This is a genomic window from Escherichia sp. WS1265 (genome assembly GCF_046487585.1).
GTDB classification, from domain to species: Bacteria; Pseudomonadota; Gammaproteobacteria; order Enterobacterales; family Enterobacteriaceae; genus Escherichia; species Escherichia coli.
Genome location: NZ_JBJQJE010000006.1, coordinates 114,312 through 171,982 on the forward strand (window position 1 = coordinate 114,312; position 57,671 = coordinate 171,982).

General features: G+C 49.3%; 51 protein-coding genes and 1 pseudogene (2 of these 52 cut by a window edge). 33 read left to right on the forward strand and 19 right to left on the reverse strand.

The genetic code is table 11. From position 1 onward, the window contains the following. Positions 1–120 carry the beginning of an alpha/beta hydrolase gene (locus ACJHX3_RS08250; protein WP_024216688.1) on the reverse strand. 801 nt of this gene lie to the left of the window's left edge, so only the first 120 of its 921 coding nucleotides appear in the window; the start codon lies at positions 118–120; its stop codon lies off the left edge, out of view. A gap of 137 nt (positions 121–257) precedes the next feature. Between ACJHX3_RS08250 and pgrR the strand changes: the two genes are divergently transcribed. Both pgrR and mppA read left to right on the forward strand, forming a co-directional pair. Beyond that, entirely contained in the window at positions 258–1,157 is a 900-nt protein-coding gene (gene pgrR / locus ACJHX3_RS08255; protein WP_094321747.1) for a DNA-binding transcriptional regulator PgrR, read from the forward strand. Positions 1,158–1,493: 336 nt separating this feature from the next. Further along, positions 1,494–3,107, forward strand: coding sequence for a murein tripeptide ABC transporter substrate-binding protein MppA (mppA, locus tag ACJHX3_RS08260; RefSeq protein WP_000683027.1), 1,614 nt, complete (start codon positions 1,494–1,496; stop codon positions 3,105–3,107). A 50-nt stretch (positions 3,108–3,157) separates the two neighbouring features. Here mppA and ynaI read toward each other — a convergent pair whose 3' ends face one another. Then, complete coding sequence (ynaI, locus tag ACJHX3_RS08265; protein ID WP_000559899.1) at positions 3,158–4,189, reverse strand: low conductance mechanosensitive channel YnaI; 1,032 nt, start codon at positions 4,187–4,189, stop codon at positions 3,158–3,160. A 243-nt stretch (positions 4,190–4,432) separates the two neighbouring features. Here ynaI and ACJHX3_RS08270 point away from each other — a divergent pair, with 243 nt between their 5' ends. Then, positions 4,433–4,690, forward strand: a complete 258-nt coding sequence (locus ACJHX3_RS08270; RefSeq protein ID WP_000605090.1) for a DUF2534 family protein — start codon at positions 4,433–4,435, stop codon at positions 4,688–4,690. Positions 4,691–4,739: 49 nt separating this feature from the next. Here the strand turns inward: ACJHX3_RS08270 and uspE are convergent, their stop codons facing one another. The 6 genes from uspE to abgA all read right to left on the reverse strand — a co-directional run bounded on the left by uspE (position 4,740) and on the right by abgA (position 11,633). Continuing rightward, positions 4,740–5,690 (reverse strand): universal stress protein UspE, encoded by a 951-nt coding sequence (uspE, locus tag ACJHX3_RS08275; protein WP_094308115.1) that lies wholly within the window; start codon positions 5,688–5,690, stop codon positions 4,740–4,742. Between the two features lie 151 nt (positions 5,691–5,841). Then, positions 5,842–6,594 carry a fumarate/nitrate reduction transcriptional regulator Fnr gene (gene fnr, locus ACJHX3_RS08280; RefSeq protein WP_000611911.1) on the reverse strand — a complete coding sequence of 251 codons (753 nt, stop codon included), beginning with the start codon at positions 6,592–6,594 and terminating at the stop codon, positions 5,842–5,844. A gap of 194 nt (positions 6,595–6,788) precedes the next feature. Beyond that, positions 6,789–7,304: a methylated-DNA--[protein]-cysteine S-methyltransferase gene (ogt, locus tag ACJHX3_RS08285; RefSeq protein WP_000945046.1), complete on the reverse strand. Its 516-nt coding sequence runs from the start codon at positions 7,302–7,304 to the stop codon at positions 6,789–6,791. 10 nt (positions 7,305–7,314) lie between these two features. After that, the gene (abgT, locus tag ACJHX3_RS08290) at positions 7,315–8,841 is read right to left on the reverse strand and encodes a p-aminobenzoyl-glutamate transporter (RefSeq protein WP_000062958.1); all 1,527 of its coding nucleotides are present in this window, start codon (positions 8,839–8,841) and stop codon (positions 7,315–7,317) included. A 36-nt stretch (positions 8,842–8,877) separates the two neighbouring features. Further along, positions 8,878–10,323 carry a p-aminobenzoyl-glutamate hydrolase subunit AbgB gene (gene abgB, locus ACJHX3_RS08295; protein WP_001156418.1) on the reverse strand — a complete coding sequence of 482 codons (1,446 nt, stop codon included), beginning with the start codon at positions 10,321–10,323 and terminating at the stop codon, positions 8,878–8,880. Beyond that, the gene (gene abgA / locus ACJHX3_RS08300; protein WP_000444940.1) at positions 10,323–11,633 is read right to left on the reverse strand and encodes a p-aminobenzoyl-glutamate hydrolase subunit AbgA; all 1,311 of its coding nucleotides are present in this window, start codon (positions 11,631–11,633) and stop codon (positions 10,323–10,325) included. Before abgA ends, abgB begins: the two co-directional genes overlap by 1 nt. A gap of 175 nt (positions 11,634–11,808) precedes the next feature. Between abgA and ACJHX3_RS08305 the strand changes: the two genes are divergently transcribed. Next, on the forward strand, positions 11,809–12,717 hold the full coding sequence (locus tag ACJHX3_RS08305; RefSeq protein WP_000885457.1) for a LysR family transcriptional regulator: 909 nt from the start codon (positions 11,809–11,811) through the stop codon (positions 12,715–12,717). A 172-nt stretch (positions 12,718–12,889) separates the two neighbouring features. Here ACJHX3_RS08305 and ACJHX3_RS08310 read toward each other — a convergent pair whose 3' ends face one another. Further along, positions 12,890–13,705 (reverse strand): AraC family transcriptional regulator, encoded by an 816-nt coding sequence (locus tag ACJHX3_RS08310; protein WP_000156573.1) that lies wholly within the window; start codon positions 13,703–13,705, stop codon positions 12,890–12,892. A gap of 96 nt (positions 13,706–13,801) precedes the next feature. Here ACJHX3_RS08310 and ACJHX3_RS08315 point away from each other — a divergent pair, with 96 nt between their 5' ends. The 3 genes and pseudogenes from ACJHX3_RS08315 (at position 13,802) to smrA (ending at position 17,099) form a co-directional block, all read left to right on the forward strand. Beyond that, entirely contained in the window at positions 13,802–14,830 is a 1,029-nt protein-coding gene (locus ACJHX3_RS08315) for an HlyD family secretion protein (protein WP_000587190.1), read from the forward strand. After that, positions 14,827–16,282, forward strand: a pseudogene (locus ACJHX3_RS08320) (DHA2 family efflux MFS transporter permease subunit). The gene ACJHX3_RS08315 and the pseudogene ACJHX3_RS08320 overlap by 4 nt, the downstream one beginning before the upstream one ends. Positions 16,283–16,535: 253 nt before the next feature. Then, entirely contained in the window at positions 16,536–17,099 is a 564-nt protein-coding gene (gene smrA / locus ACJHX3_RS08325) for a DNA endonuclease SmrA (protein ID WP_001046832.1), read from the forward strand. A 20-nt stretch (positions 17,100–17,119) separates the two neighbouring features. On the opposite strand, the gene dgcM is transcribed toward smrA, so the two are convergent. After that, positions 17,120–18,352, reverse strand: coding sequence for a diguanylate cyclase DgcM (dgcM, locus tag ACJHX3_RS08330; RefSeq protein ID WP_001469235.1), 1,233 nt, complete (start codon positions 18,350–18,352; stop codon positions 17,120–17,122). A 193-nt stretch (positions 18,353–18,545) separates the two neighbouring features. On the opposite strand from dgcM, the gene ydaN reads away from it, so the two are divergent. From ydaN to dbpA, 4 genes are all read left to right on the forward strand, one after another. After that, positions 18,546–18,593 carry a protein YnaN gene (gene ydaN, locus ACJHX3_RS08335; RefSeq protein ID WP_211180494.1) on the forward strand — a complete coding sequence of 16 codons (48 nt, stop codon included), beginning with the start codon at positions 18,546–18,548 and terminating at the stop codon, positions 18,591–18,593. Positions 18,594–18,606: 13 nt separating this feature from the next. Next, complete coding sequence (gene zntB / locus ACJHX3_RS08340) at positions 18,607–19,590, forward strand: zinc transporter ZntB (RefSeq protein WP_094308117.1); 984 nt, start codon at positions 18,607–18,609, stop codon at positions 19,588–19,590. A 274-nt stretch (positions 19,591–19,864) separates the two neighbouring features. Beyond that, complete coding sequence (ynaL, locus tag ACJHX3_RS08345; RefSeq protein ID WP_001296046.1) at positions 19,865–20,038, forward strand: protein YnaL; 174 nt, start codon at positions 19,865–19,867, stop codon at positions 20,036–20,038. Positions 20,039–20,067: 29 nt separating this feature from the next. Beyond that, on the forward strand, positions 20,068–21,441 hold the full coding sequence (gene dbpA / locus ACJHX3_RS08350) for an ATP-dependent RNA helicase DbpA (protein ID WP_000123707.1): 1,374 nt from the start codon (positions 20,068–20,070) through the stop codon (positions 21,439–21,441). 128 nt (positions 21,442–21,569) lie between these two features. On the opposite strand, the gene ttcA is transcribed toward dbpA, so the two are convergent. The 4 genes from ttcA to nifJ all read right to left on the reverse strand — a co-directional run bounded on the left by ttcA (position 21,570) and on the right by nifJ (position 28,275). Beyond that, entirely contained in the window at positions 21,570–22,505 is a 936-nt protein-coding gene (gene ttcA, locus ACJHX3_RS08355; RefSeq protein ID WP_094308119.1) for a tRNA 2-thiocytidine(32) synthetase TtcA, read from the reverse strand. A 175-nt stretch (positions 22,506–22,680) separates the two neighbouring features. Further along, complete coding sequence (gene uspF / locus ACJHX3_RS08360) at positions 22,681–23,115, reverse strand: universal stress protein UspF (protein ID WP_001295593.1); 435 nt, start codon at positions 23,113–23,115, stop codon at positions 22,681–22,683. Positions 23,116–23,255: 140 nt separating this feature from the next. Continuing rightward, positions 23,256–24,389, reverse strand: a complete 1,134-nt coding sequence (ompN, locus tag ACJHX3_RS08365; RefSeq protein WP_000837902.1) for a porin OmpN — start codon at positions 24,387–24,389, stop codon at positions 23,256–23,258. Positions 24,390–24,750: 361 nt separating this feature from the next. Then, on the reverse strand, positions 24,751–28,275 hold the full coding sequence (gene nifJ, locus ACJHX3_RS08370; protein WP_000628208.1) for a pyruvate:ferredoxin (flavodoxin) oxidoreductase: 3,525 nt from the start codon (positions 28,273–28,275) through the stop codon (positions 24,751–24,753). 273 nt (positions 28,276–28,548) lie between these two features. Between nifJ and ACJHX3_RS08375 the strand changes: the two genes are divergently transcribed. After that, a complete protein-coding gene (locus ACJHX3_RS08375; protein WP_001295715.1) occupies positions 28,549–28,815 on the forward strand; it encodes a DUF333 domain-containing protein in 267 nt (88 codons plus the stop codon). On the opposite strand, the gene hslJ is transcribed toward ACJHX3_RS08375, so the two are convergent. Continuing rightward, the gene (hslJ, locus tag ACJHX3_RS08380; RefSeq protein ID WP_001298828.1) at positions 28,812–29,234 is read right to left on the reverse strand and encodes a heat shock protein HslJ; all 423 of its coding nucleotides are present in this window, start codon (positions 29,232–29,234) and stop codon (positions 28,812–28,814) included. The two genes, ACJHX3_RS08375 and hslJ, sit on opposite strands and share 4 nt — an antisense overlap. 110 nt (positions 29,235–29,344) lie before the next feature. Beyond that, positions 29,345–30,334 (reverse strand): D-lactate dehydrogenase, encoded by a 990-nt coding sequence (gene ldhA, locus ACJHX3_RS08385; RefSeq protein WP_000762229.1) that lies wholly within the window; start codon positions 30,332–30,334, stop codon positions 29,345–29,347. Between the two features lie 207 nt (positions 30,335–30,541). Here ldhA and ACJHX3_RS08390 point away from each other — a divergent pair, with 207 nt between their 5' ends. The 3 genes from ACJHX3_RS08390 to ACJHX3_RS08400 are packed head-to-tail and all read left to right on the forward strand — an operon-like array spanning position 30,542 to position 33,697. Continuing rightward, positions 30,542–33,181: a YdbH family protein gene (locus ACJHX3_RS08390; RefSeq protein WP_000900937.1), complete on the forward strand. Its 2,640-nt coding sequence runs from the start codon at positions 30,542–30,544 to the stop codon at positions 33,179–33,181. Then, the gene (locus ACJHX3_RS08395) at positions 33,178–33,363 is read left to right on the forward strand and encodes a YnbE family lipoprotein (protein ID WP_000698145.1); all 186 of its coding nucleotides are present in this window, start codon (positions 33,178–33,180) and stop codon (positions 33,361–33,363) included. Before ACJHX3_RS08390 ends, ACJHX3_RS08395 begins: the two co-directional genes overlap by 4 nt. A 4-nt stretch (positions 33,364–33,367) precedes the next feature. Beyond that, the gene (locus tag ACJHX3_RS08400) at positions 33,368–33,697 is read left to right on the forward strand and encodes a YdbL family protein (protein ID WP_001325798.1); all 330 of its coding nucleotides are present in this window, start codon (positions 33,368–33,370) and stop codon (positions 33,695–33,697) included. Positions 33,698–33,868: 171 nt separating this feature from the next. On the opposite strand, the gene feaR is transcribed toward ACJHX3_RS08400, so the two are convergent. After that, complete coding sequence (gene feaR / locus ACJHX3_RS08405) at positions 33,869–34,774, reverse strand: transcriptional regulator FeaR (RefSeq protein WP_094321748.1); 906 nt, start codon at positions 34,772–34,774, stop codon at positions 33,869–33,871. 235 nt (positions 34,775–35,009) lie between these two features. Here feaR and feaB point away from each other — a divergent pair, with 235 nt between their 5' ends. Then, on the forward strand, positions 35,010–36,509 hold the full coding sequence (feaB, locus tag ACJHX3_RS08410; RefSeq protein ID WP_000138629.1) for a phenylacetaldehyde dehydrogenase: 1,500 nt from the start codon (positions 35,010–35,012) through the stop codon (positions 36,507–36,509). A gap of 58 nt (positions 36,510–36,567) precedes the next feature. On the opposite strand, the gene tynA is transcribed toward feaB, so the two are convergent. Together tynA and paaZ are read right to left on the reverse strand one after the other, a co-directional pair. Beyond that, a complete protein-coding gene (tynA, locus tag ACJHX3_RS08415) occupies positions 36,568–38,841 on the reverse strand; it encodes a primary-amine oxidase (RefSeq protein WP_000535436.1) in 2,274 nt (757 codons plus the stop codon). A 247-nt stretch (positions 38,842–39,088) separates the two neighbouring features. Continuing rightward, complete coding sequence (gene paaZ / locus ACJHX3_RS08420; protein WP_094308123.1) at positions 39,089–41,134, reverse strand: phenylacetic acid degradation bifunctional protein PaaZ; 2,046 nt, start codon at positions 41,132–41,134, stop codon at positions 39,089–39,091. Positions 41,135–41,418: 284 nt separating this feature from the next. Here paaZ and paaA point away from each other — a divergent pair, with 284 nt between their 5' ends. The 17 genes from paaA to ACJHX3_RS08505 all read left to right on the forward strand — a co-directional run. Beyond that, a complete protein-coding gene (gene paaA, locus ACJHX3_RS08425) occupies positions 41,419–42,348 on the forward strand; it encodes a 1,2-phenylacetyl-CoA epoxidase subunit PaaA (RefSeq protein ID WP_000191071.1) in 930 nt (309 codons plus the stop codon). Between the two features lie 11 nt (positions 42,349–42,359). Continuing rightward, entirely contained in the window at positions 42,360–42,647 is a 288-nt protein-coding gene (gene paaB, locus ACJHX3_RS08430) for a 1,2-phenylacetyl-CoA epoxidase subunit PaaB (RefSeq protein WP_000073393.1), read from the forward strand. Between the two features lie 8 nt (positions 42,648–42,655). Continuing rightward, positions 42,656–43,402 (forward strand): 1,2-phenylacetyl-CoA epoxidase subunit PaaC, encoded by a 747-nt coding sequence (paaC, locus tag ACJHX3_RS08435; RefSeq protein ID WP_094308124.1) that lies wholly within the window; start codon positions 42,656–42,658, stop codon positions 43,400–43,402. 14 nt (positions 43,403–43,416) lie between these two features. Next, a complete protein-coding gene (gene paaD, locus ACJHX3_RS08440) occupies positions 43,417–43,914 on the forward strand; it encodes a 1,2-phenylacetyl-CoA epoxidase subunit PaaD (protein ID WP_001189203.1) in 498 nt (165 codons plus the stop codon). Between the two features lie 7 nt (positions 43,915–43,921). Continuing rightward, positions 43,922–44,992 (forward strand): 1,2-phenylacetyl-CoA epoxidase subunit PaaE, encoded by a 1,071-nt coding sequence (paaE, locus tag ACJHX3_RS08445; RefSeq protein WP_000206379.1) that lies wholly within the window; start codon positions 43,922–43,924, stop codon positions 44,990–44,992. Next, complete coding sequence (gene paaF, locus ACJHX3_RS08450; protein ID WP_001292344.1) at positions 44,989–45,756, forward strand: 2,3-dehydroadipyl-CoA hydratase PaaF; 768 nt, start codon at positions 44,989–44,991, stop codon at positions 45,754–45,756. The genes paaE and paaF overlap by 4 nt, the downstream gene beginning before the upstream one ends. Then, positions 45,756–46,544 carry a 2-(1,2-epoxy-1,2-dihydrophenyl)acetyl-CoA isomerase PaaG gene (gene paaG, locus ACJHX3_RS08455; RefSeq protein WP_000969786.1) on the forward strand — a complete coding sequence of 263 codons (789 nt, stop codon included), beginning with the start codon at positions 45,756–45,758 and terminating at the stop codon, positions 46,542–46,544. The genes paaF and paaG overlap by 1 nt, the downstream gene beginning before the upstream one ends. Before the next feature lies 1 nt (position 46,545). Then, positions 46,546–47,973 (forward strand): 3-hydroxyacyl-CoA dehydrogenase PaaH, encoded by a 1,428-nt coding sequence (gene paaH / locus ACJHX3_RS08460; RefSeq protein WP_042097650.1) that lies wholly within the window; start codon positions 46,546–46,548, stop codon positions 47,971–47,973. Continuing rightward, complete coding sequence (gene paaI, locus ACJHX3_RS08465) at positions 47,963–48,385, forward strand: hydroxyphenylacetyl-CoA thioesterase PaaI (protein ID WP_000018413.1); 423 nt, start codon at positions 47,963–47,965, stop codon at positions 48,383–48,385. Before paaH ends, paaI begins: the two co-directional genes overlap by 11 nt. Then, positions 48,385–49,590 carry a bifunctional 3-oxoadipyl-CoA/3-oxo-5,6-dehydrosuberyl-CoA thiolase gene (gene paaJ / locus ACJHX3_RS08470; protein WP_001206195.1) on the forward strand — a complete coding sequence of 402 codons (1,206 nt, stop codon included), beginning with the start codon at positions 48,385–48,387 and terminating at the stop codon, positions 49,588–49,590. Before paaI ends, paaJ begins: the two co-directional genes overlap by 1 nt. 26 nt (positions 49,591–49,616) lie before the next feature. Beyond that, positions 49,617–50,930 (forward strand): phenylacetate--CoA ligase PaaK, encoded by a 1,314-nt coding sequence (gene paaK / locus ACJHX3_RS08475; protein ID WP_042097653.1) that lies wholly within the window; start codon positions 49,617–49,619, stop codon positions 50,928–50,930. A gap of 100 nt (positions 50,931–51,030) precedes the next feature. Next, positions 51,031–51,981, forward strand: coding sequence for a phenylacetic acid degradation operon negative regulatory protein PaaX (gene paaX / locus ACJHX3_RS08480; RefSeq protein WP_000039887.1), 951 nt, complete (start codon positions 51,031–51,033; stop codon positions 51,979–51,981). Further along, entirely contained in the window at positions 51,963–52,553 is a 591-nt protein-coding gene (gene paaY, locus ACJHX3_RS08485; protein WP_094321749.1) for a phenylacetic acid degradation protein PaaY, read from the forward strand. Before paaX ends, paaY begins: the two co-directional genes overlap by 19 nt. Positions 52,554–52,783: 230 nt before the next feature. Further along, positions 52,784–53,644, forward strand: a complete 861-nt coding sequence (pdxI, locus tag ACJHX3_RS08490; RefSeq protein WP_000097801.1) for a pyridoxine 4-dehydrogenase — start codon at positions 52,784–52,786, stop codon at positions 53,642–53,644. 63 nt (positions 53,645–53,707) lie between these two features. Then, the gene (locus ACJHX3_RS08495) at positions 53,708–56,008 is read left to right on the forward strand and encodes a DUF2773 domain-containing bactofilin (RefSeq protein WP_094308127.1); all 2,301 of its coding nucleotides are present in this window, start codon (positions 53,708–53,710) and stop codon (positions 56,006–56,008) included. A gap of 170 nt (positions 56,009–56,178) precedes the next feature. Next, a complete protein-coding gene (locus tag ACJHX3_RS08500) occupies positions 56,179–56,784 on the forward strand; it encodes a CDP-alcohol phosphatidyltransferase family protein (RefSeq protein WP_000177493.1) in 606 nt (201 codons plus the stop codon). After that, positions 56,784–57,671 carry the 5' portion of a phosphatidate cytidylyltransferase gene (locus ACJHX3_RS08505; RefSeq protein WP_094308128.1) on the forward strand. 9 nt of this gene lie beyond the right edge of the window, so only the first 888 of its 897 coding nucleotides appear in the window; its start codon is at positions 56,784–56,786; its stop codon lies beyond the right edge, outside the window. Before ACJHX3_RS08500 ends, ACJHX3_RS08505 begins: the two co-directional genes overlap by 1 nt.

A 57,671-nucleotide genomic window follows, 5' to 3' on the forward strand; every position in this document is an offset into this window, starting at 1 on the left:
AGATACCACAATTGCCGGATACTGACGGGTTTCATCAAATTTTGGAGGGAAATAGATCACTGCAGACAAAGAGATGGTTGGATTATTGCTGTTAGTGAAGCTGACTTGATTATTCATCATTCCGTTCCTCATGGAGTTGTCGGTTCGTTTTAACGGTTGGTGATATCACTATAGATATTGATCATTAAGTTGATTAGACCCAAAATCATGATTAGACCTATCATTTAAATGATTAATAGATTGTATGGAGATACTGAATGAAGCGTGAAGAAATCGCTGATCTGATGGCGTTTGTCGTCGTTGCAGAGGAGCGTAGCTTCACTCGCGCAGCAGCCCGCCTGAGCATGGCGCAGTCAGCTTTAAGCCAGATAGTGCGCCGTATAGAAGAACGATTGGGATTGCGGCTTCTGACGCGAACCACGCGCAGCGTTGTACCCACTGAAGCGGGCGAGCATCTTTTGTCTGTTCTTGGCCCTATGTTGTATGACATAGATTCTGCCCTGACATCCCTGAGCGATCTGCAGAACCGCCCATCCGGGACAATACGTATTACTACTGTAGAACATGCAGCAAAAACGATATTGTTACCAGCTATGCGCACATTCCTGAAATCGCATCCTGAAATTGATATCCAGCTTACCATTGATTATGGTTTGACCGATGTCGTTTCTGAACGTTTTGATGCAGGCGTCCGTCTGGGTGGAGAGATGGATAAAGATATGATCGCCATTCGAATCGGGCCAGATATACCAATGGCTATTGTTGGCTCACCGGATTATTTTTCTCGTCGAAGTGCTCCAACGTCAGTGTCACAATTAATAGATCATCAGGCAATTAATTTGTATCTTCCCACATCGGGTACAGCAAATCGCTGGAGATTAATACGCGGTGGACGTGAAGTTCGTGTTCGCATGGAAGGTCAGCTTTTACTGAATACGATAGACCTGATCATTGATGCTGCAATTGATGGGCATGGATTGGCGTATCTACCTTATGATCAGGTTGAGCGAGCTATTAAAGAAAAAAAACTGATACGTGTTTTGGATAAATTCACACCAGATTTACCCGGTTATCACCTGTACTATCCACACCGTCGACATGCCGGCTCGGCATTCTCATTATTTATAGATAGGCTGAAGTATAAAGGTGCTGTTTAGCACTACTTGCTGATACATTAATTTAATTCTTCTCTTAACGTATTCTCAGTTCTTTTCAACGTTTTGGTTATTTTTTATTCTTCGTACAATGGCGACAGATGCTGATTATGATACCGAAAACGGGTTTGAACGTGCGAAGCCCGAACGTAGTGTTCGGAGTTCTATGTGCTTTACCGCATTTTGGAGACTATTATTTACACTAAATCTGATTTGATATATTGATACTTAAAACATTTGATGCTTCCTTTGTCACTTTTTTGATGGAAGTTGTTTGCATTTCTTTAAGGCGAAACAAATAATTACGCATCAATTTTAATGTCGGTTAGAGGGAAACTTATGAAGCACTCTGTTTCAGTCACGTGTTGTGCGCTGTTGGTCAGCAGCATTTCTCTTTCGTATGCTGCAGAAGTTCCGAGCGGCACAGTACTGGCAGAGAAGCAGGAGCTGGTGCGCCACATTAAAGATGAGCCTGCGTCGCTGGATCCCGCTAAAGCCGTGGGGCTGCCAGAGATTCAGGTCATTCGCGATCTGTTTGAAGGACTGGTGAATCAGAACGAGAAAGGGGAGATTGTCCCCGGCGTTGCGACTCAGTGGAAAAGTAATGACAACCGTATCTGGACTTTTACCCTACGCGATAACGCAAAATGGGCGGATGGCACACCGGTAACGGCGCAAGATTTTGTCTACAGCTGGCAACGTCTGGTGGACCCAAAAACATTGTCGCCATTTGCATGGTTTGCCGCGCTGGCGGGAATTAACAACGCACAGGCGATTATTGATGGTAAAGCTACGCCTGACCAGCTTGGCGTCACCGCAGTTGATGCCCATACTTTGAAAATCCAGCTTGATAAACCGTTGCCGTGGTTTGTGAATTTAACCGCTAACTTTGCCTTCTTCCCGGTGCAAAAAGCCAACGTAGAAAGCAGTAAAGAGTGGACGAAACCCGGAAAACTGATCGGTAATGGCGCTTATGTTCTTAAAGAGCGCGTAGTCAATGAAAAACTGGTCGTGGTACCGAATACCCATTATTGGGATAACGCCAAAACGGTGCTGCAAAAAGTGACCTTCCTGCCAATTAATCAGGAATCCGCAGCCACTAAGCGTTATCTCGCGGGGGATATTGATATCACCGAATCCTTCCCTAAAAATATGTATCAGAAGCTGTTGAAGGATATTCCGGGGCAGGTTTATACGCCGCCGCAGCTTGGGACCTATTATTATGCGTTTAACACGCAAAAAGGGCCGACGGCAGATCAGCGCGTTCGTCTGGCATTAAGTATGACGATAGATCGCCGCCTGATGACCGAAAAAGTATTAGGGACGGGCGAAAAGCCAGCGTGGCATTTTACACCAGATGTTACTGCAGGATTTACGCCGGAACCTTCGCCGTTTGAACAAATGAGTCAGGAAGAACTGAATGCGCAGGCAAAAACTTTGTTGAGCGCAGCTGGTTATGGTCCGCAAAAACCGCTGAAGCTGACGCTTTTGTATAACACTTCAGAAAACCATCAAAAAATTGCGATTGCTGTAGCATCGATGTGGAAAAAGAACCTTGGCGTAGATGTTAAATTGCAGAATCAGGAATGGAAAACCTATATCGATAGCCGTAACACCGGCAATTTTGATGTTATCCGCGCCTCATGGGTAGGGGATTATAATGAACCCTCCACTTTCCTTACGTTGTTAACGTCAACGCATTCAGGGAATATTTCACGCTTTAACAATCCGGCATACGACAAAGTACTGGCCCAGGCATCAACGGAAAATACCGTTAAAGCGCGTAATGCCGATTACAATGCGGCAGAAAAAATTCTCATGGAGCAAGCACCGATTGCACCAATTTATCAATATACCAATGGACGATTAATCAAGCCGTGGCTGAAAGGTTATCCCATTAATAACCCGGAAGATGTGGCGTACAGTCGGACTATGTATATTGTGAAGCATTGATGTGATGGGAACTGGCGTTACCCTTGTGAATAACGCCAGTGATGTCTGATTTAGCGACCCTGGTCCGGCGGTGTAATGTTATCCATATACAGCGTCTGGCTGGGGAAGGCAAAGTCCGCGCCGTGTGACTGTACAATATCGATAATCTTCAAATAAACGTCTTGCTGTGCAGCAAGCCATTCAGCCCATACCGTGGTTTTGGTAAAGCAATAAACCATAATATTCAATGAAGAGTCAGCAAACTGGTTGAAATAAACCAGTAAGGTTTGTCGCTGGTCGATGGCCGGGTGATTTTTCAGCATCTCACGTACGGCTTCGACAATAACGCCCACTTTTGCCGCATCCTCATAACGTAAACCAATGGTCGTGGTAATGCGCCGGTTGGTCATTCGTCCTGGGTTTTCTACGCTGATTGACGAAAACAGCGAGTTCGGTACGTACAACGGACGATTATCAAAAGTCGTAATCTTGGTAATTCGCCAGCCAATTTCCGCTACTGTACCTTCGATATTTCTGTCCGGTGAACGGATCCAGTCGCCAATACTAAAAGGACGGTCGAAATAGAGCATAATCCCGGAAAAGAAGTTACTCAGAATATCTTTACCGGCCATACCGACAGCCAGACCACCAATACCACCAAAGGTCAACAAGCCAGAAAGGCTCATGCCGAAATGTTCGCCATAAAGCAGAACAAGCACCACAATAATGGTGATTTTGATGATACGCGACATAATCCGCGCACTAGTGATATCGCGACCTTTTTTAATCTGCTGTTTTTCAAACTGATTTATCAGCAGAAATAGTTTAATCGTCAGAATAACCGCAATCAGGGACGTACAGATAAAATCGATAACGCCTGGGGTGATAAATTTGAGTTTATAGTTTTCTATAACATAATTAATGATGCTACCAACAGCACTGATAATTATGGTGTAGATTAAAAATTGCACCGCATGGAATAAAAATCCTTTTCTTTTACGATTTCCGCGGCGAAACCAAAAGCTCATCAGAATCAATGCTGCGCAGCTACCGAAAATAATGACCAGATTAAGCGCATTATTTGTAAACAGTTCAGCGATCATTGTTTTATCAGGCTCCTCCAGATAATTGTCGTCATGCCGGAAACCCCTGGCGGGGCTATTTTACCGCGACAATTCATTCAGATCATCAATAGTCAGGGAAGGAAGTAGCAACATTAGCTAACTAATCAATGCGTTGATTGTAAATCCAGCCAAGAGGTGAGGTTTTCAGAGCAGACAACGGTGAAATGTCATGGTATTGTTACGCTTAGGTAACAAGAAATTTGTCTGCACAAGGATTACATCATGATTATGGCGAAACTGAAGTCAGCGAAAGGGAAGAAATTTCTCTTTGGTTTGTTGGCGGTTTTCATTATTGCGGCGTCGGTAGTGACTCGCGCGACCATCGGCGGCGTGATAGAACAGTACAATATTCCGCTGTCTGAGTGGACGACATCAATGTATGTGATTCAGTCATCGATGATTTTTGTTTATAGCCTGGTCTTTACTGTGTTGCTGGCAATCCCGTTGGGAATTTATTTCCTGGGCGGCGAAGAGCAGTAAGTAAAAAATAGGCCCGATAACTCGGGCCTTGTCAGTTATTGAAGAGTCGTTAATCGTCTTCTTCGTCATCCAGTTCAACGGGTGTCTGATACTGGTCAGGTTTAATGACCAGCAGGTCGCAGCGAAGATGATCAATCACCTGTTCCGCCGTGTTGCCGAGGAATGCTGCTGAAATACCGGTGCGTCCTACCGTGCCCAGAACCACAATCCCCGCCTGTAAGTGCTCCGCCAAATCAGGAATCACCTCTTCTGGTAGACCTTTTTCTACGTGCGTCATGTTTTCATTAATGCCGAATTTCTGCCGCAGAGCTTTCATTGCCAGCAAATGTTGCCCACGAATGGCATCGTTATAAACGCTCGGATCAAATTCCGGCAGTTCAATCGCGATATTAATTGGCGTTACCGGATAAGCGCCAACCAGATGAACTTCGGTATGGTTGACTTGTTCCGCCAGTTCGATCGTCTCTTTGACCAGTTTTTCATTGAGCGCATTATGGTACGGCTCTTCACTGGCGAGATTCACCGCCACCAGCGCCTTACCCCCTTCCGGCCACGGCTGGTCTTTCACCATCCACACCGGGCTTGGGCATTTGCGTAACAGATGCCAGTCCGTTGGCGTAAAAATCACCGCTTCCAGACGGTCATGTTGGTGCGCCATTTTTAGCACCAAATCGTGCCCGCCGCTGATCACTTCCTGAATGATGGCTTCGAAAGGACGGTTATGCCAGACCACTTTAATTTCAATGGGAACGCCAGCATTGAGATAATATTTTGCCTGCTCGTGGATCCAGGCTGTACGCTGGCTGATGACGCCCTGACGCATAGCGGTACGTTCGCCCGGAGAGAGCAGGGTGGTCATTTCGTATGAGAAGTCATAGATCGGCAAAAAGGCTTTAATTTTGCCACCAATCCGTTGATGTAAATAAACAGCTCGCCGCAATGCTGGTTGGTCGTCCTGGTTAGGATCGATAACAACGAGCATGTTCTGATACATAGCCATACAGGGTCTCCTTACAACAACTGTCAACGCAGTTTGTAATTAAAAGATTAACCCATATCTGGTGAATGAAACAGTGATGAACCTTCTGTCAGATCAATAAATCAGAAAAATTTAATGATATGACAGAAGGATAGTGAGTTATGCGGAAAAATCAGGCAACGTTACGCGTATGACCAGCAAGCTGGGCCAGCGCGTCGTTATTTTCGATGGTGATGTATTTACCTTTGACTGCCAGCATACCGCTTTTCTGGAAGCGACCCAGCAGACGGCTGATGGTTTCTACCGTCAGGCCCAGATAGTTACCGATATCGCCACGAGTCATCGTCAGGCGGAATTCACGAGGGGAGAAGCCGCGTTGGGCAAAACGACGGGACAGGTTGTAGATGAATGCAGCCAGACGTTCCTCGGCATTTTTCTTCGACAACAGCAGGATCATGTCCTGATCGCCTTTGATTTCACCGCTCATCAGACGCATCATCTGCTGACGCAGATTCGGCATTTTACCGGACAAATCGTCCAGCGTTTCGAACGGGATTTCACATACCATCGAGGTTTCCAGCGCCTGAGCGAAGCTCGGGTGATGACCGCTGCCGATAGCGTCAAATCCCACCAGGTCGCCTGCTAAATGGAAACCAGTGATTTGCTCGTCGCCTTGCTCAGTGATGGTATAACTTTTAATCGTACCGGAGCGGATGGCATAAAGCGATTTAAGTTCATCACCAGCCTTAAACAGCGTCTGGCCTTTCTGAATAGGCTTCTTCCGCTCAATGATATTATCAAGCTGATCAAGCTCATGTTCGTTGAGTGTGAACGGGATGCAAAGCTGGCTGATGCTGCAATCCTGGCAATGGATAGCACAACCGCCAGACTGAATGCGCCGTATAATTCGCTTTTCCGGGATCATAGGTCTGCTCAAGCCGTAATTGATATTTGTCAATTTTAACATCTTTTTAGGGAGCAAGTAAGTCTAAGCAAACCTTAACAGCAGAGAATTCCGATATTAGATGTAAATATATGTCTATCTATTTGAAAACCCTTAAGTTGTTAAGGGTAACTTTACATAAAAGTGTGAACAAGCTGGCACAAATTGTTTAATGTTTACAGCAAAAGATAACCTTCGTGGCGTAATAACCACTCTTTTCGCTGAACTCCGCCTGCATATCCGGTCATGGTACCGTTTCTGCCAATGACCCGATGACAAGGCACAACAATGCTGATGGGATTCGATCCGTTAGCCGCACCAACGGCACGCGCCGCGCCAGGGCGACCCAATTGTTCGGCCAGTTGACCGTAATGCATTACCTGCCCGCAGGGGATAGTACGTAGTGTTTTCCAGACTTCGCGCTGAAATGGCGTCCCCCCTGTGGCAGTGGGAAGCGTATCAATAATGCTAAGATTACCGGCAAAATATTCACGAAGCTTGTCGCTTAAACCACCTGGGTTGGTGGCAGAAATGCGTTCATAGCCTTCTTTGCGGTAATGGATGTCCAGCAGCTGCACCATGCGTTCGCTGTACTCTTCCCATTCAACCGCCCGCAGGCGAAATTGCTCATCGCAAATCACCCACAGTGGACCCAGTGGCGTGACAATTTTTTCTTCAAGTAATCTCAGCATCCGTTCTCTCTTAAGACAAACGTGGGTAAATCCCCGGACCTATCGGCAGACCGACAAGATACCACGCCAGCAACATCAGCAGCCATACCACCAAAAAGATAAGTGGATAGGGCAAAACTAACGAATAGTAAGTACCCAGTTTCGCGTCTGGTTTGTAGCGTTGCAGGAATCCAAGAAACAGTGGAACAAAAGGAGATACTGGCGCTAAAGGCAATACGGATGAGTCGGCAATACGAAAGAGGATTTGCGCAAATGCCGGGTGAAAGCCAAGTAGCATAAACATTGGTACGAAAATGGGGGCCAGAATCGACCAGATTGCGGAACCGCTGGCGATAAACATGCATAAGAAAGAGGAAAGCAACGCCAGACCGACAAACGCCGGGATGCCGCTAAGCCCTGAACTTTCCAGTATATCGGTCAGCCCCACGGCGATGAATTTCCCCATGTTGCTCCAGTTAAACATGGCGACAAACTGGGCGAGGGGAAAAACCATCACGATAAATCCCGCCATCTCTTTCATCGGTTCAATCATTAAATGGGGTAAATCCGCCTGACGTCGAATTGTGCGGGTAGCGATGCCATAAGCCAGCGAGACCACAAAGAAAAAAAGAATGATCAGTGGCACGATACCTTTAATAAAGGGTGATGGCATCACGGTGTGATTAATCGGATCGCGCAATATCCCGTTTTCCGGGATCACCATCAGCGCAATCGCAGCGATAAAAAGTAGCGATACGACACCTGCTATGCGTAAACCAAAACGCTGACTTTCGGTCAATGTCTGCAGTTTCTCATCGCTGTTTCCCGGCCATTGACCTAACCGTGGCTCGATGATTTTGTCGGTTATCAGGCCGCCAACAATCGTCAGTACGACTACGGAGCTGGCCATAAAATACCAGTTATCAATTACACTGACGTGCATTTGCGGATTGAACGCAGCCGCCGCTTCCGTGCTGATCCCCGACAGCAACACGTCGGTTGTGACAATCAGTAAATTAGCCGTAAAGCCGCAACCTACGCCTGCAATGGCAGCCAGTAAACCTGCAACTGGATGCCTGCCCACCGCCAGAAAAATCAGCGCACCCATCGGTGGCATGATCACTAACGCCGCATCGGAAGAAATGTGGCTGAAAAAAGCAATAAACAGCACCATATAACTGGCGTAGCGGGCATTTACATGCGATGCCATTTTAACCATCAACGCTGGCAGTAAGCCGACGCGCTCCGCCAGACCGGCACCTAAAACCAGCGCCAGGATCGCGCCAAGTGGAGCAAAACCGCTAAAGTTTTTAATAACATTGGGTAAAAACCAGTGTAATCCTTCCACACTGAGCAGGTTTTTCACGACCACCGGCGTACCATCGGTCGGGTTTTTCGCACTGACGCCAAAGGCCGACAAAATTGCCGTCGTCACCATGAGTACGATAATCAAATAGATAAAGAGCAAAAAAGGATGGGGAACCTTGTTACCAATTCTTTCGACCCAGCCATAGAGCTTCCCGGATTGGGAGGACGACGGTATGGATGACATACTCATGGGCATTCCTCGTTTGTTGTGTTTGCGTTGTTGTTGTTATTTTAAAGGTGACGGTGTCACTTTTTTCGGGATAGGGCAGTGATACGGTTGCGTGTCCGTAACTTGCTGATGCTCTTGTTGGCATTCTTGCAATAGCCCTGAATCAATGAAGAGATTAAGTGTGGTTGCTGCCATAGTTTTCGCCGCCAGCAGCATTCCTTTATGAGCAATAGATGTTCGCCCCTGGCTAACCAGTTGCCACGTATGTAGCGGGGTACCGACGGCAAAACAGGGGCTGAAACACTGGGCAACAGGCAGTTTCCAACTGACGTCGCCGACATCAGTTGATGCCGCAAGCACGTTATCGGTGGCGGCATATGGAGCGACTTCATTCGCCAGTACCGTTTCACGATGACGTAGTGCAAAAGCCTTGCCGTTTTCGCCACCGGTTGCAGCGATATTATTCAGACTGTTTTGCCGATCGTTGAGGGTGAGCGTAGCCTGAATTTGTTTCGCAAAAGCCAGTTCTTCGCAGTTCCATTCCGGAGTACCAAAATGGGATAGGGCCTGGTACATGGCATTTTCTAAGGTGCGATTCGGGAGATAACTGGAACAGGCTTTGTCGAAGCGGCATTCAACCGTGGTTTCGGTCATCAATGCCGCACCTTCGGCGATTTTGGCGACCCGATCATAAATATGCTGCACATCGGTCATTTCGGGGGCGCGGATAAGATAAAGCACTTCTGCCTGCGCCTGGACCACGTTGGGCGAGATCCCACCGCTATCTATGATGGCATAGTGTACGCGCGCTTTTTCAATAATATGTTCGTTGAGGAAGTTGGTGCCAGTGGTCATCAACGTTACGGCATCAAGGGCGCTGCGTCCCAAATGTGGGGAGTTCGCGGCATGTGCTGCGATCCCTTTAAAGCGCCATGATGCCTGAATGTTTGCCAGCGTGCGGGTATTGAACATACCGGCAAAGGCTTCCGGGTGCCAGGTGAGTGCCGCATCCACATCATCAAATACCCCCTCGCGGACCATGAACGTTTTACCCGAGCCGCCTTCTTCGCCAGGACAACCATAAAAGCGCACCGTGCCGCCTTGCCCATATTGTTCCAGCCATTTCTTGACGGCTATTGCTGCGGCAAAGGCGGCGGTTCCCAGCAAATTGTGTCCGCAACCGTGACCATTTTCACCGGGCGTCGCGGATGTAGGTTGCGCGCAACCTGCTTGCTGACTTAAACCTGCCAGGGCGTCATATTCCCCCAGCAGGGCGATAACCGGTTTGCCTTGACCAAACGAAGCAATAAAGGCATTTGGGATATTGCCTACGTTGCGGGTAACGGTGAAGCCTGCAGACTCCAGCGCCGAAGCCAGATGCTCCGCTGACCAGAACTCTTCAAAACGTGTTTCTGGATGATCCCAGATTTGATCGGCAATATCGGTATAACGTTGGCGATCGGCTTCAATCGCATCGTCGATAAAACGATAGATTTCCTGCATCAGATACCTCGCGTCCAGGGAAAATTGAGCGCGGTGCGCGCCAGCGTTTCGACGGCAATAGCGAGAACCTGCTCGTCAAAATCGAATTTTTCGTTGTGATGACCTGCCGCCAGCTGTGTGCCAAACACCATATAGGAGGCTTGCCCTTGATGTTGCTGCACGCGGGCCATCATTAATGTGGCATCTTCGGAACCCGCAGGCGCTTCAACACGTTCAATGGCCTTATTGACCCCCGCGACCTGAGCTGCCTGACTTTGCAACCATGCGACCCATTGCGGCGAAGGAGAACTGGCGGTAGCTGCACCCATCAGACGAGTTTCAACGCCGACACCATACATGGTTGCTGCGCCCTGAATCGCTTGTTGTGCACGGTCAAAAACATATTGATTAATGACGTCGCTGGCCCCGCGTGTTTCCACTTTCAGCAACGCTGAGGCGGGAACAACATTACGACCGCTTCCTGCCTGCATAACGCCCACGTTTACTCTGGAAGCGCCTTCGCTGTGCGGGGCGATTGCATGCAGTGCAAGAGTTGCTTGTGCTGCCGCCAACAAGGCATTGTGACCGTCTTCTGGTTTTGCGCCTGCGTGAGCCGCGGTCCCGGTGAAGTGCGCGTCAAATTTGGTGGTTGCCATAAAATTATCACTGCCGCACACCACGGTGCCCGCAGGTACGCCAGTGCCAATGTGCACGGCAGTAAAATAATCAACATCATCTACGACACCTGCATCGACCATCGCCCGCGCGCCACGCGTACCTTCCTCTGCAGGCTGAAAAATCAGTTTGATGACGCCATGTAGTCCGGACTCGAACTGTTTAAGGGTATGCGCCAGCCCAAGCCCAATGGCGGTATGCCCATCATGACCACAGGCATGCATCATTCCGGCGTTACATGACGCAAAACCGTCGCGGTAGGGGCGATGGCTGACATCCTGCTCTTCACTGAGATCCAGCGCGTCCATATCGACACGGAAAGCCATAACCGGACCGGGGCGACCGGTATCCAGGGTGGCGACGATACCCGTGAAACCACCTTCAAAAGCCGCAATCCATTGTGCTAGCGCACCCTGTTGACGAGCGCGCTCGAATTCGCGTTGTAGAGTGAGTTCATCAGGTAGTCCCATCCGGCTACTTTCATTAACTACTTCGCGGCCCAGCGCCAGTGAATAGCCGAGCTGCTGCAATTCTTCCGCAACAAGGGTGGCAGTGCGGAATTCCACCCAGCCAGACTCTGCATAGTGATGAAAATCACGTCGCCAGTGCGATAATTTTGGGGCAAGCGAATTAACAAATTGATTCAAAGACTCCATAACCTTTCCCGTCATCAGTAAAAAGTGTGACCCGGTTCACGTAGCGATAGTTTTTACTTATCACTAACTGATTTTTCACAGTTTTAACCGTTCATAAATTACCCTGACACAATCATCTGCATTAAAGTAGATGCCAGTTTCTTTGGTCTGATAAATAACGGTTATCGGTGGCGTCATGGCTTTTCAGGTAAAAATTCATCAAATTCGGGCTTTTGTTGAAGTGGCTCGTCAGGGCAGCATTCGCGGAGCGAGCCGAATGTTGAATATGTCGCAACCGGCACTGAGTAAATCTATTCAGGAGCTGGAAGAAGGGTTGGCGGCACAACTCTTTTTTCGCCGTAGTAAAGGCGTGACGTTAACTGATGCCGGTGAAAGTTTTTATCAGCACGCCAGTCTTATTCTTGAAGAGCTGCGCGCAGCGCAAGAGGATATTCGCCAACGACAAGGGCAACTGGCAGGGCAAATTAATATCGGCATGGGGGCCAGTATTTCCCGCAGTCTGATGCCAGCTGTCATATCTCGTTTTCATCAGCAGCATCCGCAGGTAAAAGTACGCATTATGGAAGGGCAACTGGTATCGATGATTAATGAATTGCGCCAGGGGGAACTGGATTTCACCATCAATACCTATTATCAGGGACCCTACGACCACGAATTTACTTTTGAGAAATTACTGGAAAAGCAATTCGCGATCTTTTGCCGCCCGGGACACCCCGCCATTGGTGCCCGTTCGATCAAACAGTTACTGGACTACAGCTGGACAATGCCGACGCCACACGGCAGCTACTACAAACAGTTGAGTGAATTGCTTGACGATCAGGCGCAAACGCCACAGGTCGGCGTAGTCTGCGAGACGTTCTCAGCCTGTATCAGTCTGGTGGCAAAAAGCGATTTTCTCAGCATACTACCTGAAGAAATGGGCTGCGATCCCTTGCACGGACAGGGGCTGGTGATGTTGCCGGTTAGCGAAATTTTACCGAAAGCGACCTATTATTTGATTCAGCGGCGTGATAGTCGCCAGACACCACTGACCGCGTCATTAATCACGCAATTTCGGCGAGAATGCGGCTATCTGCAAAGTTAAAACTGCATAAAAAAATAGAGCCTGTCGACATCCGCCAGACTCTACAGTACACACAGCAGTGCATCCTCGTCTTAAATCCGGCCTGGGGTCCTGGTGACCGGTGACAGTGTTATAACGGTTTTACCCATCCGTTGCCAATTTTCTTCAGTGACAGATTTCACGAAAATATAAGTTAAATCATTTGTCTTGTGATTGCATAATCATGCATCGTTAATCGACGAGTAAATTTACCGGGCGAGTAGCCCGTTCGACGCTTAAACATATTGCCGAACGATTCAGCTGAGGCATAGCCCAGACGATGGGCAATTTTGGTCAACGAATATCCATCATCAAGAAGCGTCACTGCAGAAATAACGTGCATTTGCTGAACCCAGTGGCGAAATGTTAATCCCGTCTCTTTAACAAATAAGCGCATGAGTGTACGGCTACTGACGTTAATTTTATCCGCTAGATTATCCAGTGTTGGCAGATACCCTTGGTTGTTTAGCAAATTCTCACAAAGCTGCTGTAGCCGCTCATCATTTGGCCAAGGGAGTTCAAGTGACATTTTCACCCCCATTTTTATTTCCTGAAGTATCAGTGTCTCGAGGGCTGAAAAACGTAACTGTTGTTTATCTGTGGTACTTTGCGACGGTGGAAGTTGGTTAATTGCAATTAGTAATTCTCTTAACAGGGGTGAAATACCCGTCATGAAGCAAACTTTTCCCAGCGTTTCACTTTCCGCTTCTGAAACCAGTACGGTTTTTAAAAGTACGTTGCCTGTCGCAACAAACTTATGCGGCATTTGTGGGGGCAGCCAAAGCGCGCTGCTGGCATGCACTAGCCAGACGCTTTCTCCAGCCCATACACGAACGACTCCTTCAGCCGGGTAAAGCAACTGGGCATAGAGATGTTTATGCCAGGGAACTGTGCCTCCATTCAGATGTTCCGAATCCAGTCCGATAATGTGATGCCCTGGTGATGCTTTGGGTTGCAGTGTGATTGTCATTTACAGTAGGTATTTTGTCAGAAATCATCAAATAAGCCATGTTAAATTTTAAATATGACGAATGCAAGTTTCCGGATATATACGGTGTAAAGAGTGATGATAATTTCTAAAAAACAGCTTATTGGGGTGGTAGCGATCGGTATTATTTTGGCTGGCGTTGTCTTTTTTATCTGGTGGGTAAGCAAAGGAAGATTTATACAGACGACGGATGATGCTTACATTGGTGGTAATATCACCACGGTGGCAAGTAAAGTTTCTGGTTATATTTCTGCTATAGAGGTGCGCGATAATCAGAGCGTAAAAAAAGGCGATATTATCCTGCGTCTCGATGATCGGGATTATCGTGCAAATGTCGCCAGGCTTGAGGCAAAAATAAAAAGTAGCAAAGCCAATCTCGAAAGCATTCAAGCCACTATTGCGATGCAGCAGTCGATAATTCAAAGTGCCAGTGAAACATGGCAGGCAGTAAAACATGAGGAGCAAAAGCGCCTGCGAGATACTGAACGTTATGAAAAACTCGCACAATCAGCGGCAATATCGCAACAAATTATTGATAACGCCAGGTTTGACTACCAGCAGGTCGCAGCAAAGGAGCGCAAAGCCGCGAACGATTTCATGGTGGAGAAGCAACGGCTGGCAGTTTTATCTGCTCAGGAAGAAAACGTACGTGCAAGTATCGAAGAAGTTCAGGCCGCTTTGACTCAGGCACTACTGGATCTGGAATATACCCTTGTTCGTGCGCCGATTGATGGCATTGTCGCAAACCGCAGCGCCCATACAGGCAGTTGGGTGGAAGGCGGCACATCGTTAGTTTCACTAGTACCAGTCAGTGAGTTGTGGGTTGATGCAAATTATAAAGAAAACCAAATAGCGGGAATGAAGCCAGGAATGAAGGCTGAGATCCGTGCTGATATTCTCAAAGGGGAAGTGTTTCACGGTCACATTGAAAGCCTTTCCCCAGCGACAGGAGCCAGTTTCAGCTTGATTCCGATAGAAAATGCCACTGGCAATTTCACCAAAATTGTTCAGCGTGTCCCGGTACGGATTGCATTTGACGACGCAAAGGAATTAAAGCAACTTCTTCGCCCGGGACTGTCCGTCACCGTCAGTGTTGATGAGAGATGATGTCTATGCGTAAACATATTGCTTTCGCCAGTATGTGTATGGGATTATTTATTGCTCAGCTTGATATTCAAATTGTATCGTCATCCCTAAATGAAATAGGTGGTGGTCTGTCCGCAGGTAAAGACGAAATGGCCTGGCTTCAGACCAGCTATTTAATTGCTGAGATTATTGTTATTCCGCTCTCTGGGTGGCTGTCACGGGTATTTTCCACTCGTTGGCTTTTTACTCTATCCGCGGGAATATTTACTTTAATGAGTATCGCGTGTGGACTTGCATGGAATATTCAGATCATGATTTTGTTTCGTGCTTTACAGGGAGCGGCTGGCGCATCCATGATCCCTTTAGTTTTCACGACGGCGTTTATTTATTACCAGGGTAAAGAGTTGGGGTTGGCTGCTGCGGTAGTCAGTGCGCTGGCCTCACTGTCACCGACGCTAGGGCCAACTCTGGGGGGCTGGATCACTGATAACCTCGACTGGCGATGGCTATTTTATATCAATATATTACCTGGCATATATTTAGTTTTGAGTATTCCTTTTCTGGTTAATTTTGATAAACCTGATCTCTCTTTACTGAAAGTTGCTGATTATCCGAGTATTATCCTGTTGGCCATGACACTGGGATGTCTGGAATATACCCTTGAAGAAGGAGCGCGCTGGGGATGGCTGGATGATAATACTATTTTGCTGACATCAGTTCTGGCATTGGTGAGTTTTATTTTATTTGCTGCGCGTACACTTACAATATCCAATCCGATAATGGATCTTCATGCTTTTAAGGATAAAAATTTCACGCTGGGATGTTTTTTTTCTTTTTCTGGAGGGGTTGGGATATTCTCTACTGTATATTTAATACCTGTGTTTTTGGGGCAGGTTCGCGGATTAAATGCCGAAGAGATAGGTTTTGCCGTTTGCACAACAGGTATTTTCCAGTTATTTTCTGTTCCCTTTTACTTCTGGTTAAGTAAAAAAATAAATCTGCGATGGCTGTTGATGGCGGGGCTGGGTGGATTTGTGTTTTCAATGTATCTTTTTACCCCTATAACCCACGAATGGGGATGGCAGGAGTTACTGTTTCCACAGGCAATTAGAGGGATTTCGCAGCAGTTTGCGATGGCCCCCATCGTAACATTAACGCTGGGGGGAATTCCAAAAGAACGGCTGAAGTTAGCCTCTGGTGTATTTAATTTAACACGTAATCTTGGGGGCGCGATTGGTATTGCCCTGTGTGGCTCTATTCTCAATAATCGAACTAATTTTCATTTTTCGAGAATGGGTGAAAAAATGGTTTCTGTTCCCCATACGGTGAATGACTTCATTTCCAGAAGTGCTTTGTTTTTTAATCGCAGTGGAAGTGACCAGACATCGGAAATACTGGCTTCAACCAAATTATTGAGTCAATTGATGCTGAGGGAGGCGCAAACTATGGCATTTTCGGATACCTTTCTGCTAATCAGTGGTCTGTTATTTATCGCATTTTTGTTGGTTCCTGCTATGAATAAATCATCCTGATCGGAGCCTGTGCTGAATTAAACTCGGGCTAAACTGTTCGATACTGCTAACAGGCTAGTATAAAATGCCCCGCCTGCGCAGATACTCACAGGTATGAAGTAGAGTATTGTTTCAATCTGTGAAGGGAACGATGCAGTAAGTATGAACAATTAACCCGTCTGAATCACGACGTGTGAAGGTGCATAGGAGGTTACATGAACCTTGACGACAAATCGCTGTTTCTTGACGCCATGGAAGATGTCCAGCCGCTGAAACGTGCTACAGATGTCCACTGGCATCCAACGCGTAACCAACGTGCGCCGCAGCGTATCGACACGCTGCAACTTGATAATTTCCTCACCACCGGATTTCTCGACATCATCCCGCTAAGTCAGCCGCTGGAGTTTCGGCGGGAAGGGTTGCAACATGGGGTGCTGGATAAGCTGCGCAGTGGTAAATATCCGCAACAGGCGAGCCTGAATCTTTTGCGCCAGCCGGTGGAAGAGTGCCGCAAAATGGTGTTCAGTTTCATTCAACAAGCCCTGGCGGATGGTTTGCGTAATGTGCTGATTATTCATGGTAAAGGGCGGGAAGATAAATCGCATGCCAATATTGTCCGCAGCTATGTGGCGCGCTGGTTGACCGAATTTGATGATGTCCAGGCATATTGTACCGCGCTACCGCATCATGGCGGCAGCGGGGCGTGTTACGTCGCACTACGTAAAACGGCACAGGCAAAGCAAGAAAACTGGGAGCGCCACGCTAAGCGCAGTCGTTGATCTCGAGACGCATCCGCGGCTTATGCCGCCAGCACGCGGTTGCGTCCATCATTTTTCGCCCGATACAAAGCATCATCAACGCGTTTAAACAGTTCATCGATGCTTTCATTTCCTTCGTGATGCGCCACACCAATGCTGACGGTAAAGCGTGGTAAGCCCGAAATACTCACTTTTGCCACGCTTACGCGGATAGTTTCAGCCAGCGAAAGCGCGGTATCCAGTGGGGTTCTTGGTAGCAATAAGACAAACTCTTCGCCTCCCCAACGAAACACCAAATCGCCTTTGCGAGCGCAACTTTCGAGGGTGCGGGCGAGGGCGCATAACACCTCATCACCTTTAGAATGCCCATAGAGATCGTTAATGTGTTTAAAACGATCGGTGTCGATGAGCAACAAGCTGTAATCCTGAGCGATGGCGAGATGCTGCATTTGGCCTGGTTCCGTAATGTGATAAAACTGTCGCCGATTCAGTAATCCGGTCATCGCGTCATGGTGGGCAGCATGTTCCAGCTGCTCCTCCAGCCGTTTTTGCTCAGTAATATCATGCACAATACATAACATGAGCTTGTCGCCATAAATTTCAATCGGCCCAGCATAGGTCTGCACATGACGAGTCGAACCATCCGCCAGTTTATGAACAAAATTCAAAGGCTTATGGCCACCGGGTAAATGCGAAATTTCATGCATGATAGGCATGACGCGACGCCCGAGCATATTAATTTCCCAGGTATGTTTCTGGCACATCGTTTCATGGTTATAGCCATAGAAATTGAGCGCGGCGAGGTTAGCATCGACGATTTGGCCATCTCGTGAGGGGTCAATCAACAACATTGGTGCAGAGTTAGTCAGAAAAAAGCGCGCATAAAAACCTTGTTTTTTGCGCTGATAATTTGCCGAGCGACTGGCTTTTAAACCCAGCGTTGCCGGTGCTTCGATACCTTCGAAAATAATCACCGGTTCTGCTTCTGTCAGCTTTCGCAAAACAAGCCGACAGCTCAATGCTGTTTCCTCTTCATTGCGCTGAACGGTGAGGATTTCGATAATATCGTGTTGGTCTTGCAGATCGGAGAGGTATTTCGGCAGTTCTTTTTGTGAGGAGACGGAATAGGGACCGGTTCGTAGCTGACTAAACGTGAGGTCTTGCATCAACAGTCGCGCCGCGCTGTTGGCATAAATTAACTGTTCCTCAAAGGGCGAAACGATCCAGACAGGACTGGTGAGTAAGTCCAGGGTATTGAAGTTGTGCGTAATCATTGAGATCCCGTTATTTTTATCAATTTTTGTTGCTATCCGATCGCAAAAAAGCCACGTCATATGATCAGATAATTCTGATAATGATAGACGCTATTTAACACTTCACACGGTTTGTATACGGAAAAGCATTTTGCTTTTTGTATTCAATTTAGACAGAATTTTATTAATCATTTCAGGGTAATGGGGTGATGAGATGTTGCGTAACAGGGCCAGAAGGCTAGACTACAAAATAATGCGTTGATGATGGAGGCACTGTGGAAGCGATTAAGGGATCGGACGTTAATGTCCCGGATGCAGTATTTGCCTGGATGCTGGATGGTAGAGGCGGCGTTAAACCGCTGGAAAATACAGATGTGATTGATGAAGCGCATCCCTGCTGGCTCCACCTTAATTATGTACACCATGATAGCGCCCAATGGCTGGCGACAACACCGCTGCTTCCCAATAACGTACGTGATGCGCTGGCGGGCGAGAGCACACGGCCCCGAGTCAGCCGTCTCGGTGAAGGTACGCTGATTACATTGCGCTGTATAAACGGCAGCACCGATGAACGCCCCGATCAACTGGTCGCCATGCGTGTATATATGGACGGGCGGTTAATTGTTTCGACCCGACAACGCAAAGTGCTGGCGCTGGACGATGTGGTAAGCGATCTGGAAGAGGGCACGGGTCCGACCGATTGCGGGGGATGGCTGGTGGATGTATGTGATGCGTTGACCGATCATTCCAGCGAATTTATCGAGCAGCTGCACGATAAAATTATCGACCTTGAAGATAATCTCCTTGATCAGCAAATTCCACCGCGTGGATTCCTGGCTCTGCTGCGCAAACAATTAATTGTGATGCGTCGCTATATGGCACCGCAACGTGATGTTTATGCTCGTCTTGCCAGTGAACGTTTGCCGTGGATGAGCGATGACCAACGCCGTCGTATGCAGGATATTGCCGATCGCCTTGGGCGCGGGCTTGACGAAATCGACGCCTGTATAGCACGGACTGGCGTGATGGCGGATGAAATCGCTCAGGTGATGCAGGAAAATTTAGCGCGTCGTACCTATACAATGTCGTTGATGGCAATGATCTTTTTACCCAGTACCTTTCTGACCGGGTTATTTGGCGTCAACCTTGGTGGGATCCCTGGCGGCGGGTGGCAATTCGGATTTTCAATTTTTTGTATTCTGTTAGTTGTTCTTATTGGTGGTGTTGCTTTATGGTTGCATCGTAGTAAATGGTTGTAACAAAAGAAATTTTCCCAGCTGTCTGTATACAAAAACGCCGCAAAGTTTGAGCGAAGTCAATAAACTCTCTACCCATTCAGGGCAATATCTCTCTTGCAGGTGAATGCAACGTCAAGCGATGGGCGTTGCGCTCCATATTGTCTTACTTCCTTTTTTGAATTACTGCATAGCACAATTGATTCGTACGACGCCGACTTTGATGAGTCGGCTTTTTTTTGCCTGTTATTTATCAGCGTCTACCCTTTAAGAGTCCACCCAATGACCGGAGGGAAATATGACGACACTTATTTATTTGCAAATTCCTGTCCCTGAACCGATTCCTGGCGATCCTGTTCCAGTGCCCGATCCGATCCCTCGCCCGCAACCCATGCCTGACCCACCACCCGATGAAGAACCGATTAAATTGTCGCATCGTGAGCGTAGATCTGCGAGGATACGCGCCTGCTGACTTTGCGTCGATGACCACGAGAATAGATTGTGACCGCTTTTTCTACCCTGAATGTTTTGCCTCCCGCCCAACTCACGAACCTTGATGAGTTGGGTTATTTAACCATGACGCCGGTGCAGGCCGCCGCGCTTCCGGCGATCCTTGCCGGAAAAGATGTTCGCGTGCAGGCGAAAACCGGCAGCGGCAAAACGGCGGCTTTTGGCCTCGGCTTGTTACAGCAAATTGATGCGTCGCTATTTCAAACCCAGGCTTTAGTGCTGTGTCCTACGCGTGAACTGGCGGATCAGGTGGCAGGTGAATTGCGTCGGCTGGCGCGTTTTCTACCAAATACTAAAATTTTGACGTTGTGCGGTGGTCAACCGTTCGGTTTGCAGCGTGATTCGTTGCAACATGCGCCGCATATTATCGTGGCAACGCCGGGTCGTTTGCTGGATCACTTGCAAAAAGGCACGGTATCACTGGATGCGCTGAATACTTTGGTGATGGATGAGGCCGACCGCATGCTGGATATGGGATTTAGCGATGCCATTGATGATGTCATCCGTTTTGCGCCTGCATCTCGACAGACGCTTCTGTTTTCGGCAACCTGGCCGGAAGCCATCGCCGCAATCAGCGGACGAGTGCAACGCGATCCTTTAGCGATTGAAATTGACTCAACAGATGCTTTGCCACCCATTGAACAACAATTTTATGAGACATCCAGTAAAGGCAAAATTCCTCTGTTGCAACGGTTATTAAGCTTGCATCAGCCATCCTCTTGTGTGGTGTTTTGCAATACCAAAAAAGATTGCCAGGCTGTCTGCGACGCGCTGAATGAAGTAGGGCAAAGTGCATTGTCGTTACACGGCGATCTGGAGCAACGCGATCGCGATCAGACCCTGGTACGTTTTGCTAACGGTAGCGCCCGTGTACTGGTTGCGACTGATGTTGCTGCGCGAGGTCTGGATATTAAATCGCTTGAGCTGGTGGTGAACTTTGAGCTGGCGTGGGATCCTGAAGTTCATGTACATCGCATCGGTCGTACAGCGCGTGCAGGAAATAGCGGTCTGGCGATCAGTTTCTGTGCCCCGGAAGAAGCACAGCGGGCCAATATCATTTCTGACATGTTGCAGATAAAACTTAACTGGCAAACGCCACCAGTTAATAGTTCCATTGTGCCGCTGGAAGCCGAAATGGCAACGTTATGTATCGATGGCGGGAAAAAAGCCAAAATGCGCCCGGGTGATGTATTAGGTGCGCTGACAGGAGATATCGGGCTTGATGGCGCAGATATTGGCAAAATCGCCGTGCATCCGGCGCATGTCTATGTCGCGGTGCGTCAGGCTGTTGCTCATAAAGCATGGAAACAGTTACAGGGCGGGAAGATTAAAGGAAAAACGTGCCGGGTGCGGTTATTAAAATAATGAAATGTTGAATTGCAGGGTGCAAGAGTAAACATCTTCTTCGGGATTGCCGGATGCGACGCTGGCCGCGTCTTATCCGACCTCCATAAGAGTAGCCCGATAAGCTTGCGCATCGGGCGCTATCCTGGTTATTTCACTTCAACCACATTCAGTCGTAACTCATCCAACTGATTTTCATCTTCTTCAGGCTGCCAACCCGCCGGTTGTAGAGGGAGCTCTTCGCGATCAAACGCCAGATCACCCCCGTTAACCACTTCAGAACCGTGGGTAATGCCTTTGAAATCGAACAGGTTGGTATCGCACAGATGCGACGGCACCACATTCTGCATCGCGCTGAACATCGTCTCGATACGCCCCGGATAACGTTTATCCCAGTCACGCAACATGTCAGCAATCACCTGACGTTGCAGGTTAGGCTGTGAACCGCACAGGTTGCACGGAATAATCGGGAACGCTTTTGCATCGGCAAAACGCTGAATATCTTTCTCGCGGCAGTAGGCCAGCGGACGAATCACGATATGTTTGCCATCATCGCTCATCAGTTTCGGAGGCATACCTTTCATCTTGCCGCCGTAGAACATATTTAAGAACAACGTTTGCAGGGTATCGTCACGATGGTGACCCAGCGCGATCTTCGTCGCTCCCAGTTCCGTTGCGGTACGATAAAGGATACCGCGACGAAGACGAGAACACAGTGAGCAAGTGGTTTTGCCCTCCGGAATCTTCTCTTTCACGATACCGTAAGTGTTCTCTTCCACAATCTTGTACTCAACGCCCAGCTTTTCAAGATACTCGGGCAGAACGTGTTCCGGGAAGCCCGGTTGTTTTTGATCGAGGTTGACAGCCACCAGCGAAAAATTGATTGGCGCGCTTTGCTGCAAATTGCGCAGAATCTCCAGCATGGTATAGCTGTCTTTACCCCCGGAGAGGCAAACCATGATGCGATCGCCTTCTTCAATCATATTGAAGTCAGCAATGGCTTCGCCCACGTTACGACGCAGACGTTTTTGTAATTTGTTCAGGTTGTATTGTTCTTTCTTACTAATTTCTTGATTTTGCGACATTTAAAAGCGACTCAATTCGTTATATGGCATCAGAAGAGTATGCGTCATGCCGGAACGCCCAGCATAAGAAATCTGATATAAAAACTGTGGCGTGTATGGTACGGATTAGAGGGGAAAATGTCAGCACATTTGCGAAATGAATCAAAAAGCCCGCAGCAATGTGCGGGCGTTAGTGTCAGCGCACAACCAGCACGGAGCACTCTGCGTGACGCACGACAGCTGCGGCGTTGGAACCGAGCAGATAAGTGGTGATATCCGGTCGATGGGAAGCAATGATGATCATATGAGCGGGGATCTTCTTCGCCAATTCCAGAATGCGGTCTTTGGGCGAGCCTTCCTCAACATGGACATGCACTCTGTCGGTTGGCAGTTTAAATTTTTTAATGATCTCTTCCAGTTGCGATTTGGCTTCCGCTTTCAGGTCATCCATTGCCGGTAATTCTGCGGAATACGCTAAACCCAGAGAGGCATAGTAGGGCAGTGAAGGTATTACCGTCAGGAAATGAACCTCTGCATCATCAATCTTTGCCTCTGCCTCAACGTGGCTAATCACGCGTTGAGTTAATTCTGAATCGGAAATATCGATAGGGACAAGAATCGTTCTGTTCATAAAACCTCCTGTTTTAGTATCCGCATAAAGTGTAACGCCAGATGACACTTTTTGTGTAATGACGAAGTTCACATTTTTAATTTAGATCAAAGGAGGAAGAATAAGCAGAAAAAGCCCGCCATAACAGCGGGCAGGAGGATTTAGAACTGATAAACCAGACCTAAAGCGACAATATCATCGGTAGAGATGCCGTTGGCAGCGTAGAAGCTGTCATCTTCATCCAACAGGTTGATTTTATAGTCAACGTAGGTGGACATATTTTTGTTGAAATAGTAAGTCGCGCCAACATCGGCGTATTTAACCAGATCTTTATCATCAACACCTGCCGGGTTGTCTGCACCACCGGCAGCGTGCAGGTCACGGCCTTTAGACATCAGGAAAGAGACTGCCGGACGCAGACCAAAATCAAACTGGTACTGTGCAGTAACTTCAAAGTTCTGGGTTTTGTTAGCAACAGCATAATCGCTGTCGCCAAACGGGGTCATATTACGCGTTTCTGAATACATGGTTGCCAGGTAAATATTGTTAGCATCGTATTTTAGCCCAGCAGTCCACGCGTCTGCTTTATCACCACCCGCCGCAGTATGGTTAACCTGGTCATTGGTGCGGTCAGAAGAGGTGTATGCCGCACCAGCGCTAAAGCCCATGCCTAAATCATATGTTGTGGAAAGACCCCAGCCGTCACCGTTTTCATGGCGAACATCACGTCCGTTGTTGGTGCCTTCCTGACCATTACTGGCACCTTCGTTGTTACCTTGATACTGCACCGCGAAGTTCAGACCATTTACCAGACCGAAGAAATCAGTATTACGATAAGTCGCGACGCCATTGGCACGACCAGTCATAAAGTTGTCTGCATTGGTATAAGAGTCACCGCCAAATTCAGGCAGCATATCGGTCCAGCCTTCGATGTCGTACATTACGCCATAATTACGTCCGTAATCGAAAGAACCGTAATCTGCAAATTTCAGTCCGGCAAATGCCAGACGGGTCCATGACTGGTTTTTTGAGGATTCAGTGTTGTTTGCCTGAATATTGTATTCCCATTGACCGTAGCCAGTAAGTTGATCGTTAATTTGGGTTTCGCCTTTAAAACCCAGACGCGCATAGCTCTGGTCGCCATCTTTCGCTGAATTATCAGAAAAATAATGTAGTCCATCAACTTTGCCATACAGATCTAATTTGTTGCCGTCTTTATTATAAACTTCGGCTGCATGTGCAGCACCTGCGGCGAGCAGGGTAGGAATTAAAAATGCCAGTACTTTGCTTTTCATTGAATAAATCCTTTAGTTATTTTATTTGCCTTTTCATCCCCATTTTGGGGAGTGAAAACATCCTAAAGGAGAAGTTCCGTTAGCCGATAAATATCATTTGTTACGCCTTAAGTAAAACCTTAATCAAATAATTCTACGGAAATGATGATAAGTTTGGTGAATATATTATTGGCGACATATACAAAATAAAAATTATACATTTAAATAGTGATGCGTTATTCTTCGCGGGTTATATGCCTTTATTGTCACAAAGATTATTTTCTGTTGGACCCTTGTTACTATTTATCCAACAAATAATGAGACAAGCCCGAACAGTCGTCCGGGCTTTTTTTTAGAATTGGATAATCCTTATCCAGTGCATTTAATCGGTGTTGCTTTTTTCCGCTTTTCCGGCCATTTGTGCCAGGAAGTCATAGCGTTTTTGCAAATCAGCTGCAGCATCTTTCCATAACTGTTCTGCCACTTCTGGCTGCTGCGAATTCAGACGACGGAAACGCTGCTCGTGAAGTAACGTTTCTTCCAGTGCTTCTGACGGCGGGCGTGAATCCAGCGCCAGCGGCAGTTTGCCTTCATCGGCACGACGCGGATCAAAGCGATATAGCGGCCAGAAGCCGGTAGCAGTGAGTTGGCGCATCTGGTCGTGACTGAGTGCCAGATCGTAACCATGCTCTTCACAGGGGCTATAAGCGATGATCAGCGATGGCCCCGGATACGCTTCCGCTTCCTGAATCGCTTTCACGGTCTGGTTGAGCTGCGCGCCGAGAGAAATCTGCGCCACATAAACATGACCGTACATCATCATACTGACGCCAAGATCTTTACGCGCTTTACGTTTGCCGTGCTCGCCGAACTTAGTTACTGCACCCAGCGGTGTCGCTTTCGACGCCTGACCACCGGTATTGGAATAGCATTGCGTATCCAGCACCAGAATGTTGACGTTTTCGGTCAAACTCAATACATGATCCAGACCGCCAAAGCCGATATCGTAAGCCCAGCCGTCGCCACCAATCAGCCAGATTGATTTTTCTACCAGTGCATCTGCGTCACGTAGCAGTTCATGTGCTTCGGCAACATCTTTGAGTTGCTGGCGTAAAGCTGCAACCTGTTCACGACGAACCTCTGGCTTGGCGTCTGATTTCAACGCAGTTAGTAATTCCGCCGGGATTTTATCGGCAAATTGATCCAGCAGACGCAGCACCCGGACACGGTGTTGATCGACCGTCAGGCGGAAACCAAGGCCAAATTCGGCGTTATCTTCAAACAGCGAGTTCGCCCATGCCGGTCCACGACCGTTGGCATCGGTAGTATACGGTGTAGAGGGCAGGTTACCGCCATAAATTGAAGAACAGCCGGTGGCGTTAGCGATCAACATCCGGTCGCCATAGAGCTGAGTCAGCAATTTAATATACGGCGTCTCGCCACAACCGGAGCAAGCACCTGAATATTCAAACAGCGGTGTAATCAGCTGCGATGTACGAATATCAATACGTTCCAGTTTGCTACGGTCGATTTCTGGGAGGTTGAGGAAGAAATCGTAATTGATTTTCTCTTCTTCGACATGTTCCAGGCGCGACATCATATTGATAGCTTTAATCTCTGGATTCTGACGGTCTTTCGCCGGGCAAACTTCGACGCACAGGTTACAGCCGGTGCAATCTTCCGGTGCCACCTGCAAGACATATTTCTGCCCGCGCATATCACGCGATTTCACATCCAGCGAATGCAGGCTGGCAGGGGCGTTTTCCATCGCTTCAGGCGGTACCACTTTTGCGCGAATAGCTGAGTGTGGGCAAGCAGCGACGCAGTGGTTACATTGGGTACAGAGTTCCTCTTTCCAGATGGGGATCTCTTCGGCGATATTGCGTTTTTCCCAGCGCGTGGTGCCCATCGGCCAGGTGCCGTCTGGCGGCAGCGCCGAAACGGGGAGGGCATCACCAAGCCCGGCGAGCATCGCCGCGGTTACGGTTTTCACGAAATCAGGAGCGGCATCGGAAACCACTGGCGGTCGATTGGCGCTGTGCGGATTAACCGGCTGCAGCGGAACTTCTTCAACGGATTCACGCGCCAGCGCCAGAGCCTGCCAGTTGCGTTCCACCAGATCCTGGCCTTTGCTACTGTAACTTTTGGCAATCGCACCCTGCAATTCTGCGAGGGCGCTATCGCCAGGCAGAATTTGCGTCAGATGGAAAAAAGCCATCTGCATGACGGTATTAATACGGGCCGCCAGGCCACATTCGCGGGCGATTTTCGCCGCGTTAATCACATAGAAGCGCGCTTTTTTCTGGTTTAACACGGCCTGAACTTCCTGCGGCAAGCGCGACCATACTTCATCTGCGCTGTACGGCGTGTTGAGCAGGAAAATGCCGCCAGGTTTTAAACGTTCAGCCATCTGATATTTATCGATAAACTGCAACTGGTGGCAGCCAACAAAATCAGCCTGGGAAATGAGATAAGCGGAACGAATCGGCTGCTCGCTCACGCGAAGGTGAGAAACCGTCAGGCCGCCCGCCTTTTTGGAGTCGTAAACAAAATAGCCCTGTGCGTACCACGGCGTGGAATTACCGATAATCTTGATATTGTTTTTGGTCGCGGAAACGCTGCCATCACTACCAAGGCCATAAAACAAGGCTTCAAGTTTCGCCGAGTTTGGCAGGGTGTTTTCCGGCAACGGCAGTGACAGATTGGTCACATCATCGTAAATACCAACCGTAAAGCGCGCTTTCGGTTTAGCCGCGTTGAGCTCGGCAAATACCGCCAGTACACAGTCCGGGCCAAATTCTTTGGATGAAAGACCATAGCGCCCACCAATGACACGGGGCAGGGTTTCGCGCTCGCCATTATTAAAGGCTTCTGCCAGTGCGGTCATCACATCCAGATAGAGCGGTTCTGCCTGGGCACCGGGTTCTTTGGTTCTGTCCAGTACCGCCACGCTGCGTACGGATCCCGGCAGAGCTTGTAGCAAGTGTTTGGCGGAGAAGGGACGGTACAGGCGAACTTTCAGCACGCCGACTTTTTCGCCACGGGTTAGCAATTCATCAACCACTTCTTCACAGGTGCCAATGGCAGAGCCCATCAGGATAATCACCCGTTCCGCTTGCGGATGCCCGTAATACTCAAACGGCTGATACTGACGACCTGTCGCGGCAGCGAAATCATTCATCGCCTGTTCAACATGGTCGTAAACTGCGTTGTACCACGGGTTGGTGGCTTCACGTGACTGGAAGTAGGTGTCCGGGTTAGCCGAGGTACCGCGAATCACCGGATGCTCCGGATTCAGCGCGCGGGCGCGGTGGGCATCAATTTCTGCCTGCGGTATCAGTTCAAGAATCGTGTCATCGGCCAGCGGGACAATTTTATTGATTTCGTGGGACGTGCGGAAACCATCAAAGAAATGAATAAATGGCACGCGGCTCTTCAGCGTCGCGATGTGCGAAATAAGAGCAAAGTCTTGCGCTTCCTGGACGTTTGCCGCACACAACATCGCGCAACCCGTCTGGCGCACCGCCATAACGTCGGAATGATCGCCAAAAATAGAGAGTGCATGTGTGGCAACGGTACGTGCCGCTACATGCAGGACAAATGGCGTCAGTTCGCCTGCCAGTTTGTACAGCGTCGGGATCATCAGCAGCAAACCCTGCGATGACGTAAACGATGTTGAAAGGGCACCCGTCTGCAAAGCGCCATGCACGGTAGCGATAGCCCCCGCTTCCGACTGCATTTCAACCACGCGTGGTGTGTCTCCCCAGACATTTTTCAAGCCGTTTCCGGCCCATGCATCAGCCTGTTCTGCCATCGTGGAACTGGGGGTAATAGGGTAGATGGCGATAACTTCACTGGTGCGAAACGCCACCGAAGCAACCGCGCCATTACCGTCAATAGTAATCATATGACACCCTTACATTGCGCAAATGAGGGGCGCACGAAATTGCTGCGCGCCCAGTAGTTATCTTTCAATTTTAGCAAATGGCTTTCTTCTGCATTTTCGCTTTTGTGTCCCCCACATCAGCGTAATGAATGTTTTGATCAAACAGAGGGCAAAAAAATAGCCATAAAAAAGTAAAAATGCGGGGCAACGCGCAGGACAGCTCTCGACGTCGCCCTCTGTGCTGCCTATTATTTATGGCGGTGTCGTTTGGCTTGAAGATCAGAGGAAGAAAAGATGCGAGCAGCGTTTTGGGTAGGGTGTGCCGCTTTATTGTTGTCGGCGTGTAGTAGTGAACCTGTTCAGCAGGCGACTGCGGCGCACGTAGCGCCAGGTTTAAAAGCGTCGATGTCCAGTAGTGGAGAAGCAAATTGTGCAATGATCGGCGGTTCGCTTTCTGTTGCCCGTCAACTGGATGGTACGGCGATTGGGATGTGTGCATTACCCAACGGCAAACGCTGTAGCGAACAGTCACTTGCCGCCGGGAGCTGTGGCAGCTATTAATTCATTAAATCCGCCAGCTTATAAGTTAATGTCTGTTTCGCGGTCGCCAGCGTTAACTGGTTCGCGGTCAGATCCACTTGTGCACCTTCTTTCAGCATTTCGCTAATGGTGTTATCGAGTTCATTAAGCTGCGGGTTAGCGCACATCATACGGGTCATTGCCAGCCCTTTGGCTGTCAGTTCACCATTAGACAGTTTGCCTTCACCGCTAAAGCGGTTACACATGCTGCCGGAAATCATCATCTTTTCACCAAAGCTGATTTCTGGCGGATTTTTATCGCTGGTCACGGGCTTACCGTTTACGCTTTCCAGCACAAAGCGATGATGCTGTAGCTGTTCTGGGGTTACAGCAATTTTGTCATTACTTACACATCCCGCCATCAGCAGGCTTAGCGCAACAAACGCGGCTACTTTCTTCATTGTGGTTCTCAATTACAGTTTCTGACTCAGGACTATTTTAAGAATAGAGAATGAAAGGTCATTGGGGATTATCTGAATCAGCTCCCCTGGATTGCAGGGGAGCGGCAAGATTAAACCAGTTCGTTCGGGCAGGTTTCACCTTTTTCCAGATTGCTTAAGTTTTGCAGCGTAGTCTGAGAAATACTGGTCAGAGCTTCTGCTGTCAGGAATGCCTGGTGCCCGGTAAACAGCACGTTGTGGCAGGCTGACAGGCGACGGAATACGTCATCCTGGATCACGTCGTTGGATTTATCTTCAAAGAATAGATCGCGTTCGTTCTCATACACGTCCATACCCAACGAACCAATTTTCTGATTTTTCAGCGCTTCAATTGCCGCCTGAGAATCAATCAATGCACCGCGACTGGTATTGACGATCATCACGCCATTTTTCATCTGATCGAAGGCGGCTTCGTTCAACAGATGGTAGTTTTCCGGTGTCAGCGGGCAGTGCAGAGAGATAACGTCTGATTCAGAGAACAGGGTTGGCAGATCGACATACTCCACACCGAGTTCCAGTGCCGCCGCACTTGGATACGGATCGAACGCCAGCAGACGCATACCAAAACCTTTCAGAATGCGCAGCATCGCCACACCGATTTTACCGGTACCGATAACGCCTGCCGTTTTGCCATACATAGTAAAGCCGGTCAGACCTTCCAGAGAGAAGTTGGCGTCACGAGTACGCTGATACGCGCGATGAATACGGCGGTTCAGCGTCATCATCATACCGATGGCGTGTTCAGCAACGGCTTCTGGATCATAGGCTGGAACACGGACTACTTTCAGCCCCAGTTCTTTTGCCGCGTCAAGGTCGACGTTATTGAAACCGGCACAGCGCAGGGCGATATATTTAACGCCGTGCTTTTTCAGCTCTTCCAGCACCGGGCGGCTGCCGTCATCGTTTACGAAAATACATACCGCTTCGCAGCCATTGGCAGTTTTAGCGGTTTTTTCCGTCAGCAGAAAGTCAAAAAATTCCAGCTCAAAGCCAAAGGACTCGTTCACCTGTTGCAGGTACTTCTTGTCGTACTGTTTTGTGCTATAAACGGCGAGTTTCATAAGACTTTCTCCAGTGATGTTGAATCACATTTAAGCTACTAAAAATATTTTACAAAATTTCAAATATAATTGAAAGCCATGGCGATATTGAAAAATTCATCAACAACTATGCTTAGTGTAGGCGCAACCTTCAACTGAACGGTTAAACATGCCACAATACCCGTATTGAATGCTTAATTTTTCGCTAAATCAGGATATTAACTACCCATGCTGGGTAAATATAAAGCCGTTCTCGCGCTGTTATTACTGATTATTCTTGTGCCGTTGACGCTGCTGATGACGCTCGGCTTGTGGGTTCCCACGCTGGCGGGCATCTGGCTACCGCTCGGGACACGTATTGCATTAGATGAAAGCCCACGCATTACGCGTAAAGGTTTAATCATTCCCGATCTCCGTTATCTGGTGGGAGATTGTCAGCTTGCGCATATCACCAACGCCAGCCTTTCACATCCGAGCCGCTGGTTATTGAACGTCGGCACGGTAGAACTTGATTCTGCTTGTCTGGCGAAATTGCCGCAGACGGAGCAATCGCCTGCCGCTCCAAAAACCCTCGCGCAGTGGCAGGCCATGTTGCCTAACACCTGGATCAATATCGATAAACTGATTTTTTCTCCCTGGCAGGAGTGGCAGGGAAAACTCTCTCTCGCGTTAACCTCTGATATCCAGCAACTGCGTTATCAGGGCGAAAAAGTTAAATTTCAAGGCCAGCTTAAAGGGCAACAACTTACAGTCAGCGAACTGGATGTCGCCGCGTTTGAAAATCAGCCGCCGGTAAAACTGGTGGGGGAATTTACTATGCCGCTAGTGCCGGATGGACTTCCTGTAAGTGGCCATGCTACTGCGACGTTAAACTTGCCGCAGGAACCGTCACTGGTGGATGCCGAGCTGGACTGGCAGGAAAATAGCGGGCAATTGATTGTGCTGGCACGGGATAACGGCGATCCGTTGCTCGATTTGCCGTGGCAAATTACTCGTCAACAATTGACCGTAAGCGATGGTCGCTGGAGCTGGCCGTATGCAGGTTTTCCTTTGAGTGGCCGACTGGGTGTCAAAGTCGACAACTGGCAGGCAGGGCTCGAGAACGCTCTGGTCAGCGGACGACTGAGTGTGCTGACCCAGGGGCAAGCGGGTAAGGGCAACGCGGTGCTTAATTTTGGCCCAGGAAAATTAAGCATGGATAACAGCCAGCTGCCTTTGCAGCTGACCGGTGAAGCGAAACAGGCGGATCTCATTTTATATGCCCGCTTACCTGCGCAGCTAAGCGGAAGTCTGACTGACCCAACGCTGGCCTTTGAGCCAGGCGCGTTATTACGTTCGAAGGGAAGAGTCATCGATTCGCTGGACATCGATGAAATCCGCTGGCCTTTAGCGGGTGTAAAAGTCACCCAACGTGGTGTTGACGGACGTTTGCAGGCCATTTTGCAGGCGCATGAAAATGAACTGGGCGATTTCGTGCTGCATATGGATGGGCTGGCGAATGATTTTCTCCCTGACGCTGGCCGCTGGCAGTGGCGCTACTGGGGAAAAGGCAGTTTTACACCGATGAATGCCACCTGGGATGTCGCAGGAAAGGGTGAGTGGCATGACAGCACGATTACGCTGACCGATCTCTCCACCGGTTTCGACCAGTTACAATACGGTACGATGACGGTAGAAACGCCGCGACTAATTCTCGACAAGCCCGTCGTCTGGGTACGTGACGCACAGCATCCCTCCTTTAGCGGCGCGCTGTCACTGGACGCCGGGCAAACACTGTTCACTGGCGGCAGTGTGTTACCGCCATCAACCTTAAAATTTAGCGTCGATGGGCGCGATCCGACGTATTTCCTCTTTAAAGGCGATTTACATGCTGGTGAGATTGGCCCGGTTCGGGTAAATGGTCGCTGGGACGGTATTCGTCTGCGCGGTAACGCCTGGTGGCCTAAACAATCACTGACCGTATTCCAGCCGCTGGTGCCACCCGACTGGAAGATGAACTTACGCGATGGCGAACTATATGCCCAGGTCGCATTTTCTGCTGCGCCTGAACAAGGATTCCGCGCGGGAGGGCACGGTGTGTTGAAAGGCGGTAGTGCCTGGATGCCAGATAATCAGGTTAACGGTGTCGATTTTGTCCTGCCTTTCCGTTTTGCCGATGGAGCCTGGCATCTGGGGACTCGCGGCCCCGTTACGTTGCGAATTGCCGAAGTGATTAATCTGGTGACAGCGAAAAATATTACGGCTGATTTGCAAGGGCGCTATCCGTGGACAGAAGAAGAACCATTGCTGTTGACTGATGTTAGCGTCGATGTGTTAGGCGGTAACGTGCTGATGAAACAATTACGTATGCCGCAACATGATCCGGCGCTGTTGCGGCTGAATAATCTCTCATCCAGCGAACTGGTTAGCGCCGTCAATCCGAAACAATTCGCCATGTCCGGGGCATTTAGTGGTGCATTGCCGTTATGGCTAAACAACGAAAAATGGATAGTGAAAGATGGTTGGCTGGCAAATAGCGGGCCAATGACCTTGCGGCTGGATAAAGACACCGCAGATGCGGTGGTGAAAGACAATATGACTGCGGGTTCAGCAATTAACTGGTTGCGCTATATGGAAATTAGCCGTTCATCGACAAATATTAATTTAGATAATCTCGGTTTATTAACCATGCAGGCCAACATTACAGGTACCAGTCGCGTTGATGGTAAAAGCGGTACGGTAAACCTTAATTACCATCATGAAGAGAATATTTTTACGCTGTGGCGCAGTTTACGCTTTGGCGATAATCTCCAGGCATGGTTGGAGCAGAACGCGCGTCTGCCGGGAAATGACTGTCCGCAAGGAAAAGAGTGTGAGGAAAAACAATGAAAATTTTACTGGCTGCGTTGACGTCATCTTTTATGCTGGTTGGCTGTACGCCTCGCATTGAAGTCGCTGCACCTAAGGAACCGATCACTATCAATATGAACGTTAAAATTGAGCATGAGATCATCATCAAGGCAGACAAAGATGTCGAAGAGCTGCTTGAAACTCGTAGCGATCTTTTCTGAGGCGATGATGAAGAAAACATTACTTCTTTGTGCGTTTCTTGTTGGGCTGGTAAGCAGCAATGTAATGGCATTGACTCTGGATGAAGCCAGAACTCAGGGGCGGGTAGGTGAAACATTTTATGGTTATCTGGTTGCGCTGAAAACGGATGCTGAAACAGAGAAATTAGTAACCGACATTAATGCTGAACGTAAAGCGAGTTACCAACAACTGGCAAAGCAAAATAATGTGTCGGTAGATGATATCGCGAAACTCGCCGGGCAAAAGCTCGTAGCTCGGGCCAAACCGGGGGAATATGTACAAGGGATAAACGGTAAATGGGTGCGAAAATTTTAATAGCAAAACCGCACTATCGGGATAACGCTACAGGAGAAAACGATTGATCTATTTTCCTGAAACAAGGTGAATATTCAAAAGCTCCTGTCAAATTGCCTTTCGCCCTGAAATATGCGTAGTCAAATATCTGTTTTAACTAATTGGCGTTGCAGTACACACAACGCCAATTAGTTAGCGGAATTTACGTCGATACTCGCCTGGCGTCATCCCAAAGCGTTGCTTAAATACCGTTGAAAAATGACTCTGGTCAGAAAATCCCCAATGAAAGCCGATGCCTGCCAGTTTTTCATCATCTGCGGCATGGCGAATCGCATCTGCACAAAAATCGAGACGACGGTTACGAATATATTGCGCGACTACCAAACCTTTATCGGCAAACATTCGGTACAAACTACGTACTGACATACCTGTCTCTCCGGCTATCCACTCCGGGCGTAATATCTCTTCGCGAATATTATCGTCTATCAACGTAACCACTTTTTGAAACTGACGTTCACGGCGAGGTTGGACAGATTCCCGCTGATGAAGTACTGGGCGAAGCAGACACACCATCGCCTGTAGCGCAGCTTCACTTTCTGTTTCAGAAAGTGCCGGATTATTCATGCTCTCCTGTAACAGGCGATGACTGAGTTGCACCATGGGTAAGTCAGCGTCCAGTCTTTCTGCGCAGACAGGTTTTTGATGGGGAAAATATTGTTCCAGCAGAGTGCGTGGCAAAAGTAATGAAATCTGTTTAGAAGACTCCTGCCAGTAAAGCGAACAGGGGCGTGAGGCATCGAGTAACGTAATATCGCCAGCGCCAATCTGCACCTGACGCTCATCCTGCTCCATTATTGCCTGACCACTAAGCTGAAAAACGGTGTAAAACCAGGCATCGTCGCTGCCTTTTACTTCCTGCCAGGTGCGGGATAAATTCACCCCGCTGGTTGTCACGGTACTCAGCTTTAGTCCTTTGGCAAAATGCGTGTCCAGTACACCCGTGTAACGCTCAGTCAGCAGGCGTCCGGTAAAATTTCCGCATACCTGATTGATTTGGGAAAGCCATTGCTGAAACTCATTATCCACTGCGGGGGTCATGGCACGTTTTCGCTCTGTGAAATGTATTTTTATTGTTGCATTTGTGTTGCAATAAACGAAGCTAATGAACCTGACTATAGGAAATAAGTCTTGTCAGGCATAGAGACATAAGCGGTTATTGTCACGATTTGCGGAGCTTGTCACAGCTGACAAAGCGAATGTCACAGCGAAAAAAGTGACTTTTCTTGTCGCTGCGTACACTGAAATCACACTGGGTAAATAATAAGGAAAAGTGATGACAGAGCCGCATGTAGCAGTATTAAGCCAGGTCCAACAGTTTCTCGATCGTCAACACGGTCTTTATATTGATGGTCGTCCTGGCCCCGCACAAAGTGAAAAACGGTTGGCGATCTTTGATCCGGCCACCGGGCAAGAAATTGCGTCTACTGCTGATGCCAACGAAGCGGATGTAGATAACGCAGTCATGTCTGCCTGGCGGGCCTTTGTCTCGCGTCGTTGGGCCGGACGATTACCCGCAGAGCGTGAACGTATTCTGCTACGTTTTGCTGATCTGGTGGAGCAGCACAGTGAGGAGCTGGCGCAACTGGAAACCCTGGAGCAAGGCAAGTCAATTGCCATTTCCCGTGCTTTTGAAGTGGGCTGTACGCTGAACTGGATGCGTTATACCGCCGGGTTAACGACCAAAATCGCGGGTAAAACGCTGGACTTGTCGATTCCCTTACCCCAGGGGGCGCGTTATCAGGCCTGGACGCGTAAAGAGCCGGTTGGCGTGGTAGCGGGAATTGTACCATGGAACTTTCCGTTGATGATTGGCATGTGGAAGGTGATGCCAGCACTGGCAGCAGGCTGTTCAATCGTGATTAAGCCATCGGAAACCACGCCACTGACTATGTTGCGCGTGGCGGAACTGGCCAGCGAGGCAGGTATTCCTGATGGCGTTTTTAATGTGGTCACCGGGTCAGGTTCTGTATGCGGCGCGGCCCTGACGTCACATCCTCATGTTGCGAAAATCAGTTTTACCGGTTCAACCGCGACGGGCAAAGGTATTGCCAGAACTGCTGCTGATCGCTTGACGCGTGTAACGCTGGAACTGGGCGGTAAAAACCCGGCAATTGTATTAAAAGATGCTGATCCGCAATGGGTTATTGAAGGCTTGATGACCGGAAGTTTCCTGAATCAGGGGCAAGTATGCGCCGCCAGTTCGCGAATTTATATTGAAGCGCCGTTGTTTGACACGCTGGTTAGTGGATTTGAGCAGGCGGTAAAATCGTTGCAAGTGGGACCGGGGATGTCACCTGTTGCACAGATTAACCCTTTGGTTTCTCGTGCGCATTGCGACAAAGTGCGTTCATTCCTTGACGATGCGCAGGCACAGCAAGCAGAGCTGATTCGCGGGGCGAGTGGACCTGCCGGAGAGGGATATTATGTTGCGCCAACGCTGGTGGTAAATCCCGATGCTAAATTGCGCTTAACTCGTGAAGAGGTGTTTGGTCCGGTGGTTAACCTGGTGCGTGTAGCGGATGGAGAAGAGGCGTTACAACTGGCAAACGACACGGAATATGGCTTAACTGCCAGCGTCTGGACGCAAAATCTCTCCCAGGCTCTGGAATATAGCGATCGCTTACAGGCAGGTACGGTGTGGGTAAACAGTCATACCTTAATTGACGCTAACTTACCGTTTGGTGGGATGAAGCAGTCAGGAACAGGCCGTGATTTTGGCCCGGACTGGCTGGACGGTTGGTGTGAAACCAAGTCGGTGTGTGTACGGTATTAATCTGGTTCGCGCATAAGTAAAAAACGGCACCAGGTGCCGTTTTTTTAGTCTGAAACAATCACTTATCTTTCTTTATCGCCCCTAGCGTTGGCGTTTCGTCAAAGAAGTTCCATGGTTTAAGCAGAGTATGTACCCATTCGGTCGGCATAATCGGCCACTCTTCGGCACGGGCCACATGTGTGGTGCCGGTAGTCATCCAGATAACGGCGTCGGTGTTGTCCAGCGACTCGTTATCCTTACTGTATTGTCCAAGACCGGTGTCATGAGAGGAACGGTTCGGATATTTGCCTTCCGGGAAACGCTCGCCAGGGTGATAACGCGTTACCCAAAGCTGCTTGTCCATAAAGCTTAAACGATGATAGATCCACTCGTCCGGGGCGAACTGGGCACCTTTTGCTACCGGGTGAGTACCACCTGCATAAGGAATAATTTGATAGGAAACTGGATTGCCCATGCGGTTCTCTTTGTTCGGGTTACTCAACAGACGAATCGTGCCCGGATCAAACTTCTGCGCGGCATCCTGTTCATTGCCGATGTTGTACTGATTAACTTGCATGGTACTGGTGCGTGGGCCACCGGCAGTATTCGGTTTTACCACCGGGTCCATCGCCACCAGGCTGTTATTCTCGCCATCTACATCCAGATCGAGGCGGAAATTATAAATATGCTGGTGTGTAGTACCCACGATATTGTGATCGATAAGCGTGCCGTAGCGCGTGTCATCTTTCGCCGTCTCATCGTGCATGGTTTTCGCTTTAACACCTTTCACCGCTTCGATGCCCGTAGCACCGGCATCAATGCCAATAGTGCCGTTTTCATGGAAGATCCAGTCAAAAATGTAGTCATAGTTACCCACTGTACTGATCCAGCGCACCACCAACTCCCGGCGTTCGGTACTGACGTTGGGCTGGCCCATTTCCTGATGCTTATACTCAGGCCCGGCATAACGTTCAAATACCGCGATAGCGCGAGGGATCTCCATCGGCACGCCAGTGTAGTCGGCAATGGTTTCATTAAGGAGCACTGCGTTAGACGGTGCATCTTTACCACGGGCAATTGGCGAGGTTAGCGTGCCCATACCGTAGTCACCAGAGTCCAGATACGCTTTAAAGTACCAGCCAATATCAGGATCACCGTAAGGTACAATCATGCCGCCGAGAGAACCTTCGTACATGACTTTGCGTTTGGTGCCATTGTCGTTATAAGTCACGGTGGAGATCATCGGCCCGACGCGAGAATTCATGCTGAGGTGAAAATCCCAGTTACGCCAGTGAATCATATCGCCAGTAATGGTGTAATTTTTACCTTCAGGCTCGATGATTTGCATAGGCTTAACTGCCGGAGCAACACGGTCACGGCCATCAAATGGGCGTGCGGTCATTGGCACCGGAACTACCGGACCTTCTTCAATCTTAACGATTTTTTTCTGTTCTAAATCAACGACCGCCACCAGGTTTTCGATGGGATGTGCCCAGTAGTTGCCATCACCGACATCAAGATAGCTGATGACTTTGAGCAACCGGGCATCTTGTTTCAGGCCATCTTTACCATCGAAATAACCTACGGTCAGCGGCGTGGTAATCACTTTCTTCGTATCAGTAATACCGCGCTTCTTCACGGCAGCGGCAAATTCTTCACTGTTGTTAATAATGTTCTGCACACTGGCGAAATCATCCAGCAACACCATTCCGTGGGCGTCTTTAATGGGTTGCCAGGAGAGCAATTTGTTGTTTTGCAGATCCACTACCGCTTCGATGATATGTTTGCCGTCGAGCATAATGACGTCGGCTTTGCGCGGCTGGTCAACCGGTTTGTTTTCCAGCGCAAACGCCCAGACAGCCTCTTTATCTGGCGGTAGCAGGGAGATCTCAGTAAAACGGGTATTGGGTTTGAAGTCCGCGGAAGCTTTAACAATTTCAACGGCCTGTTTAATTTCGTCCGCAGTTAGCGCATTAAGTGGGTGAGGGCGCTTTTCTACCTGAAAGGTTTGATCCAGCCCGGACTGGAAAACATCGTTAATAAAGGTGTCAGAAACCCAGGCTTTATTGTCTTTCATCACTACCGGGACTTGCAGTGCCAGAGGCTGACCATTAACAATTGCTGTTTGCGCACCAGGCTTCACTTTCACGTACGCGCCATCTTTAATCAGGGTAAAGATCTGGGCGTAGTCGTCCCACTGCACATCGGCACCAAATTCTTTAAGCGTTTTATCCATTGGCACCATATGCGCTTCACCACCGTGGGCAAATACCGGCGCTTGCCAGGCGAAACTTAAGGCGACTGCCAACGCCAGGGCTGTTTTACGGGCAGAATACAGAGAGGGGCTTCCCATTATTAACCTCGTCAGATGTTGTGTTCTTGTTAGCAACCGCGCTCTGTGGGCGGTTTAGTCAGGTTCACATTATCAGTACTGATGTAAAGGGGATTGCCTGCACCTGCCAGGTTGTTTGGCAGGTGTGCCAGCTTTTCATACAGTGAGTGCCCTGAAAATACAGATACACATCATGCATAATGTGACAACGTCACAAAATTTGGTGAAATAAAAGGGCAACTATTCGCCGTTGCCCTTCATTGACCGATTAATCGACAAAATCACCGTGCTGCCTGGCCACCAGCGTCAGAATTGAATACAGCGCCACCGGGGTTTGATGCTGATTGAATACCTCTACCGACCATTCTACTACACCTGTTGGTTTTTCTTCTGCGCTACGCTGTTTTTTCAGCGTCTTGCGCTTACAGGTGAGACGCACATGGATGGTATCGCCTGGTTTTACGGGTTCGATAAAACGCAAGTTTTCCAGCCCGTAGTTAGCAATGACCGGACCAACTCCGGCATCGACAAACAGACCCGCAGCCGCAGAAAGCACAAAATACCCATGTACTACACGCTCACCAAAAATAGATTCGGCAGCAGCAATCTTATCCATATGTGCATAGAAATGATCGCCGCTGAGGCAAGCAAAGTTCACAATATCGGCCTCTGTCATTGTGCGGCGGGGAGTCAACAGGCTGTCGCCTGGTTGCAGCTCCTCAAAATATTTGCGGAACGGATGAATACGATCTTCTTCGACTTTCGCACCACGCACCCACTGTTTACTGATAGCGGCAAGCATCGTCGGACTACCCTGAACAGCGGTTCGCTGCATGTAATGTTTCACCGCCCGTAAACCACCTAATTCTTCACCGCCTCCTGCGCGACCAGGCCCACCATGTACCAGTTGTGGCAGTGGGGAGCCATGCCCGGTGGATTCTTTTGCCGATTCTTCATTGAGGATCTGAATTCGCCCATGCGTACGTGCCGCGTCGGCAATAAACTGACGCGCTATTTGCGGATCAGCCGTCACCAGCGTTCCCGCAAGGCTACCGCCGCCTGCACAAGCCAGTTGCAGAGCATGTTGTTGGTTTTGTGCTGGCATTAGCGTTGCGACAGGGCCAAAGGCTTCTGTTGCATGTACCGCCGGTGTTTCACCCGGCTGCGGACAGTACAATAAGGTTGGCGGGAAGAAGGCACCCGCAGCAGATAAATCCGCCTGACCACCGAGGCGAATCTCGCATCCTGCAGCCAGCAATGTGTTCACTTTTTCCTGCACATCGGCACGCTGCTCAGCATTTACCAGTGCGCCCATTTTCACGCCTTCCTGCGCAGGATCACCGACCACGACTTTCTGTAATCGCGCAACCAGAGCGTCACTGACAGCATTAACCAATACTTGCGGCACAATAATCCGCCGGATTGCCGTACATTTTTGCCCGGCTTTTGTGGTCATCTCACGCACAACTTCACGAATAAACAGCGCAAACTCCGGTTGATCTGGGGTGACATCTTCGCCCAGTACGCAGCAGTTCAGGGAATCAGCTTCCATAGTGAAGGGGATAGATTTGGCAACGATATTTGGCTGAACTCGCAGCATCTGTCCGGTCGTCGCGGACCCCGTGAAAGTCACCACATCCTGGCTGTCCAGATGATCCAAAAGGTCGCCCGCACTACCGCAGATCAGACTAATTGCGCCTTCGGGAACAAGACCACTATCGACAGTTGATTTCACCATCGCCTGAGTCAGTTGGGCCGTCGCGGTAGCTGGTTTTATGATGGCTGGCATTCCGCCCAGCCACGTTGGTGCCAGCTTTTCCAGCATTCCCCAGCAGGGGAAGTTAAAGGCGTTAATATGCACCGCCACACCTGACTTCGAGGTCAGTACATGGCGCGCGGCAAATCCACCTTCTTTCGATAAGGGGATCAATTCATCTTCCGGCCACAGCGTATCGTCAGGCAGCTCCCGGCCACCGAGGCTGGCGTAAGTAAATAACGTCCCAATACCGCCTTCAATATCAACCCAACTATCTGCCCGCGTTGCGCCTGTTTGTGCAGAAAGAGCATAGAAACGCTCTTTTTCACTCAGCAGATGTTTAGCGACCGCTTTAAGCATCGCCGCACGTTCGATAAAGGTCATCGCGCGGAGGGCGGGGGCACCTTTTTCAATGGCAAACTGGCGGGCAGCCGCCATATCAAGACCTTCACTGGTCACTTCCCATAACGCCTCGCCGCTAATAGCGTGGTGAATCAAACGGCTACGGCCCCGGCCAGACTGCCAGGTACCGGATAAGAAACTGGCTAACTGCTGCATCGCTACTCTCCAGATGTTTCACATTTCTGTTGCTAATAGTTAAATCGCGAATCATAAAAAGCAAGTGGTCTTTTAACGAAATGTTAACTGTGCGATCTGTATAGCAACTGCGAAAAACATTAATACACTGATAAATAATGATTTATAAAAATAGGGTGCGAAATCCGTCACAGTTCAAATATACAAAATTTGTGATTTTAGTTAACCACTGTGTAACTTTCATAAAACAATGTGATTCGTGTTTTTGATTGAATCACGAAAACTGGAATCGTAAAGGTGATGACGTGACCCAAGAAGAACGCTTTGAGCAACGGATAGCCCAGGAAACGGCTATCGAGCCGCAGGACTGGATGCCCGATGCTTACCGAAAGACATTGATCCGCCAGATTGGGCAGCATGCGCACTCCGAGATTGTGGGTATGTTGCCTGAAGGTAACTGGATCACTCGCGCACCAACCTTGCGGCGTAAAGCCATTCTGTTAGCCAAAGTGCAGGATGAAGCCGGTCATGGTCTGTATCTCTATAGCGCCGCCGAAACACTGGGCTGTGCCAGAGAAGACATCTACCAAAAAATGCTCGACGGACGGATGAAATATTCCTCCATCTTTAATTATCCGACATTGAGTTGGGCTGATATCGGCGTTATCGGCTGGCTGGTGGATGGCGCAGCGATCGTCAATCAGGTGGCGTTATGCCGCACTTCTTATGGCCCGTATGCCAGAGCAATGGTGAAAATCTGCAAAGAAGAGAGTTTTCACCAGCGTCAGGGGTTTGAAGCCTGCATGGCACTGGCGCAGGGCAGCGAAGCTCAAAAGCAGATGTTGCAAGACGCCATTAACCGTTTCTGGTGGCCAGCCTTAATGATGTTCGGGCCAAACGATGATAACTCGCCAAACAGCGCCAGAAGTCTCGCCTGGAAAATCAAACGTTTCACCAACGACGAACTCCGCCAGCGTTTCGTGGATAACACCGTTCCACAGGTTGAAATGCTCGGTATGACCGTTCCTGACCCGGATCTGCATTTTGATACTGAAAGCGGGCACTACCGATTTGGTGAGATCGACTGGCAGGAGTTTAACGAAGTGATAAACGGTCGCGGAATTTGTAATCAGGAGCGGCTCGACGCCAAACGTAAAGCCTGGGAAGAAGGTACCTGGGTACGGGAAGCTGCGCTGGCCCATGCACAAAAACAACATGCCTGTAAGGTCGCATAAGGAGTTTCAAAATGAGTAATGTTTACTGGCCGTTATACGAAGTTTTCGTGCGTGGCAAACAGGGCTTATCACACCGCCATGTTGGCAGTTTACATGCTGCCGATGAGCGGATGGCACTGGAAAATGCCCGTGATGCTTATACCCGTCGTAGCGAAGGATGTTCAATTTGGGTGGTGAAGGCGAGTGAAATTGTTGCCTCGCAACCGGAAGAACGCGGTGAATTTTTTGATCCGGCTGAAAGCAAGGTCTATCGCCATCCAACGTTTTACACCATCCCTGATGGCATTGAGCACATGTGAGGTCGGAAATGAATCAGTTAACGGCTTACACCTTGCGCCTGGGCGATAACTGCCTGGTGCTCTCCCAGCGGTTGGGTGAATGGTGCGGTCACGCACCGGAACTGGAAATCGATCTCGCACTGGCAAACATTGGCCTCGATTTATTAGGTCAGGCACGCAACTTCTTATCGTATGCCGCTGAATTAGCGGGAGAAGGCGATGAAGATACCCTGACCTTCACCCGAGACGAGCGCCAGTTCAGCAACTTATTGTTGGTTGAACAACCAAACGGCAATTTTGCCGACACCATTGCACGTCAGTATTTCATCGATGCATGGCATGTGGCGCTCTTTACCCGTCTGATGGAAAGCCGTGATCCGCAACTGGCGGCGATTTCTGCCAAAGCAATCAAAGAAGCGCGTTATCACCTGCGTTTTAGTCGTGGTTGGCTGGAGCGACTGGGCAATGGGACTGACGTATCAGGGCAAAAGATGCAGCAGGCCATCAACAAGTTGTGGCGTTTTACCGCCGAACTGTTCGATGCCGACGAGATTGATATTGCACTGAGTAAAGAGGGTATTGCGGTTGACCCACGCACTTTACGCGCAGCGTGGGAAGCCGAAGTTTTTGCTGGGTTCAACGAAGCCACATTGAACGTACCGCAAGAGCAGGCGTATCGCACTGGCGGTAAAAAAGGACTGCATACCGAACACCTTGGACCCATGCTGGCAGAAATGCAGTATCTCCAGCGTGTCTTACCCGGTCAGCAATGGTAACAGAGGAGATGGGTATGCAACGTCTGGCCACCATTGCACCGCCACAGGTGCATGAGATATGGGCGCTACTCAGCCAGATCCCGGATCCGGAGATCCCGGTGCTGACCATTACTGATTTAGGCATGGTGCGTAATGTGACACAGATGGGAGAAGGATGGGTGATCGGCTTTACGCCGACATATTCCGGTTGTCCGGCAACGGAACATTTGATTGGCGCGATACGTGAGGCAATGACAACCAACGGGTTTACCCCCGTTCAGGTTGTGCTGCAACTCGACCCGGCGTGGACCACCGACTGGATGACCCCCGATGCCCGTGAGCGTCTGCGACAGTATGGCATTAGCCCGCCCGCCGGACACAGTTGCCATGCCCATTTGCCGCCAGAAGTACGTTGCCCGCGTTGCGCCAGCGTCCATACCACACTTATCAGTGAATTTGGTTCCACGGCCTGCAAAGCATTGTATCGCTGCGATAGCTGTCGCGAACCTTTCGATTATTTCAAATGTATTTGAGGATGCCATGACAACGTTTCATTCCTTAACGGTGGCAAAAGTGGAGCCGGAAACCCGTGATGCGGTGACCATTACCTTTGCGGTGCCCCAGCCTTTGCAGGAGGCGTATCGCTTTCGCCCCGGTCAACATTTGACCTTAAAAGCCAGCCTTAATGGTGAAGAATTACGCCGTTGTTACTCCATTTGCCGCAGCTACCTGCCTGGCGAAATTAGTGTGGCGGTGAAAGCCATTGAAGGCGGACATTTCTCCCGCTATGCCCGCGAACACATCCGCCAGGGTATGACGCTGGAGGTCATGGTGCCGCAGGGGCATTTCGGCTATCAGCCGCAGGCCGAACGTCAGGGCCGCTATCTGGCAATTGCAGCAGGATCAGGTATTACGCCAATGCTGGCGATTATCGCCACCACTTTACAAACCGAGTCTGAAAGTCAGTTCACCCTGATCTACGGTAACCGTACCAGCCAGAGCATGATGTTTCGCCAGGCACTGGCAGACCTGAAAGACAAATATCCTCAGCGTTTACAGTTGTTGTGCATTTTCAGTCAGGAAACTCTCGACAGCGATCTGCTTCACGGGCGTATTGACGGTGAAAAATTACAGTCACTTGGGGCCTCGCTCATTAATTTTCGTCTTTATGATGAGGCGTTTATTTGTGGTCCGGCGGCGATGATGGATGACGCGGAAACCGCCTTAAAAGCACTGGGAATGCCAGAAAAAGCGATTCATCTGGAGCGGTTTAATACGCCTGGCACGCGCGTCAAACGTAGCGTTAACGTGCAAAGTGACGGACAAAAAGTGACTGTACGTCAGGATGGGCGGGATCGGGAAATCGTGCTTAATGCCGACGATGAAAGCATTCTCGATGCGGCATTGCGCCAGGGGGCTGATCTGCCCTATGCCTGCAAAGGCGGCGTCTGTGCGACCTGCAAATGCAAAGTGCTGCGTGGCAAAGTGGCGATGGAAACCAATTACAGTCTGGAACCGGATGAACTGGCCGCAGGCTATGTGTTGAGTTGCCAGGCACTGCCGCTGACCAGCGATGTGGTGGTTGACTTTGACGCGAAGGGGATGGCATGAGCGAACTGATCGTCAGCCGTCAGCAACAAGTATTGTTACTGACCCTTAACCGTCCCGCCGCACGTAATGCACTGAATAATGCTCTGCTGACGCAACTGGTAAATGAACTGGAAGCTGCGGCTACCGATAGCAGTATTTCGGTCTGTGTGATTACCGGTAATGCACGCTTTTTTGCCGCCGGGGCCGATCTCAACGAAATGGCGGAAAAAGATCTTGCGGCCACCTTAAACGATACACGTCCCCAGCTATGGGCGCGATTGCAGGCCTTTAACAAACCACTCATCGCAGCCGTCAATGGTTACGCGCTTGGTGCGGGTTGCGAACTGGCATTGTTGTGCGATGTGGTGGTTGCCGGAGAGAGCGCGCGTTTTGGGTTGCCGGAAATCACTCTCGGCATCATGCCGGGCGCAGGCGGAACGCAACGTTTAATCCGTAGTGTCGGTAAATCGTTAGCCAGCAAAATGGTGCTGAGCGGAGAAAGCATCACCGCCCAGCAAGCACTGCAGGCCGGGCTGGTTAGCGACGTCTTCCCCAGCGATTTAACCCTCGAATACGCCTTACAGCTGGCGTCGAAAATGGCACGTCACTCGCCGCTGGCCTTACAAGCGGCAAAGCAAGCGCTGCGCCAGTCGCAGGAAGTGGCTTTGCAAGCCGGACTTGCCCAGGAGCGACAGTTATTCACCTTGCTGGCGGCAACAGAAGATCGTCATGAAGGCATCTCCGCTTTCTTACAAAAACGCACGCCCGACTTTAAAGGACGCTAATGATGGAATTCATCCTCAGTCATGTAGAAAAGGGCGTGATGACACTAACGCTCAACCGCCCGGAACGCCTGAACAGTTTTAATGATGAGATGCACGCACAACTCGCAGAGAGCCTGAAACAGGCCGAGCGCGACGACACTATCCGTTGCCTGTTAATTACAGGTGCCGGGCGCGGATTTTGTGCTGGTCAGGATCTTAACGATCGTAATGTTGATCCCACAGGCCCCGCACCGGATTTAGGTATGTCAGTGGAGCGTTTCTATAACCCACTGGTACGTCGCCTTGCAAAACTGCCAAAACCGGTGATCTGTGCAGTCAATGGCGTGGCGGCAGGAGCTGGCGCAACACTGGCACTGGGATGCGACATCGTTATTGCTGCCCGTTCAGCAAAATTCGTCATGGCGTTTAGTAAATTAGGTTTAGTACCCGACTGCGGTGGTACCTGGTTACTGCCACGCGTTGCCGGACGAGCGCGCGCCCTAGGGCTGGCACTGCTGGGGAATCAACTGAGTGCTGAACAGGCGCACGAATGGGGGATGATCTGGCAGGTTGTTGATGATGAAACGCTGGCAGATACCGCGCAACAGCTAGCACGGCATCTGGCGACACAACCGACATTTGGTCTTGGACTTATCAAGCAAGCGATAAATAGCGCTGAAACCAATACGCTCGATACGCAACTGGATCTGGAACGTGACTATCAGCGACTTGCCGGACGGAGCGCAGATTATCGTGAAGGTGTCAGTGCGTTCCTGGCTAAACGCTCACCGCAGTTCACGGGGAAATAGCATGATGATAAATGTGCAAACTGTGGCAGTGATTGGGAGCGGCACCATGGGGGCTGGCATTGCTGAAGTTGCCGCCAGTCATGGACATCAGGTTTTACTGTATGACATTTCTGCTGAAGCGCTGACCCGCGCAATCGACGGGATACACGCGCGGCTAAATTCACGCGTGACGCGGGGAAAACTGACTGCTGAAACCTGTGAACGCACATTGAAACGCCTGATCCCGGTGACCGATATTCACGCGCTGGCAGCAGCGGAGCTGGTCATTGAAGCGGCGTCTGAACGTCTGGAAGTTAAAAAAGCGCTCTTTGCACAACTGGCAGAAGTTTGCCCGCCACAAACGCTATTGACCACTAACACATCGTCAATCTCTATTACCGCGATTGCTGCGGAGGTAAAAAATCCTGAACGTGTTGCGGGGCTGCATTTTTTTAACCCGGCACCTGTCATGAAGTTGGTGGAGGTGGTCAGTGGGCTGGCAACGGCGGCGGAAGTTGTTGAGCAGTTGTGTGAACTGACGTTGAGTTGGGGTAAGCAGCCTGTGCGCTGTCATTCGACACCTGGATTTATCGTTAACCGTGTTGCGCGTCCTTATTATTCCGAGGCCTGGCGGGCACTGGAAGAGCAGGTTGCTTCACCAGAAGTGATTGACGCTGCGCTTCGCGATGGTGCTGGTTTCCCGATGGGGCCGCTGGAATTAACCGATCTGATTGGTCAGGACGTCAATTTTGCTGTCACCTGTTCGGTGTTTAACGCTTTCTGGCAGGAGCGTCGTTTTTTACCTTCGCTGGTGCAACAAGAACTGGTGATTGGTGGACGGTTGGGCAAAAAAAGTGGGCTTGGCGTGTACGACTGGCGCGCGGAACGTGAGGCAGTTGTTGGCCTGGAAGCGATAAGCGACAGTTTTAGCCCAATGAAAGTAGAAAATAAAAGTGACGGCGTCACGGAAATTGACGATGTTTTATTGATTGAGACACAAGGCGAGACGGCACAGGCGTTGGCAACACGACTGGCGCGCCCGGTGGTAGTGATCGACAAAATGGCGGGCAAGGTGGTGACCATTGCTGCTGCAGCGGTGAACCCGGACTCAGCGACCCGCAAAGCCATTTATTACCTGCAACAGCAGGGCAAAACAGTGCTGCAAATTGCAGATTACCCAGGAATGCTGATTTGGCGAACAGTAGCAATGATCATCAATGAAGCCCTCGATGCGCTGCAAAAAGGTGTGGCCTCTGAACAGGATATCGATACCGCCATGCGTCTTGGGGTGAATTATCCATATGGCCCGCTTGCCTGGGGAGCGCAACTTGGCTGGCAGCGAATATTAAGGCTCCTGGAAAATCTACAACATCACTATGGCGAAGAACGCTATCGCCCATGTTCATTGCTGCGCCAACGAGCGCTTCTGGAGAGCGGTTATGAGTCATAAGGCCTGGCAAAATGCCCATGCAATGTATGAGAACGATGCCTGCGCCAAAGCGCTTGGCATCGACATTATCTCAATGGATGAAGGCTTTGCTGTAGTGACCATGACCGTCACTGCACAAATGCTTAATGGTCATCAAAGTTGCCACGGCGGGCAGCTATTTTCACTGGCTGATACTGCCTTTGCCTACGCCTGCAATAGCCAGGGGCTGGCAGCCGTCGCTTCTGCCTGCACGATTGATTTTTTGCGTCCAGGCTTTGCCGGAGACACCTTAACTGCTACTGCGCAGGTACGTCATCAGGGCAAGCAAACCGGTGTTTACGACATCGAAATTGTTAACCAACAACAAAAAACGGTTGCGCTGTTTCGCGGTAAATCTCACCGCATCGGCGGCACCATTACAGGAGAAGCCTGATGCGTGAAGCCTTTATCTGTGACGGAATTCGTACGCCAATTGGTCGCTACGGCGGGGCATTATCAGGTGTTCGGGCTGACGATCTGGCTGCTATCCCTTTGCGGGAGCTGCTGGTGCGAAACCCGCGTCTCGATGCGGAATGTATCGATGATGTGATCCTCGGCTGTGCTAATCAGGCGGGAGAAGATAACCGTAACGTAGCCCGGATGGCGACTTTACTGGCGGGGCTGCCGCAGAGTGTTTCCGGCACAACGATTAACCGCTTGTGTGGTTCCGGGCTGGACGCACTGGGGTATGCCGCACGGGCGATTAAAGCGGGCGATGGCGATTTGCTAATCGCCGGTGGCGTGGAGTCAATGTCACGGGCACCGTTTGTTATGGGCAAGGCAGCCAGTGCATTTTCTCGTCAGGCAGAGATGTTCGATACCACTATTGGCTGGCGATTTGTGAACCCGCTCATGGCTCAGCAATTTGGAACGGACAGCATGCCGGAAACAGCAGAGAATGTAGCTGAACTGTTAAAAATATCACGAGAAGATCAAGATAGTTTTGCGCTACGCAGTCAGCAACGTACGGCAAAAGCGCAATTCTCAGGCATTCTGGCTGAGGAGATTGTTCCGGTCGTCTTGAAAAATAAGAAAGGTGTTGTAACAGAAATACAACATGATGAGCATCTGCGCCCGGAAACGACGCTGGAACAGTTACGTGGGTTAAAAGCACCATTTCGTGCCAATGGGGTGATTACCGCAGGCAATGCTTCCGGGGTGAATGACGGAGCCGCTGCGTTGATTATTGCCAGTGAACAGATGGCAGCAGCGCAAGGACTGACACCGCGGGCGCGTATCGTAGCCATGGCAACCGCCGGGGTGGAACCGCGCCTGATGGGGCTTGGTCCGGTGCCTGCAACTCGCCGGGTGCTGGAACGCGCAGGGCTGAGTATTCACGATATGGATGTGATTGAACTGAACGAAGCGTTCGCGGCCCAGGCATTGGGTGTACTACGCGAATTGGGGCTGCCTGATGATGCTCCATATGTTAACCCCAACGGAGGCGCTATCGCCTTGGGCCATCCGTTGGGAATGAGTGGTGCCCGCCTGGTACTGGCTGCCAGCCATGAGCTGCATCGGCGTAACGGTCGTTACGCATTATGCACCATGTGCATCGGTGTCGGTCAGGGCATCGCCATGATTCTGGAGCGTGTTTGAGCATATCAACCTGCGAGTACCCTACAATGATAACCAATACAAAGCTTGACCCGATTGAAACCGCGTCTGTAGATGAGTTACAGGCGTTGCAAACACAGCGTCTGAAATGGACGTTCAAACACGCGTATGAAAATGTCCCGATGTATCGGCGCAAATTCGACGCAGCAGGCGTACATCCTGATGATTTCAGGGAACTTTCTGACCTGCGTAAATTTCCCTGTACCACCAAACAGGATCTGCGCGACAACTATCCTTTCGACACCTTTGCCGTGCCGATGGAACAAGTGGTGCGCATTCATGCTTCTTCGGGAACCACAGGTAAACCGACAGTTGTTGGCTATACGCAAAACGATATTGATAACTGGGCCAATATTGTAGCGCGTTCCTTGCGTGCGGCAGGTGGCACGCCCAAAGATAAAATTCATGTCGCCTATGGTTACGGCCTGTTTACTGGTGGGCTGGGTGCGCACTATGGGGCCGAACGTCTGGGCGCTACGGTGATCCCGATGTCTGGTGGGCAGACAGAAAAACAAGCGCAACTGATCCGCGATTTTCAACCAGATATGATCATGGTTACGCCATCTTATTGCCTTAACCTGATTGAAGAGCTGGAGCGTCAGTTGGGCGGTGATGCCAGCGGTTGCTCGCTACGAGTTGGAGTGTTTGGTGCTGAGCCGTGGACACAGGCCATGCGTAAAGAGATTGAGCGTCGCCTGGGGATCACCGCACTGGATATTTATGGCCTGTCAGAAGTGATGGGGCCGGGGGTGGCGATGGAGTGTCTGGAAACTACTGACGGCCCAACCATTTGGGAAGATCATTTCTATCCTGAAATTGTTAATCCTCATGACGGCACACCGCTTGCCGATGGTGAACATGGCGAACTGTTATTCACCACTCTGACCAAAGAAGCATTGCCGGTCATTCGTTACCGCACGCGTGATTTAACCCGACTGTTACCAGGAACGGCGCGGACTATGCGCCGCATGGATCGCATCAGCGGACGCAGCGATGACATGTTGATTATTCGCGGTGTAAATGTCTTTCCGTCACAACTGGAAGAAGAGATTGTCAAATTCGAACATTTATCGCCCCATTACCAACTGGAGGTGAACCGCCGGGGGCATCTTGATTCACTTTCTGTGAAAGTGGAGTTGAAAGAAAGTAGCCTGACATTGACGCATGAGCAGCGTTGCCAGGTGTGCCACCAGCTACGCCATCGGATTAAGTCGATGGTGGGGATCTCTACCGATGTGATGATCGTTAACTGTGGCAGTATCCCGCGTTCAGAAGGCAAGGCGTGTCGGGTGTTTGATCTGCGCAATATTGTTGGTGCCTGACGTGTCGCCTGGCCCTGGTGAGGTAAACCGCCAGGGCCAGAAGTCGATACGACCTGTGCTATGATTCATAAATCACAACAATAACAACAGACTGAATCGAATGAGTAAACTTGATACTTTTATCCAACATGCTGTAAACGCTGTTCCTGTCAGTGGCACATCTTTGATCTCCTCTCTGTATGGTGATTCACTTTCCCATCGTGGTGGTGAAATCTGGCTGGGTAGTCTGGCTGCTTTGCTGGAAGGGCTGGGATTTGGTGAGCGTTTCGTGCGCACCGCTTTGTTTCGTCTTAATAAAGAAGGCTGGCTGGATGTTTCCCGCATCGGGCGACGCAGTTTCTATAGCCTCAGTGATAAAGGCTTGCGCCTGACGCGACGGGCAGAAAGTAAAATTTATCGCGCAGAGCAACCTGCATGGGATGGTAAATGGCTCCTGTTGCTCTCGGAAGGTTTAGATAAATCAACGCTGGCTGATGTCAAAAAGCAGTTGATCTGGCAAGGTTTTGGCGCACTGGCACCCAGCCTGATGGCATCGCCGTCGCAAAAACTGGCCGATGTACAGACACTTTTGCATGAAGCGGGTGTGGCGGATAACGTGATTTGTTTTGAAGCGCAAATACCACTGGCGCTTTCTCGTGCAGCACTGCGTGCCAGAGTAGAAGAGTGCTGGCATTTAACTGAACAAAATGCCATGTACGAAACCTTTATTCAGTCATTCCGCCCGCTGGTGCCGCTGTTAAAAGAGGCGGCAGACGAGTTAACCCCGGAGCGTGCATTTCATATTCAGCTTTTACTGATCCATTTTTATCGCCGTGTCGTCCTTAAAGACCCATTGTTGCCGGAGGAGTTGCTTCCGGCTCACTGGGCAGGGCATACGGCGCGTCAGCTGTGTATCAACATTTATCAGCGCGTAGCGCCTGCTGCTTTAGCGTTCGTTAGTGAAAAAGGTGAAACCTCGGTCGGTGAACTGCCTGCGCCGGGAAGCCTGTATTTTCAACGTTTTGGCGGCTTGAACATTGAACAGGAGGCGTTATGCCAATTTATCAGATAGACGGTCTGACTCCGGTTGTGCCAGAAGAGAGTTTTGTTCATCCGACAGCGGTATTGATCGGCGATGTTATTCTCGGCAAGGGTGTTTACGTTGGGACAAATGCCAGCCTGCGTGGCGATTTTGGTCGTATCGTGGTGAAAGATGGCGCGAACATTCAGGATAATTGCGTTATGCACGGTTTTCCCGAGCAGGATACTGTCGTGGAAGAAGATGGACATATTGGTCATAGCGCTATCCTTCACGGCTGCATTATCCGCCGCAATGCATTAGTGGGAATGAACGCGGTAGTGATGGACGGTGCGGTGATTGGCGAGAACAGCATTGTTGGCGCATCCGCATTTGTGAAAGCCAAAGCAGAAATGCCTGCTAATTACCTGATTGTCGGCAGCCCGGCGAAAGCGATTCGTGAACTCAGTGAGCAGGAGTTGGCATGGAAAAAGCAGGGCACGCATGAGTACCAGGTGCTGGTGACACGCTGTAAGCAGACGTTGCATCAAGTCGAGCCATTGCGGGAAGTTGAACCTGGCAGGCAGCGCCTGGTATTTGATGAGAATCTGCGACCGAAACAGTAACGTCCTGATGCTGGACGTTCTAATTTTTAGCATGTGATACCTAAACCGCAACGCTGATACAGGTTGCGGTTTTTTATTGCCGGATGCGATGCTTTAGGCGTTTTGTTTTGGTGTCTTCAAGGACAATAGAGCAACTCATCCAATAATCTTGTTTACGCCTTCGCATTATTTATCTCTTTTCGTTTCTATACTGATTTTTCTTAATCCGTTTTATTACAGGGCAGGGTGCGATGAGCAGCAATACATTTACTCTCGGTACAAAATCCGTTAACCGTCTTGGTTATGGCGCGATGCAACTGGCAGGTCCTGGGGTTTTTGGCCCCCCAAGAGATCGCCACGTCGCTATAACCGTGCTGCGTGAGGCGCTGGCATTGGGCGTCAATCACATTGATACCAGCGACTTTTATGGTCCGCACGTCACCAATCAGATTATCCGCGAAGCGCTTTATCCTTACTCTGACGACCTGACAATTGTCACTAAAATTGGTGCGCGGCGTGGAGAGGACGCTTCCTGGTTGCCCGCCTTTTCTCCGGCAGAGTTGCAAAAAGCGGTGCACGATAATCTACGTAATCTCGGCCTGGACGTACTGGATGTGGTTAACCTGCGCGTTATGATGGGGGATGGTCATGGCCCAGCGGAAGGATCGATTGAGGCCAGCCTGACCGTGCTGGCAGAGATGCAACAACAAGGCCTGGTAAAACATATTGGCCTGAGCAACGTCACACCGACGCAGGTTGCAGAGGCGCGCAAGATTGCCGAAATTGTCTGTGTGCAAAACGAATACAACATCGCGCACCGTGCTGATGATGCAATGATTGATGCTTTGGCCCACGATGGCATTGCCTACGTGCCGTTCTTCCCGCTCGGGGGCTTTACACCGCTGCAATCCTCTACGCTGTCGGATGTTGCTGCGAGCCTGGGTGCAACACCCATGCAGGTGGCGCTGGCGTGGCTGTTACAACGTTCACCGAATATTTTGCTGATCCCAGGGACGTCTTCTGTTGCGCATTTACGGGAGAATATGGCTGCTGAAAAATTGCATCTTTCTGAGGAAGTGTTGTCTACGTTGGATGGTATTTCGCGAGAATAACGAATATACAAAAGGGAAAGATGCATTTCCCTTTTGTTTCTTTTTTAATGGCATGGAGTGCATATGTTTAAGCCCAGGATTTGCAGCTGGATAGGTTTACTTCCCCTGTTTATGCTGAGTCTTCCAGTACAGGCGGAACTTCGATGTGTTGCAAATGCAGTTGATATTGAACCATTTTTTTCTGCGGCTACCGCTGAAGATAAACAACAAGTTGAACAAGCTATCAACAGTAGCGTGAATCTTGTCCCCTTCGGTTTATCTGCATCGGACTGGAAAGTGCATCGTGGCGATTTAGTGGTAGAAGGTAATATAGAGAGTAATCAAAAATTGATTGTTCTTGGCAATTTGACAGTCAAAGGTAATATTTCCACTTTCTCTCTTTCTAATCCATGGGTTATTCTCGGTAACGTGACGGCAACGAATATAGTTACGGATTCACCACTGTTAATTACCGGTTCGATAAATGCAAGTGGACTGGTATTTATCGACTCATATTACGATAATCCGTCTACGATTAAGGGAAGTATTAATGCGCGTGGGATATTTATCAATGACATAATTGCACCTGTTGTTGTGTCTTCGACAAATAGTGAATTCATGGTCCGTGCGGGAGACAAAAATGACACTGAAAATGTCAAAAAAGCGCTGGCGATAATAAATCCTGATGCATATTATTGGGGCCTAATAAATGATGAAGATGCTCTGAAAGAAATTTTTAAGCGAAGCAATATTCGCATGGCAGGGAATGTCTGTAATCTGATGAAAAAAGAAGCGCTGTTTCGCCCTAAGCCTTCTCCTGAGTTAGTGCAGGAATTGCAAATGCTGGATGAAGGCAAAGTTGCTGCATTTGAAGGACGAGACATTGCGACATTTGATCTTGCCATAATGCGAACTCTCCCAAGGCTTAAAGGAATTTCAGCCAACCTACGCAAACAACTTATTAATAGCAATGATGAACAAACGATTGCAAGTATGGCGAGATATATGCCTGACAATGAGATTCTGGAGTTGACCGATCAGCAATTGGGTTACCAGCCTGTTGTTCTGGGTTTGCTCAACCGTGAACCGCTCTCTGTCGAAATAATGACGCGAATTAGCCTTCTACCTGGTGGTGCCGGTCCGTTGAATCTTGCGCTACGTGAAAATCTCCCTCTGGATATCGTCATGACTCTGGCGAAAAGAGATTGGGTCATTGAGGGGCTTTATAAAGATGCATGGTTATTGCCCGAATCCATTATAGATGGCTATATCCGCAGTGATGATCCCACAATTCGTCAGGTCGGTGCTGGAGGACAACTCACCTACAATCAGGCAATGCAGTTGGCGAAAGATTCATCAAAAAATGTTGTCACAAACTTAGCGTTCAAGCTGGCAGAGATGAAACACCATGGTCAATTGTTGCGGATGACGCCACAAGAGAGTGACAAAATAGCAGTATATTTATACCAAAAATTCGAGAATGACGATGATCTAATAGGTGCGTTATTTTTAGCGTTGCCAGATAACTTACAGTTTAATTTTGTTAAAAAGATGGAGAAAAAATTTCCTGCCTATTTTTGCTGTGGGGATATGCAGGTAATTCACTCTGACGCTGCTTTACAACGGTTATTGACACGTTTCAACGATCCTACGGGGTGGAGTAATCTGGCGAAAAATCAGTATCTGAGTACGGCGATGAAACAAAAAATTTGGCATCGCGCTTTATCGCATCGAAAAAATAATCCCAAAGCAGATTCAGAAGCATATGAAACCAGCGCTGATATGATTTTGTCTGAGCTGATTAGCCACGGTGAAGTTGATGACCAGATGCTATTAAATGCCACCTCTCTGATACGTTCGGAAGGCTGGGACTTTTTAGAGAGTGCATTAGTTAGTTGGGATAATTTACCCGCTGTTGTCCTCAAGGAATTACAGCAAAATATGCCACGCAATGATATTTGGGCGAAGTTTTTTCTGAGGCAGGAAAACAGCTCTCGTGCGCAGGTTAACGAAGCGTTACGTGTTTATTATGCACTTGACCCCGATGCATTAGCGCAACTGGATAAACTGGCAAAACAACCGGATCGTATATGGTGGAGTACACTGGCGAAAAGCAATCTCACATTTTTCAAGTTCGGCGCACTTAACAACCGCCACACACCGCCTGCAGTACTGGCGGCAGAAATTGATCCCGAGTGGTGGATTGTGGCGATGAATAATCCCCGTTTTCCAGTTGATGTATTAAAGGCGAGGCTGAAACGTGATCCTTTGCTGGCGTTAGAGCTTGTTAACCCTGAACTGGATTTAGTTCGGCAGCTGGCGCTTAACGGTAAGACGCGCGCAATACGGGAACAAGCGATGAGAAAACTTGATGAGTTGTATTGAATAACAGCGTAATAATTTTTAACCACTTGATTTATTGGGGATAAGCATTCCTGACGGTGAGTCCCCAATACCTTGATATATTCTGAATTTTTAATGAAGCGGCGTGTTGCGATATCTCTGTCAGGGCAATTGATGCACCATAGCGCAAACAGAATTATCAAGGATTGATAATGACGCTCTACCAGATAAAACCGCTCTTTCAGATGCTGTTAAGACCGACGATGTTTTGGCTTTATAAGCACCATGTTACAGCGAATCACATCACTCTTGCTGCACTGGCGCTTTCTCTTTTTACCGGATTGCTGTTGATGTTGGTCGCACAACCCATCCTCTTTTTGCTATTGCCCATCGTGCTTTTTATCCGTATGGCGCTCAATGCGCTGGATGGCATGTTGGCGCGTGAGTGCAATCAGAAAACACGTCTGGGGGCGATTTTGAATGAAACTGGCGATGTTATTTCCGATATTGCGCTCTATTTACCGTTTTTATTTTTACCGGAAAGTAACGCATCACTCGTAATACTCATGTTATTTTGCACCATATTGACTGAGTTTTGCGGTTTACTCGCGCAGACGATTAACGGTATTCGCAGTTATGCCGGTCCATTTGGCAAAAGCGATCGCGCGTTAATATTTGGTCTGTGGGGGCTAGCCGTTGCCATTTATCCACAGTGGATGCAATGGAATAATCTTTTATGGAGCATTGCTTCAATTCTGCTTCTCTGGACTGCGATTAATCGTTGTCGGAGTGTGCTTTTTATGAGTGCTGAAAGATAATGCTGGAAAAATCTCTGGCAACACTTTTCGCGTTGTTAATTTTAGCAACGCTGATAAACCGTTTTCTGGTATGGCGGTTACCGGAGAGAAAAGGGGGTGAGGTTACATTACGTATTCGTACCTGGTGGGGCATCGTCATTTGTTTTTCACTGGTGATTTCAGGTCCACGCTGGATGACGTTGACGTTTTTTGCGCTGATAAGTTTTCTGGCATTGAAAGAATATTGTACGCTTATATCCGTACATTTTCCGCGTTGGTTATATTGGGTTATTCCTCTTAACTATTTGCTTATCGGTTTTAATTCCTTTGAGCTGTTTCTGTTATTTATACCTTTGGCTGGGTTTCTGATATTAGCCACCTGGCGAGTTTTAGCAGGTGATACCTCCGGTTTTCTGCATACCGTGAGCGCCATTTTTTGTGGCTGGATAATGACCGTTTTCACCTTGAGTCATGCCGCCTGGTTATTAATGTTGCCAACCACAAATATCCAGGGCGGGGCGTTACTGGTGTTATTTCTTTTGGCATTAACCGAGTCAAACGATATTGCACAGTATTTATGGGGAAAATCCTGCGGCAGAAGAAAAGTGGTCCCTAAAGTCAGCCCGGTAAAAACATTGGAAGGTCTGATGGGCGGCGTAATCACCACCATGATTGCGTCACTGATTATTGGACCGTTGCTGACACCGCTAGATACATTACAGGCATTATTAGCGGGTTTGTTAATTGGTATTAGTGGTTTTTGCGGCGATGTAGTGATGTCAGCCATCAAACGAGATGTTGGTGTTAAAGATAGTGGAAAACTATTACCAGGACATGGCGGACTCCTTGACAGGATTGACTCATTAATTTTCACCGCTCCGGTATTTTTTTATTTTATTCGCTACTGC

Bases quoted from the DNA above. Each gene is read 5' to 3' on its own strand.
- pgrR (WP_094321747.1), top strand. From the start codon at position 258: ATGAAGCGTGAAGAAATCGCTGATCTGATGGCGTTTGTCGTCGTTGCA.
- mppA (WP_000683027.1), top strand. From the start codon at position 1,494: ATGAAGCACTCTGTTTCAGTCACGTGTTGTGCGCTGTTGGTCAGCAGC.
- ynaI (WP_000559899.1), bottom strand. From the start codon at position 4,189: ATGATCGCTGAACTGTTTACAAATAATGCGCTTAATCTGGTCATTATT.
- ACJHX3_RS08270 (WP_000605090.1), top strand. From the start codon at position 4,433: ATGATTATGGCGAAACTGAAGTCAGCGAAAGGGAAGAAATTTCTCTTT.
- uspE (WP_094308115.1), bottom strand. From the start codon at position 5,690: ATGGCTATGTATCAGAACATGCTCGTTGTTATCGATCCTAACCAGGAC.
- fnr (WP_000611911.1), bottom strand. From the start codon at position 6,594: ATGATCCCGGAAAAGCGAATTATACGGCGCATTCAGTCTGGCGGTTGT.
- ogt (WP_000945046.1), bottom strand. From the start codon at position 7,304: ATGCTGAGATTACTTGAAGAAAAAATTGTCACGCCACTGGGTCCACTG.
- abgT (WP_000062958.1), bottom strand. From the start codon at position 8,841: ATGAGTATGTCATCCATACCGTCGTCCTCCCAATCCGGGAAGCTCTAT.
- abgB (WP_001156418.1), bottom strand. From the start codon at position 10,323: ATGCAGGAAATCTATCGTTTTATCGACGATGCGATTGAAGCCGATCGC.
- abgA (WP_000444940.1), bottom strand. From the start codon at position 11,633: ATGGAGTCTTTGAATCAATTTGTTAATTCGCTTGCCCCAAAATTATCG.
- ACJHX3_RS08305 (WP_000885457.1), top strand. From the start codon at position 11,809: ATGGCTTTTCAGGTAAAAATTCATCAAATTCGGGCTTTTGTTGAAGTG.
- ACJHX3_RS08310 (WP_000156573.1), bottom strand. From the start codon at position 13,705: ATGACAATCACACTGCAACCCAAAGCATCACCAGGGCATCACATTATC.
- ACJHX3_RS08315 (WP_000587190.1), top strand. From the start codon at position 13,802: ATGATAATTTCTAAAAAACAGCTTATTGGGGTGGTAGCGATCGGTATT.
- smrA (WP_001046832.1), top strand. From the start codon at position 16,536: ATGAACCTTGACGACAAATCGCTGTTTCTTGACGCCATGGAAGATGTC.
- dgcM (WP_001469235.1), bottom strand. From the start codon at position 18,352: ATGATTACGCACAACTTCAATACCCTGGACTTACTCACCAGTCCTGTC.
- ynaL (WP_001296046.1), top strand. From the start codon at position 19,865: ATGACGACACTTATTTATTTGCAAATTCCTGTCCCTGAACCGATTCCT.
- ttcA (WP_094308119.1), bottom strand. From the start codon at position 22,505: ATGTCGCAAAATCAAGAAATTAGTAAGAAAGAACAATACAACCTGAAC.
- uspF (WP_001295593.1), bottom strand. From the start codon at position 23,115: ATGAACAGAACGATTCTTGTCCCTATCGATATTTCCGATTCAGAATTA.
- ompN (WP_000837902.1), bottom strand. From the start codon at position 24,389: ATGAAAAGCAAAGTACTGGCATTTTTAATTCCTACCCTGCTCGCCGCA.
- nifJ (WP_000628208.1), bottom strand. From the start codon at position 28,275: ATGATTACTATTGACGGTAATGGCGCGGTTGCTTCGGTGGCGTTTCGC.
- ACJHX3_RS08375 (WP_001295715.1), top strand. From the start codon at position 28,549: ATGCGAGCAGCGTTTTGGGTAGGGTGTGCCGCTTTATTGTTGTCGGCG.
- hslJ (WP_001298828.1), bottom strand. From the start codon at position 29,234: ATGAAGAAAGTAGCCGCGTTTGTTGCGCTAAGCCTGCTGATGGCGGGA.
- ldhA (WP_000762229.1), bottom strand. From the start codon at position 30,334: ATGAAACTCGCCGTTTATAGCACAAAACAGTACGACAAGAAGTACCTG.
- ACJHX3_RS08390 (WP_000900937.1), top strand. From the start codon at position 30,542: ATGCTGGGTAAATATAAAGCCGTTCTCGCGCTGTTATTACTGATTATT.
- ACJHX3_RS08395 (WP_000698145.1), top strand. From the start codon at position 33,178: ATGAAAATTTTACTGGCTGCGTTGACGTCATCTTTTATGCTGGTTGGC.
- ACJHX3_RS08400 (WP_001325798.1), top strand. From the start codon at position 33,368: ATGATGAAGAAAACATTACTTCTTTGTGCGTTTCTTGTTGGGCTGGTA.
- feaR (WP_094321748.1), bottom strand. From the start codon at position 34,774: ATGACCCCCGCAGTGGATAATGAGTTTCAGCAATGGCTTTCCCAAATC.
- feaB (WP_000138629.1), top strand. From the start codon at position 35,010: ATGACAGAGCCGCATGTAGCAGTATTAAGCCAGGTCCAACAGTTTCTC.
- tynA (WP_000535436.1), bottom strand. From the start codon at position 38,841: ATGGGAAGCCCCTCTCTGTATTCTGCCCGTAAAACAGCCCTGGCGTTG.
- paaZ (WP_094308123.1), bottom strand. From the start codon at position 41,134: ATGCAGCAGTTAGCCAGTTTCTTATCCGGTACCTGGCAGTCTGGCCGG.
- paaB (WP_000073393.1), top strand. From the start codon at position 42,360: ATGAGTAATGTTTACTGGCCGTTATACGAAGTTTTCGTGCGTGGCAAA.
- paaC (WP_094308124.1), top strand. From the start codon at position 42,656: ATGAATCAGTTAACGGCTTACACCTTGCGCCTGGGCGATAACTGCCTG.
- paaD (WP_001189203.1), top strand. From the start codon at position 43,417: ATGCAACGTCTGGCCACCATTGCACCGCCACAGGTGCATGAGATATGG.
- paaE (WP_000206379.1), top strand. From the start codon at position 43,922: ATGACAACGTTTCATTCCTTAACGGTGGCAAAAGTGGAGCCGGAAACC.
- paaF (WP_001292344.1), top strand. From the start codon at position 44,989: ATGAGCGAACTGATCGTCAGCCGTCAGCAACAAGTATTGTTACTGACC.
- paaG (WP_000969786.1), top strand. From the start codon at position 45,756: ATGATGGAATTCATCCTCAGTCATGTAGAAAAGGGCGTGATGACACTA.
- paaH (WP_042097650.1), top strand. From the start codon at position 46,546: ATGATGATAAATGTGCAAACTGTGGCAGTGATTGGGAGCGGCACCATG.
- paaI (WP_000018413.1), top strand. From the start codon at position 47,963: ATGAGTCATAAGGCCTGGCAAAATGCCCATGCAATGTATGAGAACGAT.
- paaJ (WP_001206195.1), top strand. From the start codon at position 48,385: ATGCGTGAAGCCTTTATCTGTGACGGAATTCGTACGCCAATTGGTCGC.
- paaK (WP_042097653.1), top strand. From the start codon at position 49,617: ATGATAACCAATACAAAGCTTGACCCGATTGAAACCGCGTCTGTAGAT.
- paaX (WP_000039887.1), top strand. From the start codon at position 51,031: ATGAGTAAACTTGATACTTTTATCCAACATGCTGTAAACGCTGTTCCT.
- paaY (WP_094321749.1), top strand. From the start codon at position 51,963: ATGCCAATTTATCAGATAGACGGTCTGACTCCGGTTGTGCCAGAAGAG.
- pdxI (WP_000097801.1), top strand. From the start codon at position 52,784: ATGAGCAGCAATACATTTACTCTCGGTACAAAATCCGTTAACCGTCTT.
- ACJHX3_RS08495 (WP_094308127.1), top strand. From the start codon at position 53,708: ATGTTTAAGCCCAGGATTTGCAGCTGGATAGGTTTACTTCCCCTGTTT.
- ACJHX3_RS08500 (WP_000177493.1), top strand. From the start codon at position 56,179: ATGACGCTCTACCAGATAAAACCGCTCTTTCAGATGCTGTTAAGACCG.